The organism is Bifidobacterium colobi, from assembly GCF_018555455.1.
GTDB lineage: Bacteria > Actinomycetota > Actinomycetes > Actinomycetales > Bifidobacteriaceae > Bifidobacterium > Bifidobacterium colobi.
On sequence record NZ_JAFEJU010000010.1, the window covers coordinates 1 to 57,671 of the forward strand.

General features: G+C 58.7%; 33 protein-coding genes (1 of these 33 running past the window's edge). 26 read left to right on the top strand and 7 right to left on the bottom strand.

All coding sequences use genetic code 11. The annotated features are described in order from the left end of the window. The first annotated feature begins 328 nt into the window (after positions 1 to 328). The 6 genes from JS530_RS10000 (at position 329) to nrdF (ending at position 7,853) form a co-directional block, all read left to right on the top strand. A complete protein-coding gene (locus tag JS530_RS10000) occupies positions 329 to 2,794 on the top strand; it encodes a glycoside hydrolase family 3 C-terminal domain-containing protein (protein WP_214377022.1) in 2,466 nt (821 codons plus the stop codon). Then, positions 2,787 to 3,329, top strand: coding sequence for a GtrA family protein (locus JS530_RS10005; RefSeq protein WP_214377023.1), 543 nt, complete (start codon positions 2,787 to 2,789; stop codon positions 3,327 to 3,329). Before JS530_RS10000 ends, JS530_RS10005 begins: the two co-directional genes overlap by 8 nt. Before the next feature lie 334 nt (positions 3,330 to 3,663). Next, positions 3,664 to 3,918, top strand: coding sequence for a glutaredoxin family protein (locus JS530_RS10010; RefSeq protein WP_214377024.1), 255 nt, complete (start codon positions 3,664 to 3,666; stop codon positions 3,916 to 3,918). Positions 3,919 to 4,016: 98 nt separating this feature from the next. Further along, positions 4,017 to 4,433 (top strand): class Ib ribonucleoside-diphosphate reductase assembly flavoprotein NrdI, encoded by a 417-nt coding sequence (gene nrdI, locus JS530_RS10015; RefSeq protein WP_214377050.1) that lies wholly within the window; start codon positions 4,017 to 4,019, stop codon positions 4,431 to 4,433. A 224-nt stretch (positions 4,434 to 4,657) separates the two neighbouring features. Further along, a complete protein-coding gene (gene nrdE / locus JS530_RS10020; RefSeq protein WP_214377025.1) occupies positions 4,658 to 6,850 on the top strand; it encodes a class 1b ribonucleoside-diphosphate reductase subunit alpha in 2,193 nt (730 codons plus the stop codon). 10 nt (positions 6,851 to 6,860) lie between these two features. Continuing rightward, positions 6,861 to 7,853, top strand: coding sequence for a class 1b ribonucleoside-diphosphate reductase subunit beta (nrdF, locus tag JS530_RS10025; protein ID WP_033889497.1), 993 nt, complete (start codon positions 6,861 to 6,863; stop codon positions 7,851 to 7,853). A gap of 262 nt (positions 7,854 to 8,115) precedes the next feature. Here nrdF and JS530_RS10030 read toward each other — a convergent pair whose 3' ends face one another. From JS530_RS10030 to JS530_RS10040, 3 genes are all read right to left on the bottom strand, one after another. Continuing rightward, a complete protein-coding gene (locus JS530_RS10030; RefSeq protein WP_214377051.1) occupies positions 8,116 to 9,438 on the bottom strand; it encodes a GHKL domain-containing protein in 1,323 nt (440 codons plus the stop codon). Positions 9,439 to 9,449: 11 nt separating this feature from the next. Continuing rightward, the gene (locus tag JS530_RS10035; protein ID WP_214377026.1) at positions 9,450 to 10,169 is read right to left on the bottom strand and encodes a LytR/AlgR family response regulator transcription factor; all 720 of its coding nucleotides are present in this window, start codon (positions 10,167 to 10,169) and stop codon (positions 9,450 to 9,452) included. 108 nt (positions 10,170 to 10,277) lie between these two features. Beyond that, entirely contained in the window at positions 10,278 to 11,570 is a 1,293-nt protein-coding gene (locus tag JS530_RS10040) for a glycosyltransferase family 2 protein (RefSeq protein WP_240541192.1), read from the bottom strand. Positions 11,571 to 12,156: 586 nt separating this feature from the next. Here JS530_RS10040 and JS530_RS10045 point away from each other — a divergent pair. The 3 genes from JS530_RS10045 to JS530_RS10055 all read left to right on the top strand — a co-directional run bounded on the left by JS530_RS10045 (position 12,157) and on the right by JS530_RS10055 (position 16,591). Continuing rightward, positions 12,157 to 13,284 (top strand): ABC transporter ATP-binding protein, encoded by a 1,128-nt coding sequence (locus JS530_RS10045; RefSeq protein WP_214377027.1) that lies wholly within the window; start codon positions 12,157 to 12,159, stop codon positions 13,282 to 13,284. Positions 13,285 to 13,481: 197 nt separating this feature from the next. Continuing rightward, positions 13,482 to 14,885, top strand: coding sequence for a DUF4032 domain-containing protein (locus JS530_RS10050; RefSeq protein ID WP_214377028.1), 1,404 nt, complete (start codon positions 13,482 to 13,484; stop codon positions 14,883 to 14,885). Between the two features lie 275 nt (positions 14,886 to 15,160). Continuing rightward, positions 15,161 to 16,591: an ATP-binding protein gene (locus tag JS530_RS10055; protein WP_214377029.1), complete on the top strand. Its 1,431-nt coding sequence runs from the start codon at positions 15,161 to 15,163 to the stop codon at positions 16,589 to 16,591. A gap of 87 nt (positions 16,592 to 16,678) precedes the next feature. Here JS530_RS10055 and rlmB read toward each other — a convergent pair whose 3' ends face one another. Next, positions 16,679 to 17,677: a 23S rRNA (guanosine(2251)-2'-O)-methyltransferase RlmB gene (rlmB, locus tag JS530_RS10060; protein ID WP_214377030.1), complete on the bottom strand. Its 999-nt coding sequence runs from the start codon at positions 17,675 to 17,677 to the stop codon at positions 16,679 to 16,681. Positions 17,678 to 17,943: 266 nt separating this feature from the next. On the opposite strand from rlmB, the gene JS530_RS10065 reads away from it, so the two are divergent. Together JS530_RS10065 and JS530_RS10070 are read left to right on the top strand one after the other, a co-directional pair. Then, entirely contained in the window at positions 17,944 to 19,305 is a 1,362-nt protein-coding gene (locus JS530_RS10065; protein WP_214377031.1) for an MFS transporter, read from the top strand. 372 nt (positions 19,306 to 19,677) lie between these two features. Next, positions 19,678 to 20,514, top strand: coding sequence for an alpha/beta hydrolase (locus JS530_RS10070; protein ID WP_214377032.1), 837 nt, complete (start codon positions 19,678 to 19,680; stop codon positions 20,512 to 20,514). Positions 20,515 to 20,550: 36 nt separating this feature from the next. On the opposite strand, the gene JS530_RS10075 is transcribed toward JS530_RS10070, so the two are convergent. Further along, a complete protein-coding gene (locus JS530_RS10075; protein WP_214377033.1) occupies positions 20,551 to 21,909 on the bottom strand; it encodes an ATP-binding protein in 1,359 nt (452 codons plus the stop codon). 158 nt (positions 21,910 to 22,067) lie between these two features. Between JS530_RS10075 and JS530_RS10080 the strand changes: the two genes are divergently transcribed. The 14 genes from JS530_RS10080 (at position 22,068) to JS530_RS10145 (ending at position 53,299) form a co-directional block, all read left to right on the top strand. Continuing rightward, positions 22,068 to 23,285: an acyltransferase domain-containing protein gene (locus JS530_RS10080; protein ID WP_214377034.1), complete on the top strand. Its 1,218-nt coding sequence runs from the start codon at positions 22,068 to 22,070 to the stop codon at positions 23,283 to 23,285. Positions 23,286 to 23,550: 265 nt separating this feature from the next. Then, positions 23,551 to 26,544 (top strand): cation-translocating P-type ATPase, encoded by a 2,994-nt coding sequence (locus tag JS530_RS10085; protein ID WP_214377035.1) that lies wholly within the window; start codon positions 23,551 to 23,553, stop codon positions 26,542 to 26,544. 456 nt (positions 26,545 to 27,000) lie between these two features. After that, the gene (locus tag JS530_RS10090) at positions 27,001 to 32,805 is read left to right on the top strand and encodes a hypothetical protein (RefSeq protein WP_214377036.1); all 5,805 of its coding nucleotides are present in this window, start codon (positions 27,001 to 27,003) and stop codon (positions 32,803 to 32,805) included. 12 nt (positions 32,806 to 32,817) lie between these two features. Further along, entirely contained in the window at positions 32,818 to 34,467 is a 1,650-nt protein-coding gene (locus JS530_RS10095) for a hypothetical protein (protein WP_214377037.1), read from the top strand. Between the two features lie 15 nt (positions 34,468 to 34,482). Beyond that, on the top strand, positions 34,483 to 34,731 hold the full coding sequence (locus JS530_RS10100; protein WP_214377038.1) for a F0F1 ATP synthase subunit C: 249 nt from the start codon (positions 34,483 to 34,485) through the stop codon (positions 34,729 to 34,731). Between the two features lie 84 nt (positions 34,732 to 34,815). Then, positions 34,816 to 35,637 (top strand): hypothetical protein, encoded by an 822-nt coding sequence (locus JS530_RS10105; protein WP_214377039.1) that lies wholly within the window; start codon positions 34,816 to 34,818, stop codon positions 35,635 to 35,637. 18 nt (positions 35,638 to 35,655) lie between these two features. Next, positions 35,656 to 37,116, top strand: a complete 1,461-nt coding sequence (locus tag JS530_RS10110; RefSeq protein ID WP_214377040.1) for a F0F1 ATP synthase subunit alpha — start codon at positions 35,656 to 35,658, stop codon at positions 37,114 to 37,116. An 18-nt stretch (positions 37,117 to 37,134) separates the two neighbouring features. After that, positions 37,135 to 37,947 (top strand): F0F1 ATP synthase subunit gamma, encoded by an 813-nt coding sequence (locus JS530_RS10115; protein WP_214377041.1) that lies wholly within the window; start codon positions 37,135 to 37,137, stop codon positions 37,945 to 37,947. Further along, positions 37,947 to 39,302, top strand: coding sequence for a F0F1 ATP synthase subunit beta (gene atpD / locus JS530_RS10120; protein ID WP_214377042.1), 1,356 nt, complete (start codon positions 37,947 to 37,949; stop codon positions 39,300 to 39,302). Before JS530_RS10115 ends, atpD begins: the two co-directional genes overlap by 1 nt. 7 nt (positions 39,303 to 39,309) lie before the next feature. After that, complete coding sequence (locus JS530_RS10125; RefSeq protein WP_214377043.1) at positions 39,310 to 39,561, top strand: hypothetical protein; 252 nt, start codon at positions 39,310 to 39,312, stop codon at positions 39,559 to 39,561. Between the two features lie 9 nt (positions 39,562 to 39,570). Continuing rightward, positions 39,571 to 40,398, top strand: coding sequence for a hypothetical protein (locus tag JS530_RS10130; RefSeq protein WP_214377044.1), 828 nt, complete (start codon positions 39,571 to 39,573; stop codon positions 40,396 to 40,398). After that, complete coding sequence (locus JS530_RS10135; RefSeq protein WP_214377045.1) at positions 40,395 to 41,144, top strand: hypothetical protein; 750 nt, start codon at positions 40,395 to 40,397, stop codon at positions 41,142 to 41,144. The genes JS530_RS10130 and JS530_RS10135 overlap by 4 nt, the downstream gene beginning before the upstream one ends. Before the next feature lie 29 nt (positions 41,145 to 41,173). Then, on the top strand, positions 41,174 to 51,118 hold the full coding sequence (locus JS530_RS10140) for a beta strand repeat-containing protein (RefSeq protein ID WP_214377046.1): 9,945 nt from the start codon (positions 41,174 to 41,176) through the stop codon (positions 51,116 to 51,118). Between the two features lie 1,236 nt (positions 51,119 to 52,354). Continuing rightward, positions 52,355 to 53,299, top strand: coding sequence for a hypothetical protein (locus JS530_RS10145; RefSeq protein ID WP_240541193.1), 945 nt, complete (start codon positions 52,355 to 52,357; stop codon positions 53,297 to 53,299). Positions 53,300 to 53,382: 83 nt separating this feature from the next. Here JS530_RS10145 and JS530_RS10150 read toward each other — a convergent pair whose 3' ends face one another. After that, positions 53,383 to 54,621, bottom strand: coding sequence for a type II toxin-antitoxin system HipA family toxin (locus tag JS530_RS10150; RefSeq protein ID WP_214377047.1), 1,239 nt, complete (start codon positions 54,619 to 54,621; stop codon positions 53,383 to 53,385). A gap of 2 nt (positions 54,622 to 54,623) precedes the next feature. Further along, positions 54,624 to 54,917, bottom strand: coding sequence for a helix-turn-helix domain-containing protein (locus JS530_RS10155; RefSeq protein ID WP_214377048.1), 294 nt, complete (start codon positions 54,915 to 54,917; stop codon positions 54,624 to 54,626). 940 nt (positions 54,918 to 55,857) lie between these two features. On the opposite strand from JS530_RS10155, the gene JS530_RS10160 reads away from it, so the two are divergent. Next, positions 55,858 to 57,671 carry the start of a Spy0128 family protein gene (locus JS530_RS10160; RefSeq protein WP_214377049.1) on the top strand. 13,600 nt of this gene lie beyond the right edge of the window, so the window shows 1,814 of its 15,414 coding nt (coding positions 1-1,814); it begins with the start codon at positions 55,858 to 55,860; the stop codon falls past the right edge of the window.

Sequence of the window (57,671 nt, forward strand, 5' to 3'; positions counted from 1 at the left end):
TCTCATAGACCCAGCCCACCACCGGAACGCCCCTATTTTCCCGCCGGGAAAAATAACACCCCGACACGCCTACTCGCACAAGGCCAAACCCCGGGTATAAACACCACAAAAGTTCCTATAGCCCTCACGCATTAACCGGCATTAACCGTTTATGCGCGAGGAATGACAGGTTGTGTAATACGCTGCACCCAAGCTTTCCAAACCTGATTGAATCAAACTAGCGGCGAGAATCCATACGTCAGTGGTGTCTAGCGGATTCATTGCCAAGGAACGATGGGTTCAACGAAACAGAACCACAGCAAACAGTGCGAGGAAGGACGAGTCAGCTATGGAACTCGAAGAACTTTCGGTAGCTGAGAAAGCGGCGATGCTTTCCGGCGGTTCCGAATGGGATTCGCGCGGCAACGAGCGCGCCGACATCCCCAGTTTTGTAATGAGCGACGGCCCACACGGTGTGCGCCGCCAGCTCGGTGAAGGAGACCATCTGGGACTCGGCGCATCCAAGCCCGCCACCTGCTTCCCCACAGCAGGCACGGTAGCCAACTCCTGGGATCCAGAGCTCGCCGAAGACATGGGTAAGGCACTCGGACGCGAAGCCCATGATCTTGATGTGAACGTGCTGCTCGGCCCAGGTCTTAACATCAAACGTAATCCGCTGTGCGGTCGTAACTTCGAATACTATTCCGAAGATCCCATCGTGGCTGGGCGCATGGCCGCCGGACTAATCCGCGGCATCCAATCCAACGGCGTATCCGCATGCCCCAAGCACTTTGCGGTCAACAGTCAGGAACTGCGTCGCCAAGCCTCCAATAGCGTGATCGACGAGCGCACAATGCGCGAAATCTATCTGACTGGTTTTGAGATCGCCGTGCGTGAAGCTGCACCGATGACCATCATGACCTCCTACAACGAGATTAACGGCGTCTACGCACACGAAAACAAGCATCTACTGCAGGACATTCTGCGCGGCGAGTGGGGATTCGACGGCATGGTCGTCTCCGATTGGGGTGGCTCCAATGCCGCTGTAGCCGCAGTCAAAGCCGGTGGTTCGCTGGAAATGCCGTCGCCCGGCTTCACCTCTGTGCGTGAACTGGAAGACGCGGTCAAGGCTGGTACGTTGTCGGAAACCGACCTCAACGCTCGTGCTGCTGAAGTAGCGAAAATCGCGCGTGCAACCCGTGCCGAAGGTGTTGGCCGAGATGATTTGCTCGCCGATGCCGTGGCTGCCGCACATCACGAAGTGGCCCGCAGAGTCGCTGAAAGCTCCGCTGTGCTGTTGAAGAACACCGATGCCGCACTGCCGCTCAAACCCGGCATGCGTGTAGCCGTAGTAGGCGATATGGCCAAGACTCCACGCTTCCAAGGTTCCGGATCCTCCAAGGTGAACGCCACCCGTGAAGAGAACATTGTGGCCGAACTCCAATCATCCGCTGAGTCCACCGGCATCACAGTGACCGGTTACGCCCAAGGCTACGACCGTCAAGGTGTCGCCAACCAGGCACTGTTGGACGAAGCGGTGGCACTTGCCGCGCAATCGGACACGGATGCTGTAATCGCCGTCATCGGTCTCGACGAGCGCAGCGAATCCGAGGGCCTTGATCGCTCCACCATGGCCATCCCGCAGGTACAGAATGATGTGATTGCGGCGCTGACTGCCACCGGCAAGCCAATCATCGTGGTACTGGTAGCCGGCTCGCCGGTGGAACTGCCTTGGTTCGATGATGTTGCCGCAGTCCTGTACGTGGGACTTTCCGGCCAAGCCGGCGCATCAGCCGCCGTGCGCGTACTCACCGGCCAAACCAACCCGTCCGGGCACTTGGCGGAAACCTGGCCGCTGCAGTACGCCGATTGCCCATCGGCCGACTGGTACCCGGCGGTGGAGCGCGATGCCATCTATCGCGAAGGACCATTCGTCGGCTACCGTTACTACGAAACCGCACAGGTACCCGTGCGCTTCCCGTTCGGCTATGGCCTGAGCTACTCCAGTTTTACCTACAGCAACCTTGCTGCCGACGACACCGGCGTCACCTGTACCATCACCAATGATTCTGATGTGCCGGGTGCCACCGTTGCACAACTGTACGTTACTGGACCATCGCGCACTGCTCAGGGAGATGGCAATGCCGCAGGAGTGCTGCGCCCTGCCTGCGAGCTGAAAGGCTTCGTCAAGGTAACGCTGGCTGCCCACGAATCGAAAACCGTGCGCATTGCATTCGACCGCTATACCTTCCGCCATTTCGACGTGGCCGCGAACCGTTGGGCCATCGAATCCGGCGTATGGACGCTGGCTGTGGGCGCAAACGCCGAGGATCTGCAACTGAGCACCACGTTCGCCGTCGCAGGCGATGTAGACGCGATTCCTGCCGATCCAGCGCTTGGCCACTACCTGACCGGCAATGTGAAGCACGTCACCGATGTCGAAATGGCAGTACTGTTCGGGCGTGAAGTCAAAGCTTCCGGCAAGCCCACCACATTCGGCGTGAACGATCCGATTTCCAGCTGGGTGGATTCGCGCGGATTCGTGGCGCGCACCATAGCCAAAACCTTGACCAAGCGAGAAACCTCAGTTCGCCAGAAAACCGGCGCGCCAGACCTCAATACGCTGTTCATACTGAACATGCCACCGCGAGCCATAAGCAAGATGACGCAAGGCATGGTCGATGCGGCCATGGTGGACGCCATCGTCACGATAGCTAACGGTCATACTTTCCGCGGGCTCGGCGGTCTGATCGCCGGCTACTTCCGCAACCAATCCGCCAACAAGCGCACTGCAAAGGAGCTCAACCATGACTGACACGAACACCGCGCCTGCTGCCGAGGGCAAGAAGCTCGGGCCCATTCGCCAATGGATCAAGGATCACCCCACCATCTGGGAATTCATCCTGTTTAATGTGCTCTCGAACATCTCCACCATCTCGCGCTTCGTGGTTACCTGGATTGGTACGGCGATTTTCGTGGCGGGATTGGGCATCACCACGCCATTCCACTTCCTGATCTTCAACTATCCGGAATCCGGCAACGGTTTGGGCGGCTTCCTGACCTTCCTCTTTGCCGAAGTGATCGCCCAGGTGGTGAACTTCTTCGTGCAGATGAAGTGGGTGTTCAAGTCTGACTCCAGTTTCAAGGATGCTGCTTGGAAGTACGCCATCCTCGCCGTGGTGATTGTGGTGGTGAACCTTGTGCTGCCGGGCTACGTGACCTCCCTGTGCCAGGGCTGGGGCATGAATGCTGGCTTGGCCGGCACGATTGCCTCCGTGGTCAACACGGTGCTGGCTGTAGTGGTGAGCTACCCGCTGCTCAAGTTCTGGATTATGCCCAAGAACAAGTGAGGCAGCCTCCTGCACTGATGCACTGACATAACACTTCTTTCGATACTCCTTCCCCTTCGGCTTGGCCGGCGGCGCTTCTCCTCGGGCGTCGCCGGCCAAGTACGTTGTGCGGATGCTGGTTGCTGTAAATGTGAGCCGCGCCACATACAGCTGGGATCCGTGCGCGGCCTAGCGTTTGCCCAGCGTCCAGAAACGGCGAAAAATCAAGGATAAACACTATATCTAGTGTTGCCATGTGCAACACGCCACTACACATAGTGGCTTGATTGCAAATCACACGGTTGTAAGATGGCATTCGCTTTCAATCACATTTGCTGCCAAAAGGGGAGTTGCCATGACCGTCACCGTGTTCACCAAGCCACATTGCCCGCAGTGCGAGGCCACCAAGCGCCAGTTCACCAAGTTGGGCGTGCCGTTTGAAACCGTGGACCTGACGGAAAACCCCTCCACCCTCGAGCAGCTGCAGGCCGCAGGCTTCCAGCAGGCTCCGGTGGTCATCACCCCGGACAACTCCTGGACCGGCTACCGTCCGGACCTGATTCGCGAGGTCGCCAAGCAGGCCGCAGCTACCACTCCGGTGGCCGCGTGACGCCGAACGACGCAGCCGTAGCGGTTGCGCCAGCTGATCACGCCGAGTCCGCAGCCAGCACTCCGGAATTCGCCGCTACCGGCGCCCCGATCGGTGCGCTGGTCTATTTCTCCTCCGCCTCTGAGAACACCGCCCGATTCGTGGCCGGATGCCGATTCCAAGACGAGGGCATCAACGTGTACCGCGTACCGCTCAAAGCCTCCGAACCGGCACTGAACGTGCGCGAACCGTACGTCATCATGGTGCCTACCTATGGCGGCGGAGTGATTAAAAAGGCTGTGCCGATTCAAGTCAAACGCTTCCTGAACGACCCGGAGAATCGCGCCTGGATCCGCGGCGTCATCGCCTCCGGCAACACGAACTTCGGCGAAGCCTACTGCGCGGCTGGCGATATCATCTCCGCCAAATGCCACGTGCCGTTCCTCTACAAATTCGAGCTGATGGGCACGCCGGAAGACACTGCCGCCGTGAAAAATGGCCTCGTGCAATTCTTCGGTACCTTGGAGCCCCGGTAGAGGCCCAAAATTTCGAGGAAAACGGTAACCCCGAGAAAATAAGCCACTGAGTCTTCCTCAGTGGCGGGTTTTCTCGAAATAAAGCCACTCTTCGTGAAAAAGAGCCACTGAGTCTTCCTCAGTGGCGGGTTTTCACGAGATATGGGATTATCTCGAAAATTTAAGCCGCTATAACGCCCCACACCACCACGTCACAAGGATTCAAACAAGGATTCAACCCAACTATGACCGATCTCACCAACACCGGACTGGCTCTCGACAACACGTCGCACGCCGCCGAGCCCACCGATCCCGCGCATGACTACCATGCGCTGAACGCTATGCTCAACCTGTATGACGCCAACGGTCAGATTCAGTTCGACAAGGACAAGGCCGCTGAACGCGCCTACGTAACCAACCATGTGGCAGCCAACACCGTGACCTTCCCGAGCACCGCGGAGCGCCTGAAGTTCCTGATCGACAACCAGTACTACAACCCGGCGGTGTTCGCCCAGTACTCGGCCGAATTCCTCGACCGCTTCTACGCGCACGTGGAATCCGCAGGCTTCGAATTCGGCACGTTCCTCGGTGCTTTCAAGTTCTACACGTCCTATGCGCTGAAGACCTTCGACGGTAAGCGTTACCTTGAGGACTTCCCGCAGCGTTGCGCCGCAGTGGCATTGGAACTTGCCGCCGGCGACGAGGCGCAGGCCACGGAATACGCCGACGAAATGCTCGCCGGCCGTTTCCAGCCGGCCACCCCCACCTTCCTGAACCTCGGCAAGGCCCAGCGTGGCGAGCCGGTCAGCTGCTTCCTGGTGCGCATCGAAGACAACATGGAGTCCATCTCCCGCGGCATCAACGCAGCCCTGCAGCTGTCCAAGCGCGGCGGCGGCGTGGCACTGCTGCTGAGCAACCTGCGCGAACTCGGCGCTCCGATCAAGCACATCGAAAACCAGTCCAGCGGCGTGATCCCGGTCATGAAGCTGCTGGAAGACGCATTCTCCTACGCCAACCAGCTGGGCGCACGCCAAGGCGCCGGCGCAGTGTACCTGAGCGCCCATCACCCGGATATCCTGCGATTCCTCGACACCAAGCGCGAGAACGCGGATGAGAAGATCCGCATCAAGTCCCTGGCGCTCGGTGTGGTGATTCCGGACATCACCTTCGAACTGGCCAAGCGCAAGGAGCAGATGGCCCTGTTCAGCCCCTACGATGTGGAACGCGTCTACGGCAAGCCGTTCGCCGACATCGCCATTTCCGAACATTATGAGGAAATGGTGGCGGACGATCGCATCAAGAAGACCTACATCGACGCCCGCAAGTTCTTCACCACCATTGCTGAACTCCAGTTCGAATCCGGCTACCCGTACATCGTGTTCGAAGACACGGTCAACCGCGCCAATCCGATCGAGGGCCGTGTGACCATGTCGAACCTGTGCTCCGAAATCCTGCAGGTGCAGGAGCCCAGCGAATACAACGAAGATTTGACCTACAAGCATGTCGGCCGCGACATCTCCTGCAACCTCGGCTCCCTCAACATTGCCAAGGCGATGGACGGTGGCCTGGCGCACACCGTGGAAACCGCGATTCGTGCGCTCACCTCGGTGGCCGAGCGCACGAGCATCAACGCCGTGCCCTCCATCCGCCGTGCCAACGAGGAAGGCCACGCCATCGGCTTGGGCCAGATGAACCTGCATGGCTTTCTGGCCCGCGAAGGCATCATGTACGGCAGCGAGGAAGGCCTCGACTTCACGGACATGTACTTCATGACCGTGGCCTACCACGCCTACCGCGCCTCGCACGCGCTCGCCGTGGAACATGGTCAGGCGTTCAAGAGCTTCCCGACCTCCGACTACGCCAAGCCGGCCGGCCAGGGCAACTACTTCGACAAGTACACCGACGGCCGCCGCTCCCTGGAACCGCGTACCGCCCGCGTGCGCGACCTGTTCGCCAAGTTCGGCATCGCCATCCCCACCGTGGCCGACTGGCAGGCGCTCCAGGCCGACATCATCAAGGACGGCATTTACAACCAGAACCTGCAGGCCGTGCCGCCCACCGGATCGATCTCCTACATCAACCACTCCACGAGCTCGATCCACCCGATCGCCTCCAAGATCGAAATCCGCAAGGAAGGCAAGATCGGCCGTGTCTACTACCCGGCCGCCTACATGACCAACAGCAACCTTGAGTACTACAAGGATGCCTACGAGATCGGTTGGAAGGCCATCGTCGACACTTATGCCGAAGCCACCCAGCACGTCGATCAGGGTCTGTCGCTGACGCTGTTCTTCCCGGACACCGCCACCACCCGCGACCTCAACAAGGCCCAGATCTACGCCTGGCGCAAGGGCATCAAAACCCTGTACTACATTCGCATTCGTCAGCAGGCGCTGGAAGGCACTGAGGTTGCCGGTTGCGTAAGTTGCATGCTCTGAAAGGATAAATATGCCACCGATTTCTATTCCGCGTAAGCCGTTGAAGCTTATCGACCGCGTCTCCGCCATCAACTGGAACCGTTTGGAAGACGAGAAGGACCTTGAGGTCTGGGATCGCCTGACCGGCAACTTCTGGCTGCCCGAGAAGGTCCCGGTCTCCAACGACATCCCCTCCTGGCAACAGATGAGCGAAGAGGAGCATACGCTCACCATGCGCGTGTTCACCGGCCTCACCCTGCTCGACACCATTCAAGGCACGGTCGGTGCCGTCTCCCTGATTCCGGACGCGCTCACCCCACACGAGGAAGCCGTGTACACGAACATCGCGTTTATGGAATCCGTGCACGCCAAGTCCTACTCATCGATCTTCTCCACCCTGTGCTCCACCGAGCAGATCGATGCCGCGTTCGACTGGAGCGAGCAGAACGAGTTCCTGCAGAAGAAGGCGGAAATCGTGCTCGACTACTACGAGGGCGACAACCCGTACAAGCGCAAGGTGGCCTCCACGCTGCTCGAATCCTTCCTCTTCTACTCCGGCTTCTACCTGCCGATGTACTTCTCCGCGCACGCCAAGCTCACCAACACCGCTGACGTGATTCGCCTCATCATCCGTGACGAGGCAGTACACGGCTACTACATCGGCTACAAGTACCAGAAGGGCATCGCCCAACTGACCGATGCCGAGCGCGCCGACCTGCAGGATTACACCTACGATTTGCTCAACGAACTGTACGACAACGAGGTGGGCTACACCGAGTCCCTGTACTCCGGCGTGGGCCTGGTCGAGGATGTGGAGAAGTTCCTGCATTACAACGCCAACAAGGCGCTGATGAACCTCGGCTACCCGGCGCTCTTCCCGGCTGAGATTTGCGACGTGAACCCCGCGATCCTGGCCGCCCTGAGCCCGAACGCCGACGAAAACCACGACTTCTTCTCCGGTTCCGGCTCCTCCTACGTGATGGGCAAGGCCGAGGAGACTGACGACGACGATTGGGACTTCTAACTGACGGATTTCCAACGTTGACTGACGGTTTTTGAACGTATTTCGTTAGAAAACCGTCAGTCTTAGTTCAAAAACCGTCAGTTTGTGTTGAAAATCCGTCAGTCGGGTTATTGCCGGGCCGGTGTGGGTCCACCGTGGACTCGCACCGGACGCACCGTGGACCCTCACCGGACTCACCGTGGACTCGCACTGGGTCCACCGCGGGACTCGCGCTGGGTCCACTGCGGACTCAGCGTGGGACTCACCGCGGAATCACCCAGGGTTACCGCGGAATGAGCGCGGTCAGAATAAACCAGTGATCGTCGGTGCGAATCGTCACTTCGCCGCCGTACTGCGCGACGATGTGACGAATCGACTTCACCCCGAACCCATGCCGTGCGGCATCGCGCTTGGTGGTGCGTAGTGCGCCGGTCGAATCCTTCTTCAGTGCGGAATCGTAATAATTCTCCACGCGAATCACTGTGAACCGACCCTGACCATACAGTGCCAGGCGAATCAAACGCTGCTGCTTATCCGGCAGTTTGCTCGTCGCCTCAATCGCATTATCAAGCGCGTTGCCGAACAGCGAGGCGATATCCATCGACGACATCCCCTCCAGCAGCTTGCCATCCGCCACCGCGGTCAACGTAATGCCACGATCCGCGCAGGCACGCATTTTCGACGTCAGAATCACATCCAATACCGGATTGCCCGAGTGCTGCTGGGCGCTCGCCGCTGCCACCGAAGCCTCCAGCTGCTCAAATCCAGCCGCTGCATGATCCGGGTCGACTTCCGCGCGCAATGCTGCAATCTGATGCTTCAAATCATGTGCCAGCCTGCCAATGGATTCGATGTTCTCTTTGGATGCCAAATATTCTTGATGCTGACTTTCCAGCTGCGCATTGATGGATGCCAGTTCCTCGTTCGCAGCCATGCGTCGCGCCTGCTCCTGCTGCGCGTAGAGGATTGCGCAACCGCAGAAATCAACCAACGTGCGAATGTAGAACACCTCTTGGCCGACCGTGCCGGAAAACGGCGTATTGGTGGAGATGAAACTCAGGTTGCTCATGGCGAATGTCACTATGGTGATGGCCACAGTGCCCAACAGCAGCTGCCTGGATGTGGCAGTCGGTGAGTCGCTGGCAAAGTTGCCGCGCTCGATGAGCCAGGCGAGGCTGAATCCCACGGCGTACGTAATCATCAATAACGCCAGTGACCACAGTCGTTTACTGGAACTGGTGCTGCCAAGGTCAAGGAACATGACCAACTGCCAGTGCAGCGAGGCCACCAGTTCCGCCAATACGAACGCGCGGGCGGCGATATAGAGTCCTTCGCGATTTCCGGTGCCGGCTGCGAGCCTCACCATCATCCACATGGCGCCGAACGCCAGCAGCATGCCAATCACCCAGAACCAGAGCGGCATTGCGCCATCGAGATATTGGATGGCGATGATGCCTGCCAAACCGATAGTGCTGGCCGCCGCCGTGCGCTGCCATGGTACCCGGCGATAAATCGCCATGATGTAGACCATGCAGGCCAGCCATTCGCTCAGCGCAGTATACAGACGCGGGATATCCGGCAGAGCGTTGGTGATGGTGCCGCCTATCATGCCGCCTATCACAACGCACCCATGCCCATGTAGTTGGTCAGGGCAGTGAGGAATGCCTTCTTGCGCGGACGACTCACGCGCAGCGCCTCACTATTGGACATGATGCAATCCTGCCCATCCACGCCGGTCACATGGCGCATATTGACCAGATAGCAGGAGTTCGAACGGAAGAAGTTCTGCTCAGCCAGTCGCTCCTCGAAATCCTTGAGGGTTCCGGTCACCGAAAGCTTGCCGCTCAGCGTATGCACGATGATCGTGTGCCGAATCGACTCGATATAGAGCACATCGGCAAGCTCCACGCGCATCTGCTTGCCGCCGGCCTCGATGAGCAGCGCCTCATCCGTACGGCGGCGCACCATGTCGATCGAACGCTTGATTTCCTGGCGGAACGCAAAGTAGGGGACCGGCTTCAGCAAGTAGGAGAGCGCCTGCACCTCGTAGCCATTGATCGCGTATTGCGGGGCGCCGGTGATGAACACGATGACCACGGAATTGTCGCGCTCGCGGATTTTACGGGCGGCGGCCATGCCATCCATATGCTTCATCTCGATATCGAGCAGCAGAATGTCGTACGTCGGCGTGTATTTTTCCACGATCTGCTCGCCGTCATCGAATACGGAAATCGTGAACTGGGTGCCGGTTTCGCTCTGGTACTGATTCAGATAATCCAGCACGCGCTGGCAGGCTTGCGGATCATCTTCGACCACCCCAACTCTGATATCGCGCATGACATTAACCTCCCGCCACGGTTACTTCGATGCCATTGTATCTGTAAGGTTTGGCCGGTGTAGCGAGCTGCGGTTATGCCTGCGGCTGCTCTGCGGCTATTCCTTCGGTTACTCCTGCTCGAAGGTGACGCCGTTGCGGGCGGCGAGGCGTTCCGCTTTGCGCTCGTCCTTGCGCTCTTCGGCTTGCTCGATGTGTTGGATGCGCAGTTGGCGCCAATCCTCACGCATGTCGCGGAAGCGTTCGGCCAGGGTCATGTCGTTGTCCGTGTCGCCTTGCTCATGGTGGGCGCTGTCGTGAGTGCGAGAGACATCTGCTTGCCGCTCGGCGATTTGTTCCTTGGTCAGAGGCAGCCACATGGACGTCTCGTTGGGTTCGGCACTTGGCGTGGCACCCGGTGCGGCGGCCAGCGCATCCACTGCATTATCCGCGAACTTGGCCACACCGAGTTTGAGCAGACCGAGCAGTTCGCGCAACGTGTCCGGGATGGGCTCGTCGCTTTCGCTGGCGGTTTTGGACAGCCTGTCGATATGCCGACGAATCGCGTCCGCGTCCTCGGGATCGATTTTGAGGCCGGCTATGAGCGATTGGCGGATTGTCTCGTAATCGAGGTTGGCGAAGAAATTGAGCTGCTGGAGCGTCATGAAGCCTTTGAGCTCGGGGAATCGCTCAATGATGTACGCTTCGCGATCGTCGGCGGCACGAGTCCAGTCGCGGGTAAGTTTCGGATCCCAACTGGCGGTGATGGAGCCTTCGCGCATGCGGTAGTGGTAGAGGACTTTCGGGATGCGCACCACGCGCGTGGCCTCGCCGATTACGTTGCAAATGCGGGAAAGGTCCTCGATCTTGCGGCCGACCGGGAAGGAGAATCCGGTGTTCTGATACGTTGCGGCGGGCGCGAGGAAGGCCCAGAAATAGCCGTCAATCTCAGCCTTGACTTGTTTTTTGATGGCCTCCACCGGGGTGAGTACCTGCACTTCGCTGAAATCGTTGTGCCGATAGTTGGAGAGCAGCGGTTTGCCGTTTTCGGAGATGGTGTCGAACTGGAACATCACCAGGTCGGCATCGTAGTCGCGCATGGCTGCGAGGCAGTCCTCGATAAGCGTGGGGGCTACGGTGTCGTCCGAATCAGCGAAGTAGATGTAGGAGCCGGTGGCCTGCTTGATGCCGGCGTTGCGCGCATCCGAGAGCCCGCCGTTGGGTTTGTGAATCACGCGGATGCGCGGGTCTTTTGCCGCCCAAGCGTCGCACATGGCGGGGCAGGAGTCAGGCGAGCCGTCGTCCACGAGCAGAATTTCAAGATTGCGGTAAGTTTGCGCGGCAACGCTCGCCACGCAGGCGTCGAGGAACTGCTCGACCTTGTACACCGGGATGATGATGCTGACCAACGGCTCCTGTTCCATGGTTCAAGCCTAACGCCGGGTCTCACCGGCGGTCGCATGACGCGGGGTCGCGGTGGGGCCTCAGGGTGCTGGATTCCGGGGATTGCGTCGTGGAACGTATCGTGAAACATGTGCCGCGCGCTGCTTTCCGGGGATTCCGTCGCGAAATGGGGAGCGGGATGCCGGATTCCGGGGATTGCGTCGTGGAACGTATCGTGAAACATGTGCTTTGCACTACTTTCCGGGGAATCCGTTGCGAAATGGGGAGCGGGATGCTGGATTCCGGGGAATCCGTCGTGGAACGTATTGTGAAACGTGTGCCTCGCGCTGCTTTCCGGGGATTCCGTCGCAAAGCGGCGAGCTCGAGGCGCTGCGACACGCGACGCGAAATTTTTCGCATCCGTGCCCTTGTTTTTGTACTCGACCCGTGTATAGTGAGTGGTGGCTCAACGAAGAGAACCTTCACTGAACCGGAAAAAGTAAACGCTGAAGCTTGCAGTTCCGAGAAGCGACGTTGTGTGTCGGTGTTGTGGGTAGAAGCAAAAGGAAACAAATCCCTTTACAACGGATCGTGAGGCACGTACCTGCCTCTGAAAGGATTGAAATTATGGCAGAAGTCGTATTCGACCACGTCACTCGTATCTACCCGGGCAACGACAAGCCCTCTGTGGATGATCTGAATCTTGATATCAAGGATGGCGAGTTCCTCGTCCTCGTTGGTCCTTCTGGCTGCGGTAAGTCTACGACTCTTCGTATGCTCGCCGGCCTGGAAGAGGTCAACAAGGGCCGCATCCTCATCGGTGGCAAGGACGTCACCACGATGCAGCCGAAGGACCGCGACATCGCAATGGTGTTCCAGAACTACGCTCTGTACCCGCACATGACCGTTGCCGACAACATGGGCTTCGCTCTGAAGATCGCCGGCACTCCGAAGGAAGAGATTCGCAAGCGCGTCGAGAAGGCCGCTGAGATCCTCGACCTGACCGAGTACCTCGACCGCAAGCCGAAGGCTCTGTCCGGTGGTCAGCGTCAGCGTGTTGCTATGGGCCGTGCAATCGTTCGTGAGCCGAAGGTCTTCCTCATGGATGAGCCGCTCTCCAACCTCGATGCAAAGCTTCGTGTCCAGACCCGTACCCAGATCGCCGCTCTGCAGCGTCAGCTGGGTGTCACCACCCTGTACGTGACCCACGATCAGACCGAGGCTCTGACCATGGGCGATCGCATCGCCGTCATCAAGCTCGGCATTCTGCAGCAGGTCGGCGCTCCGACCGAGCTGTACGATCGTCCGGCCAACGTCTTCGTCGCTGGCTTCATCGGCTCCCCGTCGATGAACCTGAACACCCACCCGGTGGTCAACGGCAAGGCAAAGATCGGCGAGGACACCGTGGATCTGCCGGCTGAGGCCGTCAACAAGCTCACCCCTGAAGACAACGGTCAGATTGTGGTCGGCTTCCGTCCTGAGGACGCCAGCCTGGCTGCTTCCGACGATCCGAACGCCTTCTCCCTGAAGGTCGTGAACGTCGAGGATCTGGGCTCCGACGGCTACATCTACGGCAACATCATCACCGATGGCTCCGCTGCTGAGGCTTCTCAGGTTATGTCCGACCAGAACAAGCTCACCACGATTCGTGTGAACCCGCGTGCGCTCCCGAAGGTCGGTGCAACCGTGAAGATCAAGATCGACCCGGCTAAGATGCACCTGTTCGCTCCGTCGACTGAGCTGCGTCTGAACTAGTAGGTCCAGTAGATACTTGGCGAGGTCTCATCGCTTCGTCAACCATTAAACGAGGTTATTCTCTTCCTCTCTTATGGCCTCGTTGGAAAAGCCCTGCATTGCTGCGGGGCTTTTCTTTTTGCCTATGCTGTGCCACTTGCCATGCCGCTTCTATAATGACAACTAGCTGTTCCCTCAACTCAGTACGATGGAGTGCTATGGAAGTAACTAATCTGCCCCAGATGGATCCGCGTGCGTTGAAGGCCACTTCCGTAAAGGCCGAAGACGAACACGCCAATTCCGCCGAGCCGCAGGCGTTGAAGATTACCGCCGCCAGCTCGAATCCGAAGATGTTCACTCTGCCGTGGCACAAGCCATTGGCTACGTGGCCAGAGGAGCTTCTCGCCAATCTGCCCCGCGGCATCTCCCGCCACGTGGTGCGCTTCGTGCACGTGGGCGACGAAGTCTACGCCATGAAGGAAATCACCCGTCAGGTAGCCGAGCGCGAGTATGAGATCCTGCGCCGCCTGCAGAAACTTGAACTGCCAACCGTCACCCCTATTGCTGTGGTTACCGGCCGCCATGATAAGAATGGCGAGCCGCTGGAGGCGATTCTGGTAACCCGTCACCTGAAGTTCTCCCTGCCATACCGCGCGCTGTTCGCTCGCAATCTGCAGCACGACACCGCCGAGCGATTGATTGATGCGCTCGCTGTGCTGATGGTTCGCCTGCACTTGGCTGGTTTCTACTGGGGTGATGTGTCCCTGTCGAACGTACTGTTCCTGCGCGACGCCGACGCATTCTCCGCTTTCCTGGTGGATGCCGAAACCGGTGACTTGCAAGTGCAGCTGACCGATGGTCAGCGCGAATACGATATCGATCTGGCGCGCACGAACATCATCGGCGAACTGATGGATTTGGCATCCGGCCGCCTGCTGCCCAGCGATGTGGATGAGATCGAGGTCGGCAACCGTTTGGTCGAGCGCTACCATTCGCTGTGGAGCGCCCTGACCGACACCGATAAGTTCGGCCCCGATGAGATGTGGAAGATCGAGCAGCGCGTCAACAAGCTCAACGAACTTGGCTTCGACGTGGACGAGCTCGAAATGAAGACTGCGGAAGATGGTAAGCGTGTGCTGGTGCGCCCGCGCGTGGTGGATGCCGGCTATGCGAATCGTAAGCTGCTGCGCTTGACTGGCCTTGATGTGCAGGAGAATCAGGCTCGCCGTCTGCTCAACGATCTTGATGCGTACCGTGCTTCCACGTGGCGTGATGGCGATGAGCTGGAGATTGTGGCCACCGACTGGATGCGTGAGGTATACGAGCCGACGGTGCGTATGATTCCGCGTGAGTACCGCTCGCAGATCGAGCCCGCCCAGTTCTTCCATGAGGTACTTGATCATCGCTGGTTCCTGGCGGAGAAGGCCGGCCATGATGTGCCGATGGCCGAGGCTGTGACCAGTTACATCGAGAATGTGCTGCCACAGTACAAGCTTGATAAGAAGGATCTCGACGAGCTCAATGCCGAAGCCGATTCCGGTGTGGTGGACGACGAGTACACCTACGGCGACGACGGCTACAACCCAGACGACGATCCGGACGCGGCGGTGTGGAGCCACTAAGCAGACAGTCCGGTGGACTGTCTGTAGGTGAGCCCCGAGCGAGGCGGTAGTCGAGTGAGGGCGGGTTGGGTCTCGCCTATGGCGAGTCAATAATTGCCGAAGCCACTAAACCGTAAATATGATTGAAGCCCTTTTGTATGTTTTGAACACATGCAAAGGGGCTTCAATCATAGTGAAGTACCCATTGTGGGTTCCCGTCATTTCCCATATACAGTAGCCGTACATATGATACTTACGAGTATCATACTTATAAGTATCATACCGATGGAGGTTCTATGTTTGTAGGGCGAGAACATGAATTGCAGGTCCTAGAAGATCTGTGGAGCCAGTCTGATTTTCAGATGTTGGTACTGTATGGTCGCCGTCGTGTGGGCAAGACTGCGTTGCTCGACGAATTTTCGCGGAATCGTCGAACACTGATGTTCACGGCTCGCCAGCAAACATCTACGGCGAATTTGCGGGATTTTTCGCGTGAAATATATAGGTTCTTTGGTGAGCCGACTACATTGCCGGCGTTCTCTCTGTGGCAAGATGCTTTTGATTTCATTATTGAAAAATCACGGCAGGAACCATCGCAGCGAATATTGTTCATATTCGATGAATTCCCCTACGCGGCGTTGAGCGAGCGTTCGTTGCCATCAATCTTGCAGGTGGCCATTGATCACGGGTTCAAGAACGCGAACGTCATGATGGTCTTGTGTGGGAGCAACGAAGGTTTCATGGAAAGCGAGGTGCTTGGCTATAAGAGTCCGTTGTATGGCCGTCGTACCGCGCAGATACGTCTCAAACCGTTTGATGTGTTCGATACCGCGCGCATGCTCTCGTTTGCAACGCCAATCGATGTTGTTCAGTACTATGCCACATTTGGCGGAACACCGTACTATCTCAAGCAAATACGCTCGAATTTGTCCTATGTGCAGAATGTTATTCGCTTATTGTTTGATACCAGCGGTCTGCTCTATGAAGAACCATTGATGTTGCTGCGGCAGGAGCTGCGAGACATCGCCGTATACAACTCAGTGATTGGCGCTATCGGGGCGGGAGCGACGCGGCAGAATAAGATTGCGGATAAAGCTGGGCTTGCGTCATCCTCGACGGCGAGCAAATATCTGAGCGTGCTATCGGATTTAGGGTTGATTGAGCGACGCGTGCCGTTCGGTGAGGACCCATCGCATACGCGCAAAGGGTTATGGATGATCGGTGATCCATTCTTTGCATTCTGGTACCGATTTGTTGGCCCGAATGTCGAGCGCGTAGAACGTGGCGATGGTGAATTGGTGGTCGAATCCGACGTAATTGGACCTGCATTAGATACCTACATCGGCCAACAATTTGAGCTTATGTGCGAGCAGTGGCTTATTCGCACCAATCGCGCAGGTCGGTTGCCATTCCAGGCGACGAAGTTCGGCAAGTGGTGGGGAACCGATGCAAGACTCAGGCAAGAAACGGACATCGATGTTGTTGCGGCCAATGCAAACGATAGAAATATATTGTTGGGAGAGTGCAAGTGGAGAACGAATCTCGACATATCGGAGACTCTCCATGTATTGCGCTCTCGGGCCGATTTGATACCTGGCTATACTGACCAGCATTTTGCGCTTTTCGTGAAAACCGATGAGTTGGCTCAGGTTGCACGGTCCCGCAATGAGCCGGATCTTCTTGTTGCGTCGGCCAATGATATGTTCACGCCAGCAGTAGCGCTGTAGGAAAAACGAATGAAGGTGACTGCCTCTGGTGTGAGGATAGCCACCTTCATTGTGTGTATGGAACGGAATGCGTTCTTACGGTTTCGCTTACTTCGCAGCTTCGCCGGCCTTACGACGGGCGTTGGCCACCGCGTACAAGCTGATGCCGGCAGCCACCGAAGCGTTCAATGACTCGACGGTCGAGCTGATCGGAATGCCGGCGATGGCGTCGCATGCCTCGCGAACCAGTCGGCTCAGGCCGGAGCCTTCCGAGCCGAGCACCACGACGAGCGGATCGGTTTCGAAACCGGTTTCACCGACGAGCTTATCGCCGCCGCCGTCAAGACCCACCACGTAGTAGCCGCGCTCCTTCAAGCCTTCAATCGCCTTGGTGAGGTTCACCACGCGAGCCACCGGCAGATGCGCGGCAGCACCGGCGGACACCTTCCATGCGGCGGCGTTCACCGAAGCGGAGCGGCGCTCCGGTAGAATCACACCGTTCGCACCGAATGCGGCGGCCGAACGAATCACGGCACCGAGGTTCTGCGGATCAGTCACGCCATCCAGAGCAATGAACAGCGGGCGTGCGGCGATACGGGCGGCTGTGGAATTCGCAGCCTCCATGGCCTTCGCCTTCTTCTCGGCGCGCTCGACCAGCTCATGCAGCGAGGAGTACTGGTACGGTTCCACCTTGAGAATCACACCCTGATGGTTGCCGGAGCGGGCGATGCGATCCATCTCCAAGCGGTCGGCTTCCATCATGTGCAGACCGTTCGCGCCGGCGATCTTCACGATTTCGCGGGTGCGGTCGTCATGCTCGATGCGAGACAAGATGTACAGCGTGGAGGAAGGCACGCCTACGCGCAGCGCCTCCAGCACGGAATTGCGGCCGAACACCAGATCGGACGTATCCGCGGAGGCGAACTTGTCCACGCGGCGGCGGGCAGCCAGTCGCGGATCGGAGCGCAAACGACGCTCGGCGGCCTTCTTAGCCTTGTAGGCCTTGTGATAGACGCGGTCCTCGGCCTTCGGAGTGGGGCCGTATCCCTTCAACTTATTACGATGTTTTCCACCCGACCCCTTGGTCGGTCCCTTTTTGATAGCCATAGGTGCCATTGTCCCAGTACCCCGCGCCAAATGCCGGGCGCAGCGACCTGCTAGCGCGCTGGATTCCCCGGATTCCATCGTAATCGGGCACCCAGTGTGCTGCTTTCCGGGGATTCCGCCGTGGAACCTATTGTGAAACATGCGTTGTGCGCTGCTTTCCTCGGATTCCGTCGCAGAGAGGCGGCCCATGCGCTGCTTTCCCCGGATTCCCTCGCGGCTGGGCACGATGTGTACTGTGCAGTACAGTATTACAGGTGAGATTACAGGTGAAAAGGCAACGCGAGATATTCGGATTATCCCCGCTGTACTGGGGTCTCTGGCTGGCCATCCTGATTCTGTGGATGGGGCGCTTCGTCACCTCATTCCTCTCCATTTATCTGGTCTCCGCGCTGCATATCAACGAGGGCGTGGTGGGTGCGGTCGTCTCCATGTATGGCTTCGGTTCGATTATCGGCTGCTTGTTCGGCGGCACATTATCCGACCGATTCGGCCGTCAATCAATGATTATCATCGGCGAGATCGGCGCGGCCATAGCGCTGCTGGTGGTATCCGTCCTCGTCCATCCAATCGCTCTCGGCGCAGCGTTGTTCATCTATGGCGCGTTCGCATCGCTGCCCAGCCCGGCCATCGCCGCCTACATTGCCGACGTGGTGCCGGTCCAGCGCCAACAGCGCGCCTATGTGCTGCAATCCTGGGCGATTAACTTCGGTTACGCCATCGGTCCGATTGTGGCGAATCAGCTGGTCAAAGTCTCGTATTCGCTGATGTTCTACGTTGAGGCTGCGGTGATGATTGGCGTCACGATACTGCTGATTGCCTTCTTCCGCGAAGTGAAGCATCTGGGACTTGCTGTGCCGGGACCGGATATGCAGGCGGCTGAGCAAGCAGAGCCCGGTGAGGTACAGGAGGCTGTGGAACTAGCCGACCAAGTTGGCTGCGATGCCGAAGGAGACAATGCTCCCGCCGATGCCGGCACCCGCGAATCATCCTCACGCTCAGCCGCCGCCACATCCATGCGCGCAAGCTGGCGTCGCGTGCTTACGGACATGCCATTCCTCAGCTTCTCCGTGCTCATGTTCGGCTACTTCCTCGTCTATTTCCAGAGCACGTCTGGTCTGCCCATCGCCATGACCAACCTTGGCCTTGATCTTGGTGATTATTCGGTACTGCTCACCATCAACGGGTTCATGCTGTGCGCACTGCAGATTCCGGCGATGAAACTGTTCGCGCGCATGGGCAATTCGCGCGTGCTCGTCGCCGGCCTTGCCGTAACCGTCATCGGCTACGCCGTGCAGATTGTGGCCGACTCGTGGGCTGGATTCGCGCTCGCCGTAGTGCTGTGGACGCTGGGCGAGCTGGGTACCTTCCCGATTGCCACCACCACGGTGGCCGCGATGGCGCCGGCCAATGCGCGCGGCACTTACCAAGGCGTGTATAACGTGCTGTGGTCGTTCTCGATTGCCTTGGCTCCAATGGTTGGCGGCTGGGTCATCAGCGATTTTGGCGGTCGGGTGCTGTGGATCGCTTGCACGGCGGTGCTCGTTGTGGTGACCATCGGCCTGCGTGCCACCAAAGCCTCGCGCGAACGTGCGATGGCTCGTAATGTGCGCGAGCAGATTACCGAATAGGCTTCCTTTTCGCGGCGTGATTCTCGGAACGGAGGTGTTCAGGCTCCTTCGCGCTCTATTCCGGGAATCTGCAGCCATAGAGAAGGTGAAAACACGGTGAACGGGCTTGTTTCTGCGTTACAAGGGGTTGATTTTCGTCTTTCGGAACACCTATCTGCGTTACAAGGGGTTCCTCGCCAAGTAGACGGGACTCAGGAATGGCGAAATGACGGTGCCATGAGTGTCTGCATACGACGTATGCAGACACTCAACAACCCCTTGTAACGCAGATAGACCTCCGGCAAGGTTGAAATCAACCCCTTGTAAGCGAGATACCCCATATAGAGAACCTTTGTGCGCCGGATTATGCGACACTGGGCTCATAATGGGTGCATGCAATACATTGAGCGCACAATCACCGGCATCGACGGTAGCGAGGCGCGATTCATCGGCTACGTTGCGGACAATAGCCCGGAGATGGATCCCGCCCGTCGCCGAGCTTCAATCCTGATTCTGCCTGGCGGCGCTTACGCCATGACCTCTGACCGTGAATCCGAGCCGGTGGCGCTGCGGTTCCTCGGCAAAGGTTTCAATGTGTTCGTCCTGCGGTATTCGACCCGGCCGAGCCGCTACCCGGTCGCCCTGTTGGAGGCGGCCGAGGCGATGCGGCTGATTCGCGCGCATGCGGACGAATGGCATGTCAACCCAAGCGCCATCGCCGTGCTCGGCTTCTCGGCGGGCGGCCATTTGGCGGCAAACCTCGCTACGACTGCCGGCGATGCCACCATGCGCGCCCACGGATTCGACCCGGATGCCGTACGTCCCAATGCGCTGATGCTCGCCTACCCGGTGATTACGACCGGCGAGTTCGCCCATCGCGGCAGTTTCCAATGTCTGCTTGGCCCGGATGTGCACAACCGCCAGTTGTTGGATGAGCTTTCCATCGAGCATCATATCGATGCCACCACGCCGCCGGTGTTCGTCTGGCACACGATGGCCGACGCCACCGTGTCCGTTGAGAACACGCTGCTACTCATCCGGGCCTGCCGTGCGGCCGGCGTGAGCGTGGAAGCCCACCTGTACCCGGAAGGCAGCCATGGCCTGTCTCTTGCCGACGAAGAGACGGCCGGCGCCGGCAAATACGCCAACGTGGTCGAATGCGTGCAATCATGGCCCGACTTGGCGGCCCGATGGCTGCATGCCCTCGCGGCGAACCGTTCGCTGCAGTGATGGTGTAGCAAGTAAGCAACAAATACGTATAGGTACTTATAGGCAATGCGCCATGTAAAGCGGAAGATAAAACCGATCTCCCTCGACTCTCATTGGACGAGGATGCAGCACATATTGCGTACCCACACGACTGTCGAATTTCTTTTTGAACTTGTCCAACGAAATCGTCTTGTATCGTTTTGTGGATTTGACCTCAACTGGGCACACGCGGGCTTTCATCGCGGCATTCGAATATTCGCCCACCAGCAGGAAATCGATTTCCATACGATCTTCTGCTTGACGGGAATAACGGGAATAGAAAAACAGGCGATGGCCTGAAGCGCGTAGCTGCTGAGCGACCACGTTCTCAACCAGCATGCCCTCGTTCACTTCCAACTTGCCGAACAGAACATCTCGGTAGAGTTCATTGGATGTGTATGCGCGGTCGGCAAACACTTGCGTCACTAGTAAGCCAGTGTCTCCCATATAGCATTTCATCGTGGAATCCTCTTGATGCAGGCGCAACCCCACGTGCGGATCTGTAGCATTCATGCATCGATTCACCAGAAATGATTCATCCAGCCAGAAGAATGCATCGCCGTATTCCCGATTACGTGCATTCTCGCCCATAGAAGCTAACGTGAATTTCTTCTCATGTTTGGAGAGCTGCCCGGGAATCTCATCGAAGATGCGTTTGACCTGTTCTTTGGAATCTCCGCCATATTTCTCGATGTCCTGTGCATAGAGGCGTAATATTTGGCGTTTGACTTGGTCAACTTTGCCCATATCCGAGGTTTCGATGTATCGTTTTACCGCCTGCGGCATGCCGCCTACCAGCATATATTCGCGGAACAGCCGTTCGGCTTTATTGTCCAATAACGCGGATAGCGGTTTTTGACTGTTAAACGCTTGGCGTATGGCGTCGGCAAGTAATTCCTCCCCTTTGGCCCATAGAAATTCCTCGAAGTCCATGGGATACATGCTGACGGATTCTTCTTCGGAAGGAATCAGAATATTGTCGACATTTTTCTTGATGGAGATCAGGGAGCCGGTTTCCATGAAGTCATATCTGCCGTCTGCCACGAGCTGTTTGACCGCGCTGCGTGCAAATGGGAACAGCTGCACTTCGTCGAAAATGAACAAGGTGTCTCGTTCATATAAGCGAACGCCGTAATACACCGAAAGATCCATGAACAATGCGTTTAGGTCGTCCAGGTTGTTGGCAAAGGAATCGCGTACTGCCTTCGGAGCCTTCTGCCAATCGATGAGAATGTATGATCGGTACTCCTGCTTGGCGAACTCTTCGGCGATAGTGCTTTTGCCCACGCGTCGAGCACCTTCGATCATCAGTGCGGTAGTGCCAGCGCTTTCAGACTTCCATTCCTTTAAGGATTCGTAGATTTTTCTTTTAAACATTGTGCGCTCTATTTCCCTGTAATCTCAATGATTGTGTGATTATCGTATCACGATTCCTAAGATGTAAATAAGCTTAACGTACACGATTCCTAAGTTAAAAAAATCTGCTTTTTACACGTTTCCTAGCAAATGCGTATGGATGGTGGCGGTGTGGAGAAGTGTGTGCTTTCCGCGCGCTTTTCTTATTGAGAATCGTTCTGCGGTATCTTATGTGCGAAAGAGAACTTCTTAGGAAAGCGCGGCAAAACGCAGCAATGGACACAGCTGAAATGAACACTTTCGATGACTACGCGCCGTACTCCCGCTATTACGGCATGGAACGGGACATGGTCGGGCCGGCGGCCGAGTTGCTGCGGTGGATGCGGCAGGATGTGACCTGCGTGGCGATGCTTGAGAGGATTTGCAGTCTGACGGTTGCCGACCGGAATGTGCCTGCTGCGGTCGCGGTGCATGAACGGTTGCGCGCATATGTCACCACGTTCTACCCCATGCAGCCGGAGGGCAACGATCTCGCACTCGCCGCCGTGATGATGCATTGCCTGCCTGCTGCGGTAAGCCAGCTCGAATCGCTTGGCGTTCCAAACAACGTGATTGAAGCCACTCTGCGGGACTTCGCTATCTGGGCTCGCGTGCATCAAGAAAGAACCGGTCGCCCCGGCATTGATGAGACGGCTTGGAATCTGTTGTCGCTGACCGGCAACATTCTGCGCATCGGCCGGCTGCAGTATGAGCTGACTACGTTCTTGGAGCCGTATTACGTTTATCGGTGTTCAAACGATGGCCGAATCGTCATATTCGCGGCGCCCGATTTGCAAGTTCGGTTGGACGGCCACTGGCAAGGAGCCAACGGTTGGCATACGAAAACGGGCTTCGTGACTGCGCTCAAGGCTGATGAAAGCACACTCGTCGGCAATCCGGTGGATACGGACCGCGGAATAATCCAAGCCGAACCCATTACCATTCGCCGCGATGAATACGACTTGGTGTTGGCTCCCGGCATGCCTGTAACCAGCGTGCACATTCCTGAAGATGGGCCATTGTCTCCAGACGCAGTGGATGCCTCGTTTGCCAAAGCGACGCAACTGCTTGCACGACTGCACCGCCAAGCAATGCCGTGGTTCTGCGAAAGCTGGCTGCTGGATCCCTCGCTGGAACGCTTGAGCTCGCCGGAGAGCAATCTGTGCAATTTTATGCGACGATTCGTCAAATTCCCGGTTGCCTCTGCGCGCCCGATGATGATTGAACGCGTGTTCGGCTGGGGTGCCAACGACTGCCAGACGGCTGCTCTACCTGAGCGAACCAGCTTGCAACGCAACCTGAAACGGTTCCTCCTTGCCGGCAACGCCGTCTATGACGTCGGCGGATTGATGCTGTAACAACGCGAAAACTCGGCAAAACGCCATTACGCTGTGCGACGACCCGTCCGAGCGACTATGCAATAATGGCAAGGTATGCATCGGCAGCAGTTGCGTCGGTGCCCACAACCGCGCAGTTCTGCAAAACGGCGGCAGAGGGGAAGAACAACCTAACCTTGTCGCCCGCGCGCAGGCAGCATGGGGCAACGCTTGGTAGTCAAGTTTGGCTCTTTGCTGAGGCGATATGCAGGACTGACTACTCCGCGGCAATACCAAGGAGAACATTATGGTTGATCGCCTGAATGATCAATCCGCAACCGCGACCGCAACGAATGAGGTCGTGGAATCAGAGGAAGTCCGCGCTCAGGAGGCATTGCTCGGCGATACCGATCCGAGCTTGACGAGCGCTGAAGATGTAGCCAAAGCCCTGAACGTGGATCCAAGCCAGGGTTTAAGTAACGAGGAAGCCAAGCGCCGACTGGCCAAATTCGGCCCGAACGAGCTCGCCAGCGCCCCGCCCGTACCAAAGTGGAAGAAGTTCCTCGCCCAGTTCCAAGATCCGCTGGTCTACCTGCTGCTCGCGGCTACGGTGATCTCGGTCATCGCCTGGTTCATTGAAAAAGCCAATGCTGTGCCCGGTGCCGAAGGGGGAGAGGCGCTCCCGTTCGACGCGCTGGTGATTGTACTGATCCTGATTGTGAACGCGGTGCTCGGCTATATGCAGGAAGCCAAGGCTGAGGCCGCAGTCGAAGCGCTCGCGCAAATGACCGCGCCGCAAACCTCGGTATTACGCGACGGCAAGGTGCAGCGCATCAACACCACTGATGTGGTGCCCGGCGACATTATCGTCCTCGCTGAAGGTGATTCGGTATCCGCCGACGGCCGACTGGTCAACGCGGCCAGCCTGCGCATCGCCGAAGCCTCGCTGACTGGCGAATCGGTGCCGGTGGGCAAGAAGCCGGATACGCTCGCTGAAGCCAAGGCCTTGGGCGATCGCGCCAACATGATTTTCAACGGCACATCCGTGACTCAGGGCACCGGCCGCGCCATCGTGACCGGCACCGGCATGAACACGCAGGTCGGCAAGATTGCAGACATGCTCTCCGCCACCGAAGACGAGAAAACCCCGCTGCAGAAGGAAATGGACTATGTGTCCAAAATCCTCGGTATCGCCGTGTGCATTATCGCCGTGGTGGTGCTGGTGGCGCTCGCCGTGCTCGAAGGCTTCAACGATATCCATGATGTGATTGATTCGCTGCTGCTCGCCGTCTCCCTTGCTGTGGCCGCAGTGCCGGAAGGTTTGGCTGCGATTCTGACCGTGGTGCTGGCACTCGGTGTGCAGCGCATGGCCGCTCACAATGCGATTGTCAAAAAGCTGCACTCGGTGGAAACCTTGGGCTCCGCTTCGGTGATCTGCTCGGATAAAACCGGTACGCTGACCCGCAATGAAATGACTGTGGAGCGTGTGGTGACGCCGAGCGGCGAAGTGCAGATTACCGGCACCGGCTACGCGCCGGAAGGCCGCATGGTGATGACCGGCGGCGTCAATCCGGATTCCGAACAGGCCAAAACCGTGGCCGACGAAGTGGTGGCCACGCTGCTCGCCGGCACGTTGGCGAACGACGGCGAACTGCGTCAGGAAAGCGGCTCCGGCAAATGGGAGACCGTGGGCGACCCTACCGAAGTCTCGCTGATTGTGGCCGCCCGCAAGGTCAAGGCCGATCATAAGGCGCAGCGTTACACGCGCGTGGGTGAGATTCCGTTCACCTCCGAACGCAAGCGCATGTCCATCATTGCTAAGGATGACACCGACTCCGGCAAGCTCACCGTGTTCGCCAAGGGTGCGCCGGACGTGCTGCTGAGCTACTGCTCGCGCATCCGCGTGGGCGGCCAGGTCAGGAAGCTCACCGAAGGCGATCGTCAAACCATTCTCGCCACCGTGGAACGCCTCTCTTCCGAGGCCTACCGCACGCTCGGCGAGGCAACCCGACCGCTCGAAACCAGTGCGCTCGCGGACGTGCCCGGCGTCACTGTGAACGCGGCCGGCCAGGTGGCGGATATCGCCGATCAGGCCGAAGCCATCGAAACCGACATGATCTGGAACGGCATGGTAGGCATCATCGACCCGCCGCGCACCGAGGTGCGCGACTCGGTGGCCGAAGCGCATCGCGCCGGCATCCGCACGGTGATGATCACCGGCGACCACCCGCTCACCGCCGCCCGCATCGCCTCCGACCTTGGCATTATCGCCAAGGATGGTAAGGCGCTGACCGGCGACCAGCTTGACCAGCTCACCAGCGAAGCCGAACTCGACAAGGCCACCGCCGACGTATCCGTCTACGCTCGCGTGGCCCCCGAGCACAAGCTCAAGATCGTGGAATCCCTGCAGCGCCAAGGCAACATCGTGGCCATGACCGGCGACGGTGTGAACGATGCCCCGGCCGTCAAATCCGCGGACATCGGCGTGGCCATGGGCATCACCGGCACCGAGGTGACCAAGCAGAGCGCCAAGATGATTCTGGCGGACGACAACTTCTCCACCATCGTGGCCGCCGTGCGCGAAGGCCGCGTGATCTTCGACAACATCCGCAAGTTCCTGCGCTACCTGCTGAGCTCCAACGTGGGCGAGGTGTTCACCGTGTTCCTCGGCGTGGTGCTCGCCGGATTCCTCGGCATCCGCCAGCCGGAAACCGTGGGCGTCACCGTGCCGCTGCTCGCCACGCAGCTATTGTGGATCAACCTCCTCACCGATGCCGCGCCGGCGCTCGCCATGGGCGTGGATCCGCAAACCGAGGACGTGATGGGTCGCAAGCCGCGCAAGATCACCGATCGCGTGATCGACGCCTCGATGTGGGGCGACATCATCTACATCGGCATCATCATGGCCATCGTCACGTTGATCGGCATGGATATGCACTTGGCCGGCGGCCTGTTCACCGACCGTTCGGTGGCGGCGATTGGCCACGAGGCGCAGATGACCGAGGCGCGCACGATGGGCTTCACCATCCTGGTGTTCGCCCAGCTGTTCAACGCGCTGGCCTCCCGCTCCCACCTGCAGTCCGTGTTCGTGGGGCTCTTCTCCAACAAGTGGCTGTGGGGCGCGATCGGACTGTCGATTGTGCTGCAGCTCGTGGTGATCTATGTGCCGTTCCTCAATTCAGCCTTCGGCACAACGCCGCTGGGTCCGCTGGCATGGCTGGAATGCATCGGTTTGGCGGCGATTGTGCTCGTGGCATCCGAACTGCGCAAGATAGTGCTGCGTGCCATGGCCAAGCGCTGAAACGCTGTGATACTGCCGAATTCGGGCTGTTCACTCGGCTATCGCCGTCGAACAGCCCTCATCGGTGATAATCGCAGTGCACAGTCACAATGCACAATCGCAGCACGCAATGGTTGATTGACGCTCCGTCAAATATGTATCATGCGTGATACATCTCGATAAGCCCTCCCTGGTGGAGGGCTTATCTATATCTAAAAAACAGCGAAATAATGCCGATATGTTGCCCCCTTTCGTTACCCTTGAAAGTAACGCAGGCTTTGCCATGCCCTTTTTTGCACCCCACCGATACAGAAAGAATCGGGGGGGGGTGTTTTCGCTTTTCGACCATGCAAAGGCGAACGGTACGAACACCAACAACGAACAATAAGGGCGAGGCAAGGCACGGTTGCTGTTCGTTCTTGAACCGTGCGAATCGCAGCCGGTGGTAAGTGGTTGCAGAGAGAGGACAAGGTTCGCATGAAGAACCGCAAACTGATCATGATCGTGGTAACGGTCGTGCTCGCCCTCGTCGTTTCGCTGGGCTATGCGCTGTACTCCAGCCTCAACGCGAAAACGGCCTTCGCCCAGGATGGCTACATCCTTGGCCAGGTGAACGTAGAGGATTCCGGCAGCACAGGCTCGTCGAATACCACCACGGCCAGCAGCACCTCAGCCAATGAGGGCAACGCCGGCTACTACTTCTCCGCGGGAGACACCTATCAGGTGAAGTACCCGCAGAAGATTGTGTTCACCGATTCCTCCGGCGAGCGTGTGGTAACCGACACCACGAACTTCGTGCACTATCAGGACGAGTCCCTGAGCGCCTTCTCCAAGGGCGTCTTCCTGGACCTCGACAAGTTGAACGCCAAGCCGCTCAACTACTACAACATTCCCGCCAACGTCACGATGACCAAGCAGGGCAACAGCTACCAGCTGCAAACCGTGGATGGTCAGAAGCGTCTGACGAACTTCATCTGGAAGATCGAGGACAACAAGTACCTCGTGGCCTCCAATACGCTCAAGCTCCACCTGTCCAAGAGCAACACCAAGCAGGTGCAGGGCTATGTGGAAGTCAACTTCGTAGACAACAATGTGGTGCTGCTGAAGCACCAAACCGGCACGTACCAGACCATCGCATCCGATGCTTACGTTGAACTTGCCAATGGCGTCAAGATCAACCTCAAGGACAAGTCGATTCTGCAGAACGATGATCGCAAGCTCACGCTGTCGCAGATGATCATCAACAAGAACGACAACATCGATGTGCTGCCGGAAGACCAGCAGAAGACCGACGAGAACAAGAACGACAACAAGGACGAGAACAAGTCCGAGAGCAACGATCAGAACCAGAACGGCCAGAACAATGCCAGCGGCACCAACGGCACCACCACGGTGAACGGCGGTGTGAGCAACGGCAATGGCGGCGGCAACGGTTCGGATTCCAGCTCCTCCTCGAGCTCCAACGGCTCGAACAACAACGGCAGCAACTCCGGCGACAACAACACCAACAATGGCAACAACTCCGGTAACAACGGTGGCAACAACTCCGGTACCGACGAGCCGAGCGAACCGTCCACGGACGTGACCTTCCCGACCTTCGAAGTCACCGACTTCGCCTCCGACGTGAACTCCGTGAGCGCCAACATCCGCGTCTCCGACCCGGATGATGTGCTCGACAGCGCCACCACCGTCAAGGTGGTGAACACCAGCACCCAGAAGATCGTGTACTCCAACTCTTTCGATCAGGGCGTCTATGAGCTGGACTTCGCCACGCAGACCCTTGAGCCGGAAACCTCCTACACGCTGATCGCCAACGCCAGCTACAAGTACAAGGAACAGACCTACAACCGTGACTTCGTGTCCAAGGTGTTCACCACCGACGGCTTGGGCCTGACGTTCGAGAAGAACTATGTGACCGACGGCAAGATCAGCATCAAGACCCTGCTCAACCAGGATTCCAAGCTCACCACCGCCGATCTGGTGATCAACAAGCAGAACGCCACCGACGACACCAACGCGCAGACCAAGTCCATCGACCTGCAGGCCTCCATGGCCGACGGCGGCAGCACTGTGGACTTCGACGGTTTGGATTCCAACACCACGTACACCGTCAAGCTCACCAACGTGACCTACGACTCCTCGCCGATGACCGCGGACGATGAGCAGAACATCACCACGTTGAAGCAGTCCCCGCAGATTGGTGAAGCCAAGGCCGAGGCCAATGCGCAGAACGGTTCCTTCCGCCTGTACTTGGATAAGGGAAGCCTGACCTCCGCTGTGGTGGATCCGGATCACGGCATCACCAAGTACCGTTACGAGATCTACAACGCCGATCAGGTGGACGCCAACACCGGCGAAATCACCGGCGACCCGGTCAAGACCGTGGACGCTCCGGATGCCACCGGCGTGAACGTGACCGTGGATGACCAGACGCTGCAGCGTTCCGTGGCCTACGTGTTCCGCCTCGCCATGGACTTCGAAGACAATGAGAAGACCGTGGAAATCACTTCCGGCATCTCCAACACGGTATCCTTGGACACCAAGGAATACCCGTCCGTGGTGTTCACGCCAACCTCCTGCGACGCGAACTCCCCGGCCGGCTGCGAAGCCGGTATCCAGGCCGATAAGATCGAGGGCTCCATCAAGATCATCGACAAGGCCGGCACCATCAAGGAGAACCAGCCGCTGACCGTGTCCATCTCCGGCAACGACGGCTCCACGCCGATTACGCAGACGCTGACCTACACCAACAGCGAGGCCACCCTGCCGTTCCGCATCACCGGTCTGCAGGCCAACACCGTGTACACGGTGACCATCTCCGGCCAGGTGAAGCTCAGCGACGACGCCAACTATGTGACGCGCATCATCGGCAGCTTCACTGAGAAGACGCTGACCACCAAGAACATGACGGTGGATGTGACCGCCCTGAACAAGGACTTCAAGTCCGCATTCGACCTGCAGTTCCAGCTCGGCAAGGCCATCGACACGTCCAACCCGAACAACCAGGACGCTTCCGTGACCAACAACACGCACGAAGCCCAGATCCTGAACGACGTGCGCGTGAACATCTACCCGGCCGACCGTACCAACGGCACGCCGCTGGCCACGATGAGCCTGACCAACCAGAATGCGGTGACCGATGACGAACGTCAAAACTTCGACTATGCCACCGGCTCCACGATGAAGGCCGACTACTACGACAAGAGCATCATCATCACGCCGAAGTCATTCGGTTTGAACAACGCCGACTTCACCGCCGAAAGCTACTACACGATGGTGGTGGAACCGGGCACCGACTACACCTCCCATCAGAACGAGATTCAGATGGTGAACCCGGACGACCTGACCAACAGCAAGGCCGAGTTCAAGGTGTACCCGCACGGCTTCGTGCCGGATGCCCCGCGCGATACCAACAACGCCATCACCGTGACCCCGATTCGCAACGGCGATCTGCCGTCGAACCAGCAGAACGGCGACCTCAACTCCGGCACCATCGTGCGCTACGACGTTGACGCCAACGCCTCCTACCCGTCCACCGGCATGCGTTACGCCAAGCAGGTGATCTACAACGTGTACAAGGTGACCGGCGGCTACGACGGTTCCTCGGACGACTACTCCGCCTACCCGAACATCACCGCCGAGAAGGTGACCTCCAAGACGATGGATGTGAGCGACGGCAGCTCCCAGCTGCCCACCGCATCCTTCAACGTGGGCGCCAACCAGACGCTGAAGCGCGGCTACGTGTACTTCTTCACCTACACGGTGAAGCTCGACCTGCGCAACAGCGACGATGCGGCCTCCATCCCGGCCACCTACCCGACCGATGCGTCCAACGCCAACGCAGACACCGTGCTGCGCTCACTGATTGTTAAGTGCCCGAAGCAGAACCCGACCTTCCGCTCCTACCTGAAGAACACCACCGAGCAGGGCGGCAAGTACACGCTGGAATACCAGTACAAGTACAAGGATGTGGATAACGCCTACTCCGACGCGGAATTCAAGTCCTCGAACGGTACCGCGTCCGGCTTCGACGGTTCGCTCGACGCCAACACCATCGGCAGCTTCACCGTTACCGGTGCATCCGCCGGCGATGTGGCCGTGACCAAGTACGTCGCCCCATACGTGCAGCCATACGGCTTCGGCGCCTACAATGCCACGCTCACCCAGCACCAGATCACCGCGGATATCTCCAGCCAGGTCAAGCAGCTGCCGTACACCGTGGATACCGATTCCAGCCGCCTGTACGTGCGTCTGACCAACCTCACCGCCGATCAGGACAAGGTGCGTGAGCAGATCGCCGGCATGAAGATCACCATCACCGATACCGAAACCGGCAAGAAGCAGGTCTTCGATGACGTGCCAGTGACCAACACCGGCGCCGCCATCTCCCTGATGAGCATCAAGGAGATGCGTGGCCACAAGCTCAGCGTGAACGCCGAAGCCTACTTCGACGGCGCACTGGCCGGCACTGATCAGGCCGCGAACGGCAACCTCGTGATGGTGCAGTACTACAACCGCGCCTCCGGCGTGCTCTACGCCGACGGCACCGCCGTGGCATCCGGCTCGCTGCACACCATCAGCGCCCTGCCCGACGCGGACGCCATGTTCTCCGGCGTGCAGGAATTCTCCGGCAAGCAGCTCAACAACACCGACTCCGAGCCGGAAGGCACCTTCAAGGGCAAGGATGTGAGCTACAAGTTCGCCGTGGACACCCAGGGTATGAACGTGAGCACCTCCGGCTCCAACCCCGCTAACGATTCCTACTATGTGATTCGTGACGCGGCCTCCGCCTCCATCAAGAACGAGACCACCGGCGATATCAAGTTCGACTACATCTACCCGACCGTTTCCGGCGTGACCGTGACCCCGGGCGTGACCGACGGCAAGCTGACCCTCAACTATGACGGCGTGGACGCGTCCGCCATCCAGGGCAACAAGCTGTACATGCAGTTCACCGACGCCAACGGCAACCCGATCAACGGCGGCGAAACCTACGAAATCGCCTTGAACGGCGACAAGTACCAGGGTGCCATCGAATACGACCAGATTGGCTCGGCCGCCGGCCATGCCGCTCTGGAACCCGGTAAGGACTACTACTTCCGCCTGTACGTGCAGTTCGCCGACGATCCGGCCGGCCAGGTGCGCGAAGTGCTCGATGCTGACAACGGCAACACCGCACAGACCTACCACTTCACCACCGCGGCCCAGGTGACCTTCGGCAACACGAAGTACGTCTATGATTCCGCGAACTACGGTAGCAAGTCGATGAACTTCCAGTTCGACGCCGACATCGTCTCCGGCTACACGGTGGGCTACACGCTGACCGCACAGGACGGCACGGTGATCGACCTCGGCTCCAAGGCCACGATGAAGACCATCATCGAGAAGGGCAACAACCTGCGCCTTCCGGTCGGTCTGAAGGACAACGACGCGATTCCGGGCCGCGGCAAGCTGGTCTACGGCCAGAACTACACGCTGACCGCCACCGCCACCACGGCGGCCGGTGCCAACGTGGGTTCCTTCAGCGTGCCGTTCCTGCTGGAGAAGCTCGACGAGCCGTATGTCTCCCAGTTCTCCGTGGCTAAGAACACTTCGTTGGACTTCTCGGTGACCGTCTCCGATCCGGACTTCTCGATGGTTGACGAAAGCTACTCGATCGCCCTGTACGAAGGTACGGATGTGACCGACGCCTCCAAGCGCGTGGGCAATGTGATCAACGGCAAGCTTTCCGCCACCGACGCATCCGGCAAGCTGCAGGATTCCGCCATCGTGAACTTCACGCGCTCCAGCCTGAAGCCGGACACCACGTACACGCTGGCCTTCACCTCCAACGTGAACAGCACGTACGCGTCGGCCGACTCCGCCACCGCGTTCACCAAGACGTTCACCGCCCGCACGCTGAATGACTATGGCGTGGGCTTCGGTGACATCTACGGCAGCGTGGTTTCGGACGGCAACGCCAAGAAGATTCGACTCGACCTCTACTCCCTCGTGGGTTCCGACCAGATCAAGAGCGTGGATTACACGATCTTCCGCGCCGGTTCCGGTTCGGTGGCCACCGCGATGAACGAGCCCGTCACCTTCACCGATGGCGGCACGGTCTCCGGCGAGAAGGTGCAGCAGCTGATGCTCGGCACCGATGTGAGCAAGTTCGACCCCGGCAAGTACGAGGTCAAGGTGGTGTTCAAGAACGGCTCCGGCCAGATCGTGGGCACCCAGACCGTTTCCTTCCAATACAGCACTGGTTTGGCAAGCAGCATTCTCTCGCTGTTCAACCGCTAAGGAGCCAAGGCAATGAGAAGTATCAACCGCAAGAACAAGATCTCCTTCAATGTGTTCGGCGCACTCGTGGTGCTGGCACTGGTTCTGCTGGGCGTCTTCGGCTTCCATTCGGTGAGCCAGGCCGCCGAGCAGTACCATGTCTCGGCCGGCAGCGTGGTGTATGACGCTGGCATGAACCGCGTGGACATGGCCGATTCCGGCGTAGTCCAGAAGAAGTGGACCGGCAAGTACTACCTGAAGCTCAACAACGGCGGCACCTATGATCTGGGCGCATACAGCGTGATCTACGATGGCGGCTCCAACGCCCTCAACATCGTGGGCGACGCCCATCAGGTGTTCACCGACGGCAGCGTGAAGAACTTCACCGGCAAAACCGAGGTGACCGGCTCCAATCAGGTGAGCCTGTTCAAGCTCGCCGACCGCAGCTACCTGTTCAGCGCACCCACCATCACCGACACCGATCAGGCCTTCTCCACGAAGCGCTACGTGCAGGTGACGATGGATAAGTCCGGCAACGCGCTGCTCACCAACGATCAGGTGGACATGAAGACCGTCAAGCCGATGAAGCTGACCAGCGGCAAGGTGACGTTCGACATTCCGAACGAACGCCTAATCTACGGCGATCAGACCGTGGACTTGAAGCAGGTGCTCGGCAGCACCAACCAGTACAAGGAAAGCACTGCGGAAACCAAGACCGAAGACACCACCGACAACGGCAAGGCCGGCAGCTCGGTGAAGGATGAGTCGGCCAACGCCAATGGCCAAGCCGGTGCCAACGGCAGCGTGACCGTCAACGGCAACGGTGGCAATGGTGGTAACGGCGGCAACGCCTCCAGCTCCGCCAACGCCTCCAGCGGCAATGGCAACGACAACGCTTCCACCGATAATTCCGGCAACAACAACTCCGGTAACAATTCGGGCAACAACTCCGGTAACAATAACAACAACAATTCCGGCGATAACTCGGGCAACAATTCGGGTAACAACGTGCAGAACCTGGCTCGCGCGATTTCGTTGCGCGGCGTGGATCGCAACGTCTCCAGCCTGACCGCCCGCTACTACGTGCAGGATCCGGAAGACAAGTTCGTCAGCGTCTACCTGCTGGTCAAGCCGGTGGGTGCTTCCGATGATCAGGAGCAGCGCATTGGCCTCGATAAGGCCAACACCGATGTGACCGTCAACGGCCTGAAGCCGAACACGCAGTACCAGCTGACGCTCGGCTACCAGATGTACGCCACGGTTGACGGTGAATCCGTGCTGCAGGACAACGCGGCGGATGTGACCAAGGCGCGCACCAAGGCCATCACCTCCAGCGTGGAAGTCACCAAGATCAGCTCCACCAAGCTGTACTACCGCGTCAAACTCGATTCGAACTACACGCTCGACTCGGTGAAGGTGGGCCTGTACACCAGCGAAGACACCAGCAACACCATGCCGGCCGCCACGTATGCGGTGAACGTCACCAAGGCGCAGCAGTCCGGCGGCGTGACCGGTGTCATCAACCTGACCGACGTCTTTGGCACCAGCCAGCCCGACATCTACGTGCTCAAGCTGGAGCAGGCCAAGTTCAACGGTGATGATGTGGAGCTCAACGCCAAGTGCATCATCGAAAACACGTGGTGGAACAAGTTCACCTACAACCTGTTTAAGAATTTCAACTAAGGAGGATCACCCCACATGAATCAAGTATTGGGAGCCACTCTTATCGCTATCGGCCTGATGCTGGGCTTCGCATTCCTGGGCATCGGCATCGGTCTGGGTATTCTCGGCGCCAAGGTGGCCGAAGCCGTGGGCCGCAATCCGGAAACCAAGAGCGATGTGGTGCAGTCCGTAATGGTCGTCGCCGTGGTGGTGGTCGTGCTGTTGCTGCTGCTGTTCGCTTTCGTGTTCCTGCTGCTGTTCTTCAACCCGCTCGTCATCCAGTAATTCGGTTTCCGGACCATACCGGGTCCCTAGACCGGCCGTTAGCCGTACCATCCCGCACAGCGCGGGGAAGAAAGAAGAAGATCCATGCTGGCTATGCTCATCGCAGTGGTTGTAGTCATAGCCGTGCTTGCCGTTTTTCTGGTGTTCGTGATCATGCGCAGCTCGCAGCGCCTCGATGACAAGGTCAAAGAGGAATTCCTGCACTCGCTTCAGGTCTACGACACCCAGATTGACGCCAAGTCGGCTCGACTGGACGAGCTCGACGCCGCACTGGCCCAACGCAAGGCCGAACTGGCTCGCAGCGACGAGGAACGTGCCGAACACGCTCTGGTGGCCGCGGCTCCCGCAGCCGACCCCGAGGCCTCCGGCATGCGCGTGATCGAAAACCACGCCGACTATGTGGATCCCCGGTTCTTCCGCAACTACGCGCTGCTGCAAAGCCAATTCCGCGATCAGGCCCGTGATGCTATGGAACGCACGGTACGCGAGCTTGAATTGAACCAGGCTGATCCCAAGGTGCGCGAGTATCGCACGGTGGAAACGCTGCTCAACGCCGACACCACCTATCAGCTGATGACCTTGGACCCGGACGCCCGCGCCCAGGCAGTGCACGACATCGCCGGCCGCATCCCCGAGTTCAACCGAGTGCTGACCGACTGGAATCAGGCGCAGACCACAGCATCCGCCGGCTCCAATGCCGCGGGCGAAGCAGACGGTTTCAATGTGCCGGCCTTCGCCGCGTTCGTCAGCGACTACATTCACAGCAACGATGACCAGATCATCGTCGCCTCGCATACCGGCACCAAGCTGTGCGGCGGTCCCCGAGTGCGATTCATCAAGGACGAATCCATCGCCGAAGGGTTCCGCGTGCGCCAGGGCAGCCGCGTGTACGACTACAGCCTGTAAGGAGAGAAGAAGCAAGCCATGAACGATTACATGAACACCATCGTCAACGAGTCCATCGCACGCATCAAGCAGCGTGAGAACTCGTTCAACTCCGGCCGCGTGGCCAGCGTGCGCGACTACATTCTCGAGGTCACCGGACTGGAATCGGTGGGCTACTTCGAGGAAGTGCACGTGGGCGCCAAGGCCGTGGGCTATGTGAACCAGATCCGCGAGAACAGCGTGATCGTGGCCGTGGTCTCCCAAGGCTCACCCGTCTACGTGGGCGATGAAGTGACCGCCACCGGCCGCGAATTCATGGCCACCTTCGGCAAGGAAAGCAAGGGACACGTGGTCGACATGTTCGGCCGCGACCTGCTCAACGGCAAGCGCTTCGAACAGACCATGGCCGTGCGCATCGAGAACCCGACCACGCCGATCATGGATCGTACCGCTGTCAACCGTCCGATGCGCACCGGCATTACCGGCATCGACATGCTCTACCCGATTGGCCGCGGCCAGCGTCAGCTGATCATCGGCGATAAGAAAACCGGTAAGACCCAGCTGTGCTTGGATGCCATCGTGAACCAGAAGGGTCAGAAGACCCTGTGCATTTACATTGCGATTGGCCGCACCAAGAAGGGCGTGAAGGAAATCTACCGCGAGCTGGCTCGCCGCGGTGCCATGGACTACACGATCATCCTCGCCGCCAACAACGACGACAAGCCCACCGTGCTCTCCCTGACCCCGTACGTGGGTCTCGCCATCGCCGAACTGTACATGAAGCAGGGCCTCGATGTGCTCGTCGTCATCGACGATCTGAAGCGTCACGCCGACGTGTACCGTGAGATCGCACTGCGCGTGGGCAAGACCCCGGGCCGTGACGCCTACCCGGCCGACATCTTCTACACCCACTCCCGTCTGCTGGAGAAGGGCTGCCAGTACAAGAACGGCGGTTCCATCACCATCCTGCCGATCATCGAAACCCGCGGCGGCGATATTACCGACTACATCTCCACCAACGTGATCTCCATCACCGATGGCCAGATTGTGCTGAGCAAGAAGAACTTCGACAAGGGCCAGAAGCCGGCCATCGACTACGGTCTGTCCGTCTCCCGCCTGGGTGGCGCGGTGCAGGATCCGGCAGTCAAGAAGATCGGTGCCAAGGTGCGCCGCGAACTGCTGAGCTATCTGGAAACCCGCGAAATCTACGAGCTGGCCAACACCGATGAGATGAGCCCTGAGCTCAAGGCCAAGCTGCAGCGAGGCCAGCGCATGCTCGCAGCCCTGAACCAGTACAAGTTCTCGCCGATCCCGGCCGACCAGATGGTCGCCACCTTCACCGCGCTCGTGGCCCAGCCCGAACAACCCAAGCCGCAGCCGGTGCAGACCGAACAGCTGCAGGCTGACCCAGCGGTGCTGAAGCAGTCGGAGGAAGTGGCAATCCACGGCTTTGACGATGCCACGTTGCCTGCGGATTACCGCAAGCCGGCCGCGAAGTAACCGCTCGGAGCAACAACCATGAGCATCAAGGTAAAAAACGTGGTCAAGGTCATGAACTTCCATGCCCTGCTGCGCGTCGACGCCGCCAAACGGCACGCCGACCAGTATCAGGTCCTAGAACGTGAGGTTGAGTCGATGATGGACAACATCGCGAACAACCGCAACTTCATCCTTGACAAGAAGGCGCTGCGCCCGAATCCCAAAGCCCCCGAGCTGGTGATCTACATCGGCTCCGACTTCGGATTCTGCGGCAACTACAACTCTCAGGTCAACGATCTGCTGGCCCAAGCCTCGCCGGATACGGACGCGATCATCATCGGCAAGAAACTGCACCACACGAACGCCAACGTGCTGATGCGCGTGGAGAAGGATGAACTCGACGCCAATCCGCACATGTTGGAAAACATTGTGGCCGAAAGCATCCGCGAGATGAAGCACCGCAAGGTGTCCATCGTCTACAACCGCTACGAGAACGCCTCCAGCATCCATCTGGACACCAAAACCGTGTTCCCGGTGGAGGTTGACGACAGCGCAGGCAAGGAACACCCGTACGACTACGACGATGACTTCGTGGTGGAGGGCAACATCAACGATCTGATGCGCGATCTGACGATGCTGTACATCAACTACGAGATCAGACTGTGCATGGTGAACGCCAACGCCTCGGAAAACGTGCTGAGGCAAAGCACCACCAGTGAATCGTTGAAGAAGATCGACGAAAGGGAAGAAGAGGAACTCAAGTGGGAGCGCAAACAGCGCCGCGCACAAGAGTTCAAGAAGGTCATCGAGAGTTTCGTGACCCTGAAATCCGAGGAAGGCAGGCCACGCTGATGCGAGTGGGCAAAATCATTTCCATTTCCGAACTCAATGTGGAAGTTCTGATCGACGACGCGAAGGTCTCCTACCATGACCTGCTGCGCGTGCCGCTGCCGAACGGTGGCGCACTGCGCTTGGAGGTGCAGGAGGTCAACGGCCGCATGGTCAAGACCATTCCGCTGGGCTCCGTGATCGGCCTCAAGAAGGGCCTGGATGTTGAGAGCGTGGGCGAAGGCCTCTCCGCCGAATACTCCGACCAGATTCTGGGCCGCGTGTTCGACTCCTACGGCGATCCGCTCGACGGCCGCCCGCTCAACTCGGTGCACCGACGCAACGTGTACGATCGCGACCTCGACTTCAACGAGATCGACATCAACGGCGACGTGCTGTGGACCGGCATCAAGGTGCTTGACTTCTTCGCCCCGATGCAGAAGGGCTACAAGATGGGTCTGCTCGGCGGTGCAGGCGTGGGCAAAACCGTGCTCATCAAGGAGCTCATCAACAACGTGTACAAGGGCTGCAACTCGAACTCCGTGTTCGTGGGCGTGGGCGAACGCTCCCGCGAAGGCAAGGAGCTCTACGATGAGATGACCGAAGCCGACCTGCTCGACAAGATGTCCGTGGTGTTCGGCCAGATGGGCGAGAACTCCGCAGCCCGCTCCAAGGCCGTGTTCTCCGGCCTGACGCTCGCCGAATACCTGCGTGACGTCAAGCATCAGGACGTGCTGCTGTTCATCGACAACATCTACCGTTTCGTGCAGGCGGCCAGCGAAATCAACGCCGAACTGCAGAACATGCCGATCGAGAATGGCTACCCGGCCAGCATCGAAAGCGATGTGGCCGAAGTGGAGGAGCGCATCAACTCCACCGGCAACGGTTCCATCACCTCCTTCCAGGCCATCTACATCCCGGCCGACGATCTGACCGACGTGGCCGTGCAGACCATCTCCTCCCACTTGGACGGCCAGATCGTGCTCGACCGTAAGGTGGCCGAGAAGGGCCTGTACCCGGCCATCGACGTGTTCCGCACGCGAAGCAACATGATCGACGTGGAGAAGATCGGCCAGCGCCACTACCACCTGGTCGAAGAGACGATCCGCTACCTGGCCCGCTACCAGGAGCTGGAGGAGATCATCGCCGTGCTTGGCATCGAGGAACTCTCCGCAGCCGACCGCCAGATCTTCCACCGCGCCCGCAAGCTGAGGAACTACTTCACCCAGCCGATGTTCGTGGCCGAGAACTTCACCGGCATCCCCGGCAAGTTCGTGGCCATCGGCGACGTGCTCAACGATGTGGAGAACATCTTGAACGGCGTCTATGACTCGGTGGACGAGGACAAGTTCCTCTTCATCGGCGCCATCGGTAAGTGAGCCGCATATGGCAGGCAAGATCACGGCGAAGATCTTCGACTTCGCTCACGGGCTACGGCAGTACGAGGACGTTCGATTGATTCGATTGAAGTCCAAGACCTACCAGCTGGCCATTATGGAAGACCATCTGCCGCTGCTCGGCACCATCGAGCAAGGCTCACTGGAAATCGTCACCGACACCGACCGTGCGATGCTCGAACACATCGACGGCTACTACATGCATAAAAAGAACGTGTTCGAGCTGATTGTGAAGGAGTAACCACACACGATGATGGAGTTGCTGTTCAGCTACGTCTATGACTTCAGGGAGTTCATCTGCGTGAGCGCCCTGGCGGTCATTGCGGCCGCATGCGTGCTGCCGTGGCTGGCCGGACGCTTCGACTACCGATCCGGGCGCGGCACGGTGATGTTCCTGCTGCACCGCATCACGGTACGCGAGGCGATCAATCTGGCCGCCGATGTGCTGATGATGCTCTTCGTTATCACCAACGTGGTATTCGGCAAGGAGATCGCCATCAACTCGGTGGCGGCACTCCTCGTGTTCGGCATCATGATCGTGGCCACGAACTTCCAGCTGCGCACGCTGATCATTGAAATCCTTGACTGCGCACTGTTGAGCGCCCTGCTGATCGCCGGCGACATCATGGGCCAGTATTTGGCTCTGGTGCGCTTGGACGTCAGCGTACTGGTGCTGTACGTGGCACTGAACGTGTTCACCATCACGTACGCGATTTTCATGTGCGTGCAGCATGTGCTCGATTTGAAGGCGCGCAGGCAGGACACCTTGGCCAACAAGCTGGAGCGGCAGGCTGACATCGCCCATGAGGCGCAGATGGAAGCCGAGGCTCAAGCGGCCGGCGACGCATTCCTCAACCGGTACGCCGATGGGCAGGATACTGCTGTGCAGTCGGCTGATTCAGCGGCTGCCGCACCAGATGATGCACCAGATGCAGCACCGCAGTCGCCAGCAGCAACCACAGCAGCACTGGCACTAAGCACAGCACCGAGCACAGCACAACAATCATCGAACCCAGCACTGGCACCGAACCCAGCACCTAATCCAGCACAGACTTTGACGAAGGAGGCGGCACAATGAGCAGCACCGCAACGGCACCCAAGCATCGCGCGGCGCATAAGCAGCCCCGCCGCAACTTCTGGAACCGCAAGTATTCCGTCATTCTGCTGATTCTGGTGATCGCGGCGCTCGCCGTCTGGCCCACCTACCGATTCATGCATCGCAAGGAAACGCTGGTCTTGGATCAGCAGATGACCCAGGTGGTCTCCGGCGTGGATAACGTCTACGCGCAAGGCACCCGACTGGTCAAGGAGGATTCCGGCGTGGTGGTGTCCGGCTCTGAACGCCAGCTCGGCCAGTACCCGCTGTATGCGGCCAAAGGCAAGCAGCGCATGGTGCTGCCCGCCAGCTATGAGGTGGTGTTCCCGCTGGATGATTCCAAGTTGGCCCGCGTGAACTACTTCACCGAGATTTTCCGCCGTGACAACGCCTACTTCGCCCAAGCCAATGGCAAGGAGGCCGCACTCGGCAACGCCTTCCTGTTCGATGGCGAAAACACGTACGTGTTCCTGGAGAAGACCACGCTCATGTGGCGCAACGGTCAGGCCGAACTCGGCCCGATGTCGTACGTGACCGTGGGCTACGGCCAGGACATGATCTACTACGACGCCACTTCCGGCGACAGCAAGAAGATCAACAGCGCCGGCGAAGTGAAGGCCCTTCTCAATAACGATGTGACCGTGCACCTTGATACAGACACGCTTGAGCGCAGGGGCCAGCAGCAGCTGCTGTATGGCGACCCGAGCAAGCTCGCGTTGTTGCAGTAAACGTAGGCGGTGAGAGTATGAGCGAGGCAATGGCAGGAAACAATAACAGCGACCAGTTCACGGCGTCGCCGAATATGAGCGAGCTTGCCGGCACTGTAGTGGGCGGCAACGAGCAGGATAATGCGAATGGCAAGGGCGGCTTCTGGCAGCGTTTGCGCCGCAATGGCAACACCGAAGTCGATCAGGAGACGCGCGACACCCGCCGCGGCAGCATGATTGTGCTCATCGCACTGGTGATCGCCGTGGTGGCCGGCCTGTTCATTATGCATCTGACCCGATTCGTGCCCGAAGGCACGGTGGACTACCGCGGTTATGTGATCTCCCAAACCGATCTGGAAACCCGCTTGGCCGACGCCAAGAAGTCCGACCGCACCTTGCAGATGACCAAGGTGAACGCGAACGATGAGATCTTCTCGCGCCTCGGCAAGTACTACTTGGGTGCCACGGATACGCAGATCAATCTGCGCTTCCCGCAGTTCTTCAATGATGATCAGGCGCTGCAGTTCCTTTCATCCACCGGCACGCTGTACGACTCCTATTGGGAAACCCATGAAGTCGAGCAGGGCCGTATTCTGACCGCTGGCACGCTCTACGACCGCTTCAAGACCACCGCCGAACCGGAAACCTACCTGTTCTACGGCACTGGTTCCGGCGCCTACATCAACTCCGTGCCGTTCACCATCACCACGCTCGGCAACGTGTACACGATCCCATCCAACGCGATTCTGTACCCGCAGGAGCAGTCGCTGCACTACTACACGGCCACCAAAGACGGCCGACTGGTGATGCACACCATCACCGACCTTGAGAAAACCAGCAAAGTCAAGATCGATGATCAGAAGCTGAGCTGGCATGCGCTGCTCGTAAACCTCGGTGTAATCGGCAACGAAACCAGCACCGTGGCACTGACCGAACCCGAAACCAAGAACGAGGAGCAGCCGGCGGAGAACAAGACCGAAACCCCGGCCGCCCAAGCCACGGCACAAGCCGCCAACACCGCGCTCGCGCCGGCCACCGGCACCGCACAAGGTACAGCGCAGGGCAACGGCACCGGCAACGGCCAGGGCACCCCGAGCACGCCGAACGTAGACACCAGCTTCGTGGAACCGTCCATCGCCGTCTCCAACCTCGACTCCACCGTCTACTCGGCTTCGATGAGCGTGGATTTGAAGGATCCGCAAGGCCATTTGGTCAAGAGCCGCGCCCAGATTCAGATTTGGGCCAACGGCCGCATGGTGATGCGTAAATACGTGCGTTCCTCCGGCAAGCTCACACTGAACAACCTCGAAGCCGGCACCACCTACACCATTCGCCCGGTGCTCAACTACACCGACCAGAACGGCAAGGAGCAGGAGAAAACCCTGCCCGATCAGACCGTGACCACCAAGGGCGTGGACCAGCTCAACCCGATCACCTTCACCGCCACCAACGGTGACTTGTTCGCCAAGCAGATTCAGCTCAAAGGCCTCGCCGTCACCAGCGATCTGAGCGATGAGGCGATCGCCGGCATGTACACGGTCTCCGTGGAAATCAAGGGCAACAAGGACACCAATCCCATCAACTTCAACCTGTCCGCCGCGCAAATCGCGAACCTCAAAACCGGCAAGGCATTCGACTGGCTGTCCGCCCAGCGCCTGAGCAGCAATCAGGACAACGTGACCTACACCATCCACGTTGCCGACCGCTCCGGCAACCAGCTCGTCGTCATCGGCGGCACCGGCACCACGCGCACCAGCAAGCAGGCGCCGAGCGTCTCGTTGCGCGTAGTGGCCAACCGCATCAGCGATGTGCAGCTGCGCGTGCAATTGCAGAACCCGGATCTGGTGGAGCTCAAGAACTATCGCATGACGATCCTTGACTCCGGCAATGAGATCAAGAAGGTTGAGCTCAACGGCAACGTGTCCGACCAGACCTTAAGTTTCGATGATCTGGATGCCAACAAGGTGCTGACCATCCGCATCGAATCCACCTATGATCTGAACGACAATCAGGGAGACCGCGATGCGGTGATGCTCGAAACCCGCATCGTGACCGTGCCGCTTTCCACACTCGGCTACATCAACACCGTGACCACCATCAACGAGGTGAAATCCAACACGGTGGACATGATGCTGCATGTCAACATGACGCAGACCGACTCCCGCCTGGTGCAGCTCATCAAGAGCCTCACCATGCACATCTACGATGAAGACGGCAACGAAATCATCACCAAGACCTTGGATGGCAGCGCGGCCGAAGACCTGCGCGCCGGCAAGGATGTGCACGTGGATTTGGAAGGCCTGCTCTCCCAGCATGTGTACAAGATCGCGCTGACCTCCGTAGTGCATCACGGCACCACTGACTACACGGATATCCGCGTGGTGAACAACGTGACCGAATTCAAGACGATGCGCTCGCCTGCCCTGATCCAGATCAAGGACAAGGTGGTAGCCGGCGGCACTGTGCGCTTCAAGGTGCGCGCGGTGGATCCGGACGGCACTGTGGTAGACGGCTATGTGGGCTTGAAGGTGTCCGACAACGCTCATCAGGTGATCGACGCGCGCAAGATCAACACCACCAAGAACGGCGATGATCCGAACGCCGGATGGATCGATTACGAGATCGATAATCTGACCGGCGGCAACACGTACTTCTTCGACTTCTACGCACTCGAATACAACGAGGGCTTCACCAACGCCACCCGTCAGCTCAACTACCAGTTCCCGAGCCCGCCATCCTTCCAGGAGCGCATCTCCTCACAGATCACCGGCTCGCTGAAGCTGAAGCAGATCAAGGCGAACCGTGACGGTTCGATGGCCACCTCCTTCCGCTACTCGGTGTCCGATCCGGAGCATCATATTCAAGACAAGAAGTACTACTTCGACGTTTACGATGATTCCGGCAAGCTCTACAAGCGCTACGACTACCGTATGAATGCGGATGCCACGCTGATCACCGATGCCGAGCAGGACGTGACCATCGATTTGCCGCGCAATAAGCAGTACACGGTCAAGCTCGTGATCTACGACAACACCACCAGCTCCTCAGGCGACACCGAACCGGTGGAAACCGTGCTCGGCACGCTCGACGTGGACACCTCCAATGAGGTGAACTATATTGCCACGCCGCAGGAACTCTACGATGTGGCCAAGAACCCGACCGGCCATTACGTGGTGATCGCCGACCTCGACCTGACTCAGGCGGGCGACACCGGCACGGTGACCGGCGCCTTCAAGGGCCAGATCGACTTCCAGGGCTACAACGTGACCTTCCGCGCCTCCAACGCGCGCCGCGCGGTCTTTGAGCGCAACGAGGGCACGCTGAAGAACATCGTGCTCAACACGGGTATCAAGGATTCCTCCGACGTTGACAACGCTTCCGGTTTCGTGCTCAGCAACGCGGGCGTCATCGAAAATGCGATGGTCACGTTCGCAGAATCCACGGCGGGCACGTACGGCAACGATACGGTGGCCGGCATTATTCTCAACAATGAGTCCAAGGGCGTGCTGCGCAACTTCGTGATTAACGCCACCGCCAGCCTCGTGGCCAAGCACAAGGCCGCCTACGGCGTGGCCTCCAACTCCGGCAAGGTGTACGACGGTTACGTGTACGGTTCGGCGCTCGATGCCAGCCGCGCGAACGACAACATGTTCCTATTCAACAAGGATAACGAAACCGGCACGGACGATCCGTATGCCATCACCAACCCGGATGCCTACAAGCAGGTGGGTGGCATCATCGGCGGCAACAATGCCAGCGGTAGTGCTCAGGAACTGTATTCCACCATCGACATCATCTGGCCGACCTGGCATACCGGTTCCGATCTGGACAATGGCAATATCCGTTACGACGAATCCTCGGTGGGCGCACTGGTCGGCATGAACTGGGGCACCGCCAGCAACATGGTGAGCTCCATCACCAGCGAACCGACCAGCTCCGAACTGTTCGCCTACGGTCCGGTGGTGGGTCGCAACGGCGACAATAAGGCCGCCAACTCCGAGGTCTACTACACTGCCAACTCGTACTTCAGCAACACCAACCTTGCCAAGCGTGTGAGCAAGCTGACGTTGAACGATGTGGACTTCCACAACAGCACCCTGAACGGTGTGGATAATGGCGTGCAGTTCGATGCGGACAACTACATCAACATCGGCTACTACGCGCACCTGCACATGCCGTCCGTCATGCCATCCCAGCCGATGCTGGCACTGCCGGACGTGGACGATACGGAAGCCGTGGAAGTCAAGTCCATCACCGTGGTGGAGCACGACGATAGCTCGGCTACTTTGGACATCCTGCTCAACAACCCGGGCTCCGGTGCCGTCAGAGCCATCGGCGTGGGCGATATGGGCAACGTGAAGATCGTCTCCCAGACCCAGGGTCTGCGCCAGACGGTGGTGCGCGTGGCCATCTCCAACCCGGAGCGCTTCGTATCCAAGTACAGCATCACCAAGGTGACCGTGGCCAACAACTACACGGGCGGCCGTGACATCACCCGCACCTACGCGGCCGGTGAGAAGACCTTCGACGTGGACTTCTTCCGGTACATCACCAACAACACCGATTGGGCCCAGTACGTGGCCAAGGACGGTACGGAGAACTACAAGCTTCAAGCCAACCTGAACATGACCGGTGTGGATACCTCGCTGATCTACGCCAAGCAGATCACCGGTATTCTGGACGGCAACGGTCATACGGTGGCCAACGCGTACATTGACGCCACCAATAATGCTGGTTACCAGACGATTTTCAACAATGTCACCGGACAGATTCGGAACATCAACTTCCAGAACATCTCCGGCTCCAACTTCCGCGGCATCATCCTGACCAGCCAGATTGGCTCGGGTGGCGAGCAGCCGGTATTGGAGAACATCCATTTGGAGAAGATCACCATCAACGGCTCGCTTACCGGCGGTACCTCGTACAACCAGGGCACGTTGGCCGCCGTCGCCAAGAGCACGGTGATCCGCAACGTGGGCGCCAATGACGTGACCTTCCATCCGGCCGATCGCAACAGTGCCGCGACATGGACCTTCGGCGGCTTGGTCGGCACTTTGCTCGGCGGCGGAAGCATGGAAAACAGCTACGTCTCCGGCCTGAAGATGACCATCGACTGGACCAAGGGCCCGTTCATCTATGCCGGTATCGGCGGTCTGATCGGCAACCTGAACTCCGGCTCATGGGCCAAGAACGTATATGCCGCAGGCGTGATGAACATCAACACCACCGGCAACATCGGCGGTCTGATTGGTGCCGGCAGCGGCGTGACCACCAATGCGTTCACCGACATGAAGATCAACATCACCGGCGACATCTTCCACCAGTCTATTAGTTCGGCCGGCATGTTCGGCGTGAACTCCAGCAGCGTGGGCAGCAACCTGCTGGTCACCGGCGACATGACTTCCGCCGCGGCCAACAGCGTGAGCAAGCGCGTGGCCCGCAGTGCGAACGATGCCGACGTGGCCGCCAAGACCAACTCGTATGCGGCCGCGGAAATGCTGGTCAACGGCTACCGTCAGGATCCGGACACCGTGACCGACGCCACCGGCGTGCTCACCTACGAGCAGCTCACCGATCCGACCACCTACACGGACACGATCCAGCTTGGTGACCAGTTCGACGTGAGCGGCGTGACGGCCGGCAACCTGCCGAAGCTCTACAAGGCCGGCACCACCGAACTGCTGCCCGGTCAGGTGGATCTGCCGCTGCGCGAGAACACCGGCGGCACGGTGACCGTGACCGGCATCACCACCTCCGGTACCGTGACCGACGCCTCCGCACGACTCGTGCTCAACATCACCCACCCGGTGGGCTATACGGTCAAGTCCGTAACCTTCGGCAACCTCAAGGCCACAGTGGTGGACCAGCAGGTGCAGCCGGGCGGCGTGACCTCCAATGTGGTGGTGGATGTGACCGCGCAGAAGTATTACGACGCGTACACGCTCACCTCGATCACCGGCACGGATGCCTCCGGCAAGGAGACAACCACCGAAACCGACGTGCGCCTCGACCAGCCGTTCTACAAGCAGATCGGTTCGGTGGCCGATTGGAACAACATCGACCCCACCTCTGACGAGAACTACCGCATCACCACGGATATTGCGTTCACCGCGGACCAGTCGGCCCGCATGCGCCGCAATATTCAGGCGAACCGTGTGGTAGGCCCGACCGACCGCCACGTGACGCTCTCCGGCATCACCCTGAACCTGGACGGCAATGCGATCGATGCCAACTCCGCGAACGTGTTCGACTCCATCGACACTGAATTCGCCAACGTGGATGTCAAGGACTTCACCATCGACGTGGTGCCGGCCGGAGCCACCAGCTCCAACTACAGCGGTGCCGTGGCGTTCATCCGCAGCGCAGTCGGCTCCGTGCACGATGTGAACATCACCGGCCTGCGCATCAATCAGAACAATACGAATCTGCACAAGGGCAACGGCGTGGGCTTCATCGCCACCTCCGACTTCGCGCGCGGCTCGCTGTCCGGCAGCAACATCGTCATCGATGATGCCAAGGTCAACGGTGGCACCTACGTGGGCGCTATACGCGGCGGTGCGAACGGCTTCTACAACATCACCGGTGTGCGCGCCACGAACATCGACGTGATGGGCGGCTCCACCAACCTTGGTGGCTTGGCAGGCTCGGCCACCTACTTCGCATCCCTGTACGCCGAACACATCAACGTGCACACCGATGCCAACTCGGCCACGCTGATTGGTGGCATCCGCGGTTCCGGCGACTGGTCGGAAGTGAATGGCGCCATTATCAAGGATGTGACCGTCAACGCGCCGAACGCCACCGGCTATGTGGGCGGCGTGGCTGCGGCCGGTCCGGTGAAGTACGTGACCGCGGAGCAGATCACCGTCAACGCGCCGAACGCTCGGGAAGTTGGCGGTTTGGTCGGTGGCAACAGCCGCGCTTCGGTGACCTACAGCGCTTTGCGCAACAGTACGGTGACCGGCGGCAGCGACGTGGGCGGTTTGGCCGGCCACCTCGGCAACGGCGGCTCGTATGTGAACTACATTAGCGACGTGACCGTGACCGGTGACACTGCGGTCGGTGGCCTGTACGGCGAAGGCTACGCGTCCGCCGAAGGCCTGACCAACAACACCGGCGGCGTGGTGAACGTGACCGTGTCCGGTAGCGCGGACGTGGGTGGTGTGATCGGCCTTGGCTACTCCGATGTGCAGGGCACCTACGTGCGCGGCACCACGGTGACCGCTTCCAACGGCAACGCAGGCGGTATCGCAGGCCGTTACCGTGGCCGACTGCAGCATACGCTGAGCGACAATTCGATTCAGGCAACCGTGACTTCCAGCACCGGTAACGCCGGCGGCGTGCTCGGCTACTGGGATCAGGTGGCTGGCACCAACGGCTACAACGATCTGAACATCAGCAACAATGTGATTGCCGGCCTCGGATCTGACGCACAGGCCATCACCGGCGGCGCGAATGCCGGCGGCCTGGTGGGTACCAGCAGCGTGCAGCGCTACTACCGTGAGTGGACCGGCAACATTCTGCTGGCTGATGTGACCGTATCCAGTTCCGGTTCCTCCGGATCCGTGGCCGCCTTCGATATCGGCGGTGCGGACGGCTCGCAGCTCACGGTGAAGATGCGCGTGCACAACTCCGTGCACATCCAGCATCAGGATGCTACGGACGCGGTGAAGCCGAACCGTGTGGACGGTTCCGGCAATGCCGTGGATGTGGCCTCCGTGGTGGACTCCGCATATCTGGCCGATTCCGCGAACTATACGGCGATTGGATTCGCGGCCGCCAACAATACGAACGGCACATGGACGTGGGATCTCTCGATGCCGGCGGGCGGCAATATGCCGAACGTGTGGATGCGTGGCAACACCGCGGGCGTGAGCCTTGCCGGTGCCGCTGGTATTCCGCCGTCTGGCGAGGATCCGACCGCATACCGCGTGGCCTTGCAGGACGCACAGTCCGCCATCGCCATTCCGGGTGACGCGGCCGCGGGCGCAAGCCTGTTCAGCCTGCGCCGCGCAGATGCCGCGGTCGAGCTGCCATCGGTGGAGGCGTACACCTCCGGCGTGAACAGCGTGAACCTCGAGTTCAGCGGCGATGCCGTGGATGGCCTGAGCGCTGCTGCGGGTGCCTCCGCGTCGAGCACCTCCTCGTCGAGCGCCTCCGCGTCCGCTTCCTCGGGCACCTCCGCGTCCACTTCTTCGCCGGATTCCGGTGATTCCGTCGCGCAGACGGGTTCTGAGGATGCAAATGCGTCGGATTCCGCGGAATCCGACGCCGGCAGTGGCTTGAGCGTCACGCTGAACGGAGACGCGTCGACCACACGCGAAATCACCGCACGCACGATGACCGTGGATTGGGACTTCGCCAAGGCCCTGAAGATCACCGTCAGCAATGGCGTCAAGTCCAAGACCATCACCGTGAAGCCGGAGTCCGTAGAGCGCCATGTGATGACCTACGGCAAGGGCTACTACTACATCAGCGACGCTGGCGTAGTGGGTGCATCCGGCACCCTGCCGGGCGCGTTCGTGCACCTGTACGACGGCAAGGCATTGACCACCGACGGCCACATCCTCGACGTCTCCACCGGCAACGAGCTGGGCACTGTATCCGGTGCTTCCTGGGCTGCTGAGACCAAGGCGCTGGGCAGCTTCGAGCTGGGCGGCGCCACGGTCGAGTCGTATGGTTCGTACAGTCAGGTGGGTAGCGCAGCTGGTGATGCTGCGGATGTTGCGGGTAATGCTCAGTCTGAGTCTGCGCAGTCTGGCACTGCACAGTCTGATGGCGCTGCTCAGTCTGATGCAGCACAGTCGGACAGCACTGCTCAGTCTGATGCAGCACAGTCGGATGCGAATAATGCCACCCCGAGCGATGCTGCAAACGCTGGGGGAGAGGCTGCACAGTCCGACTCCGCTGAGTCTGTGACTGCTGACGCTGCAGGCACTGCACAGTCGAACAGCACTGCACAGTCCTCCTCGGCAACCCGCCGCATGCGACTGATTGTGAAGAACGGTCGCCTCGGTGCAGTCGACGGTTCGCTCGACGTGGTGCCTGACTCGCTGATCTTCGACTCGGTGAGCGGCAAGCAGTACGAAACCGTGCTCGGCACCGACGGTGTGATGCTCAACCTGGGCGATGCGCTGAATCTGCCGGACAGCTTCCGTAACAGCGGCATCGCGTACATGACTAACAATCTGAATTCCGAATCGCATTACGTGCTGTTCGAGTACGCCGACGGTGCCAAGGCCGGCTACGACTACGTGACCGGCGACACCCTGTTCGAGCAGGGCGGTGCGGCCGCTGAGTCCACGAGTCTGTTCAGCTTCGCTCGTGCGATGTTCATGCAGCGCTCGCCGTTCGCCACTGGCAAGTCCACTTCGGTGTTCCAGAAGGCCAAGGCGCTCGCCGGCAAGCTGCAGTCCGACCCGATCAGCAGCGTGCAGGCTGGCGGGGCTGATGCTGATTCAGATTCCGCGGGTGCAGGCAAGTCTGGTGCCAAGGCTGGCTCGGGCGCGGGCGATTCCGCCAAGTCGGATGGCTCATCTACTTCCGGTTCTGAGAACGCGTCTGGCACGGGCGAGTCGGATGACTCCAGCTCCTCGGCGGATTCCGGTGATTCCGCCGCAAGCACTGGCTCTGACTCCAGCTCCTCTGACTCCAGCTCCTCTGACTCCTCGTCGAGCGAGCCGGATGCGGCTACGAACAGCGACGCGTCCAAGGCCTTCAGCGGGGTGAACAGCCAGTACGTGCCGTTCTACAACGCCGAAACCGAGCAGTATGAGGTCTACTCGTCCGACGAACTGCTGAACGCCGATAAGGCTCATGCCACGAGCGAAACCGCGAAGATCAACGCGTCCGACACGTTGAAGCGCTACTACGCCATGCCTGATCTGCGCGTGGCCGTGCGCAACAACCTGCCTGGCTTCCTGATCGCCGGCGGTCTCGCGCTCGCAGTGCTGGCCGGCCTGGCCTACCTCGAGTTCCGTCGCCGTCGCAGCTAGCGCCATTTGCTCGCGCGCCCTAACTCTAGCTCCCCTCGATGGAGGGGAGCTTTTTTTATTGCATAGCAGTCTGGAAGTGGATTGGCACTGTTGCCCCCTGACTCTGGCTCCCCTTGTCAGGGGAGCTGGCGCCCGTAGGCGACTGAGGGGTAGTCATCCCCAGAGAGCGTCCGAGTCTAGGTAGTTAATAGCTCCCCCTCGATGGAGGGGAGCTTTTCTATTGCATAGCAGTCTGGAAGTGAATTGGCACTGTTGAATGATCTGGTGCCATATGGGGTGCTCTATGGATTTGCGCAGTCTTCGGCTCACTTTGTCGGGGAAGTCGGTCCGGCCTTGCAGCGCGCGTATTTCAGCCGGAACTCTGGCTCCCCTTGTCAGGGGAGCTGGCGCCCGTAGGCGACTGAGGGGTAGTCATCAGCGCTGCAGACCTTCTGGGCCAACGTGGTATGAGGATGAATTCTGTACACTCGTCCGGCTGTGCGCGGGCGAACACGATATCGAGCCGGGATTTTGCGAGTTGGCCTGGTTTGGGCGTGCGAACACGGCAATGAATGCGGTTTTTGCGAGTTGGCCCGTGGAATAGCGGGCCGCTATGAGATACGCATGTGATTATGCATGTTGGCCCGCTCGCTTCCGGGCCAAAATGGTGTTTGGGAGAGAAGCGCTATGTTGGCCCGCTCGCCTGAAAAGGAAAACCGCGGAATTCCGCCATTCTTAAAAAATAGGTCAAAATGCCTCACCGGGCCACTGTGCAAAAAGTGTTCGAAATTCCATAGTGTCCCGGTCCCGGGCGGGCGAACACGGTTTTCGGAAAGGATTTTGCGAGTTGGCCCGGTCTGGGCGGGCGAACATGATGGTGGACACGGATTCCTTGCGTTGTCCTGCTTGTTCCGTGATGAGATCATGGTCGTTCGAGAACCTGCCTGAGTGAACATGAATAGCGCATGTGGATTCCTTGCGTTGGCCCGGCCTTGGTCGTGCGAACATGATGGTGAGCATCGGATTCCCCGAGTTGGCCCGCCCAATAGCGCACGTAGTCCCTTAAATCTCATCGCCAGCTATGCCAGCCACGCCAGCGCACCTATTGCGTGCCGCCGCCTCGTCGCGCGAGCCTCCCATTCGCATTCGCCTACTTATCCACATTTATTGTGCATAAGTCACGGCGTGTTGAGGAAGCTGGTGCCACATACCCCGATTCAGCTTCCATATACGCGCCCAGCCCTTTACGGTTGCAACATGAACTCAACAACCAATGCAAATTCAAGTTCGATGAAAGAGAACCTTAAAGTTCGTCGGGACCAGACCATAGAGCAATGCACGCAAGAGGCGAGGCAGCTCAATCGCAAGCTGCTGTTTGGCATGACCACATCGCTGGCACTCCAATGTGTGCCGCTGCCGCGAATGCAAGAGTGTGCACTCGATACCACTATGTTGCACACGATTGCGTACTCGAAGGAACGCAGAATTCGAGCGCATGAATCAACGGTAAAAGCGCATATTTGGAAGCCAGCCAGCCATGCGGAGAAGATTCGCGTCAATAACTTTGTGTGGGCGCTCGATCTGTTTCACGTGTGGGCACAGATGGCGAAGCATCTCTCGATGCGATCTTTGATTGTGCTGGGTGATTCGATTGTCACTGTTGTCGCCAGTCAGCCGAAGCTGGCATGTAATCGCACTGCGGAAACTGTGTGCCGTGATTTAGGCGAATGTGTGCGAGCACTGCCGCCGTTCAAAGGCAAGCGGACATGTCTTATGGCGCTGGCTCTCGTTAGTGCGGGGTCGGCATCACCTCAGGAGTCCGGGCTGCGCCTCGCGCTCGCCGCACATGGGGTGCCGCAGCCTGCAATGAATTACGCGGTTCCGGATGCCTCTTTTGGTTCCGGTGTGCAGATGACGCTGGACCTCGCTTGGCCGGAATATAAGATTGCGGTCGAATACGATGGCGAGCAGCATCGCACGGATCAAAAGCAATGGAGTCGCGATCACGATAAGCGAGGGATGCTGCTCAGTCATGGGTGGAGGATTTTTACGGCAACAGCGACCACGCTTGCCAGTGATGATTCTCGCGCTGAATTCGCGTTTCGCCTAGCTCGCGCGTTGTCTGCGGCCGGAGCGCAGTTTGATTTTCGCCTGAATGCAATGTCTCTGGAACAACTATCAGCCGCAGTACGCAAGTTGTGATGATGCGATGTTGTGAGCGAGAGCAGGTGAGACGCGTCGGTTGTGATTGTTTTTGTCTTCAGCTGACACGTGGCGGTTTAGAGTCACTGCTGGATGACCTTGTGAATCTCCGACACCGCTCGCTCGAATCGTCCCCTCATCACAGCAATTGATTGTGCGTCAATGTGTCGCAATCCTGCGCGTGCAACAGCTTGCATCAGCGCAGACTCTAATGTCCGCATCCATTGGGCGGCGTAATTGTGGCGCACTCCAAATAACGCCAGCCCATCATCAGACAACAATTGATCGAGGCCAATAACATCTTGACCGAACAGAGACATCTGATGCCGGTCCGGAACGTGCGCATCATATGGTTCTGGATTCATATCGAAAGCTGGTGCCAATTGCCATTGACCGGCAACGCGAAGAAATCCGTGGTTGCGCAGGTGATCGTCAAGATTGCCGATGACCACGCCAAATACTGCACGCCGCCATAGTTCGACCGTATCGCATCCATATTGGCGGGCGAACTCGGCCAAGTCCAACCAGTCGCCACCTTCGCCGTCCTGCGCTGCTAGCGCGGTCAGAGCCGACATGTAAGGAATTCTGCGCATTGCCTCAACTGTTGCTGGTTGTGGCGCACGGTCGAATCGTTTGGTCAAGAGTACTGTTCGTGGCATATCAGTGCGATCATGAATGGTGAGTACGCGATGCTCAGGCACGGTAATCCCAGTCATGCGCGCTATTTCCAGTGTCACGGCTTCCCAGCCGATTACATCCCAATCGTCGCCGTTTGGTTTAGGGAATTTTGCTAACCATAGCGCGCCCTGGTCTACGACTGATGCTTTCGGTCGTGCGCCTCCGAGTGATCCAGTCGCGCGGTATAACCTACGCAACTCGATGTTCGCTATTTCGCGATTTTGCTCCACTGCATCCGCGGTATTGAGCAGGTCGGGCAGGCTGGCAAGGGCCGGTACGCCTTCATCCCCGGCAGCGGGCTTGCCTTCTATGAAGAATCGAATTGCCCCTTGACGAGTGAGATCGTTGACTCCGAACAGGTATTCTGTTTCGCTTACACGCGTGCGATTCAGACTACGCGCAAATACTTTTCTGCCCCATCGGTCCGGCGCGCAGTCGGAGAACGGGCCGAGTCCAGCGAAGTGGAATGGTGCCAGAGAGCGCGGGAGCGAAGGGAACAAGTCGAATGACTGTGGCGAGGCTATGTATTCTGCGGCATAGCGGAATACGCACTCGTTGCCGGAAGCGTACAGTGTGCCGGCTTGTTGTTCTGCGCCGCTTCCAAGGGTGATGAGAACAGCGGCTTCAATAGTGTTCTTTGCCATGATTACCGCCTCACCCGTTGGGGGAGTTGCTCATTGGCGCGTAGCCGTCCTAGGTCGGTGAGGTAGGGGTTGCTGGCCTGCACCATGCCGTCGGCGAGTTGAAGCACTCGCGCGATGCTGAACATGGAGTCGGTGCGTACAGGCTTCCCCTGTTCAAGATTCGAGACTGTGGTCGGGCTCACACCAGCGCGTTGAGCCACGTCCGCCACGGTGAGCAGTAATAGTTTGCGCTGTTGAGAGAATCGCTCGCCGATGAGACGAAGGTCTCGGTGCACTGAGGTTGGTGTGTACTTCATGGTTTGCTCTTCTCTGCTGCTCGCGACTGCTGTTGTGATGAGATAATACTATGTAAACTAGTGATAAACCGAGATAATCATTATTATACTGATGATTAACTTTGATGATTAACTTGGACATCTCCGGCCGATGGCGTGCGGTGATTGGGCCGGGTCGCGAAGTTGGCCCATGAGGGAGTGACGAACGCGCCAACGATGGTGATTCCTACGAGTTGGCCCGGCCTGGGCGGGCGAAGGTGCCGATGATGGCGATTTCTGCGAGTTGGCCCGTGGGGTAGCGGGCCGCTGTGAAGTTCGCACGTGATTTTGCGTGTTGGCCCGCTCGTCTCCGGGCCAACATGGTGTTTGGAACAGAATTGCTATGTTGGCCCGCTCGCTTGAAAAGGAAAACCGCGGAATTCCGCCATTCTTGAAAATGACTCAAATTATGCCACTGGGCCGCTGTGCGAAAATCCCCTCAAATTTCATGTTGGCCCGCTTGCTTCCGGGCCATCATGACGTTTGCGGCAGTATTGCCATGTTGTCCCGCTCTTGCCCGCGCGTGCACACTCAAGCACCGCGTTTCCCGCGCGAGCACACACCCCGCGAGCCCACCCCCGCGAACCCGTTCCGTACACATGCCAGAACACACCCCCGCGAAGCACATCGCGCCGCCCGTGCCAGCGTCAACGCACACACCCGCGCTCGCGCCCACGCGCCCATCCCGCATCCCCCCAACCCCATCGAAACGGTTCGACATGTGAAACAGCGCACCAAAATGTGACCTGCGACACACTTATACAAGGCGTTTTTACTAAGAAATGCAGCTTTGAGCAAGAAACCTGTGTTATAGGCCAGCACTGCTACTATAGGGGCATCAGTGTCGAGAAGTATGGGTGTGGTGTGTCCCAGCTCCTCAAGAAGAAGGGTAAGAGCAATGCTCAGCGATTTTGGAAGCAATATGAAGCGCTCCGTTCGTGCGTTCGTTGCCGGTGCAGTTTCGGCTGCAATGCTGCTGGCGATGGTGATTCCGTCTACCGCTATGGCAGACGAGTCCACCACCACGCAGCCCACCACCGGCCAGAACAGCCAGAATGCACAGAACGGTAGCCAAGCCGCCAACGCGCAAACCAATCAGGTGACCGATGGCGCCAAGTTCACTCCGGAGGTGACGTTCAAGACTGAGAACGCCGCCACCGGTGCCGATCTCGGCTTCACGCTGCGCCCGGCCGACGGTCAGGACGTGAGCAAGGTGGGCGGTCTCAACGCCGACCAGAACAACACCTTGACCGCCACCGCTCCCAAGGGTGCCAATGGTGAGACCAAGGTGAGCTTCGGTGAGCTGATCTTCGCCGCTGAAGGCAGCTACCAGTTCATGGTCTCCGAGAATGTGCCTGAGGATGCCACCGCCACCATCGATGGCAAGCAGGTGCTGTACAAGGATGCCACTGTTGAGCAGAAGGCTACGGCTACGTTCGTTAAGAATGACTGGTCCTATGATTCTGTGGAACGTGCGATTACGGTAAAGGTGACTACGCAGGATGATGGTACGCTGGCCGCCGCGCTTGACGGTGACGCTCCTACCTTCACTAATGTGTACACTGCGCCGAAGCAGAGCGCCAAGGCTGAGCAGCCAAAGAAGGCTGCGCCGAAGGCTCAGGCCAACCTGCAGAACCAGAACGGCACTGCTTCCACTGATTCCACCACCAAGGCTCAAGACGAGCCGGTCACCTACGTGCCGACTACGTTTGACTTCTTCGATAATGTCTCCACGATTATGACTGCCCAGGGCCGTTCCGTTCTGTCCATGGCAGGCATGTGGAAGTTCAAGATCTATAATGGAGACACTCAAGCCACTTATGCGACCGGTACCAATGACGCACAGGGCAACATTGTTTGGACTCAGACCGCCGCCGAGAAGAAGGCCTTTGAAGAATATTTAACCTTTGATAAGCCAACTGATAAGAATAAGGATAAGCTAGTTAGTTTGTATATGACTAGCAAGAATCCCGATCCCGATAATCCTGATGTCTGGGCTTTGGATAAGTACCAAAAAAAGGTGAATATTAAAGCTGACGCAGTGCTTGATGAGGACAATCAGCCAACTGGTCAGTTGAATGTTCATGTGTCTGGCATTGACGGTGGTAATCCCTATAACAAGCAGGTTGTTTGGCTCATTACTTATAACGGCACAGCGTTGATTGCTGGTACCAATGTTGATGGGGATGAAAGTGGCTTAGTTGCTACCAAGAAGGTCACAGGTGCTACCACAGATGATGAGTTCAATTTCCATATTGAGGCAGCAAATGGTGCACAAATTACTTCGAAGGGTGTAGCAAAGGATAGCGTAGGCAGTACACCTCTCTCCGTTGATCAGCTGAATACCCCAACGAAAATTGCGTTCAATACTCTCGAGATGCAGATCGAGGATTTGAACAAGGCCGTGGACAATGGCTGGGCGACGACATCGGCCAATGCTGATGGCTCTACCACATGGAACCTGTACTTCAAGGCATATGAAGATACGTCATCGCTTCCCGCTGGCTATACGGCAAGTGTGGGCACGTTGTACTTCACAGTGGTGGTTACGTTGAACAAGTCGGGCAAGATCACCGTTGACTACAAGTATCCGAGTGGTGGTCTTTCCTTTGCAAACTATTACGGCACGAATGATGTTCCATTTGCGTTCATCGGTCATAAGAACATATCTAGCGATAAAGATGCCAATGTTGGTGATATTGCTGATAAGTTCTCCTTCAACCTGACCGCCGATGA

Bases quoted from the DNA above. Each gene is read 5' to 3' on its own strand.
- JS530_RS10090 (WP_214377036.1), top strand. From the start codon at position 27,001: ATGAAGAACCGCAAACTGATCATGATCGTGGTAACGGTCGTGCTCGCC.
- nrdE (WP_214377025.1), top strand. From the start codon at position 4,658: ATGACCGATCTCACCAACACCGGACTGGCTCTCGACAACACGTCGCAC.
- JS530_RS10110 (WP_214377040.1), top strand. From the start codon at position 35,656: ATGAACGATTACATGAACACCATCGTCAACGAGTCCATCGCACGCATC.
- JS530_RS10045 (WP_214377027.1), top strand. From the start codon at position 12,157: ATGGCAGAAGTCGTATTCGACCACGTCACTCGTATCTACCCGGGCAAC.
- JS530_RS10010 (WP_214377024.1), top strand. From the start codon at position 3,664: ATGACCGTCACCGTGTTCACCAAGCCACATTGCCCGCAGTGCGAGGCC.
- JS530_RS10085 (WP_214377035.1), top strand. From the start codon at position 23,551: ATGGTTGATCGCCTGAATGATCAATCCGCAACCGCGACCGCAACGAAT.
- JS530_RS10040 (WP_240541192.1), bottom strand. From the start codon at position 11,570: ATGGAACAGGAGCCGTTGGTCAGCATCATCATCCCGGTGTACAAGGTC.
- JS530_RS10000 (WP_214377022.1), top strand. From the start codon at position 329: ATGGAACTCGAAGAACTTTCGGTAGCTGAGAAAGCGGCGATGCTTTCC.
- JS530_RS10095 (WP_214377037.1), top strand. From the start codon at position 32,818: ATGAGAAGTATCAACCGCAAGAACAAGATCTCCTTCAATGTGTTCGGC.
- JS530_RS10130 (WP_214377044.1), top strand. From the start codon at position 39,571: ATGATGGAGTTGCTGTTCAGCTACGTCTATGACTTCAGGGAGTTCATC.
- JS530_RS10155 (WP_214377048.1), bottom strand. From the start codon at position 54,917: ATGAAGTACACACCAACCTCAGTGCACCGAGACCTTCGTCTCATCGGC.
- JS530_RS10100 (WP_214377038.1), top strand. From the start codon at position 34,483: ATGAATCAAGTATTGGGAGCCACTCTTATCGCTATCGGCCTGATGCTG.
- atpD (WP_214377042.1), top strand. From the start codon at position 37,947: ATGCGAGTGGGCAAAATCATTTCCATTTCCGAACTCAATGTGGAAGTT.
- JS530_RS10115 (WP_214377041.1), top strand. From the start codon at position 37,135: ATGAGCATCAAGGTAAAAAACGTGGTCAAGGTCATGAACTTCCATGCC.
- JS530_RS10140 (WP_214377046.1), top strand. From the start codon at position 41,174: ATGGCAGGAAACAATAACAGCGACCAGTTCACGGCGTCGCCGAATATG.
- JS530_RS10105 (WP_214377039.1), top strand. From the start codon at position 34,816: ATGCTGGCTATGCTCATCGCAGTGGTTGTAGTCATAGCCGTGCTTGCC.
- nrdF (WP_033889497.1), top strand. From the start codon at position 6,861: ATGCCACCGATTTCTATTCCGCGTAAGCCGTTGAAGCTTATCGACCGC.
- JS530_RS10145 (WP_240541193.1), top strand. From the start codon at position 52,355: ATGAACTCAACAACCAATGCAAATTCAAGTTCGATGAAAGAGAACCTT.
- JS530_RS10055 (WP_214377029.1), top strand. From the start codon at position 15,161: ATGTTTGTAGGGCGAGAACATGAATTGCAGGTCCTAGAAGATCTGTGG.
- JS530_RS10070 (WP_214377032.1), top strand. From the start codon at position 19,678: ATGCAATACATTGAGCGCACAATCACCGGCATCGACGGTAGCGAGGCG.
- JS530_RS10135 (WP_214377045.1), top strand. From the start codon at position 40,395: ATGAGCAGCACCGCAACGGCACCCAAGCATCGCGCGGCGCATAAGCAG.
- JS530_RS10125 (WP_214377043.1), top strand. From the start codon at position 39,310: ATGGCAGGCAAGATCACGGCGAAGATCTTCGACTTCGCTCACGGGCTA.
- JS530_RS10035 (WP_214377026.1), bottom strand. From the start codon at position 10,169: ATGCGCGATATCAGAGTTGGGGTGGTCGAAGATGATCCGCAAGCCTGC.
- JS530_RS10075 (WP_214377033.1), bottom strand. From the start codon at position 21,909: ATGTTTAAAAGAAAAATCTACGAATCCTTAAAGGAATGGAAGTCTGAA.
- rlmB (WP_214377030.1), bottom strand. From the start codon at position 17,677: ATGGCTATCAAAAAGGGACCGACCAAGGGGTCGGGTGGAAAACATCGT.
- JS530_RS10150 (WP_214377047.1), bottom strand. From the start codon at position 54,621: ATGGCAAAGAACACTATTGAAGCCGCTGTTCTCATCACCCTTGGAAGC.
- JS530_RS10005 (WP_214377023.1), top strand. From the start codon at position 2,787: ATGACTGACACGAACACCGCGCCTGCTGCCGAGGGCAAGAAGCTCGGG.
- JS530_RS10050 (WP_214377028.1), top strand. From the start codon at position 13,482: ATGGAAGTAACTAATCTGCCCCAGATGGATCCGCGTGCGTTGAAGGCC.